Source organism: Paenibacillus endoradicis (assembly GCF_024721975.1).
In genome coordinates, this window is the sequence record NZ_JANQBB010000006.1 from 57672 (window position 1) to 115342 (window position 57671).

The window sequence follows — 57671 nt, forward strand, 5'->3', positions numbered from 1 at the left end:
TTCTACTAGTCGTTCTCCTAATTCTTCTAATTCATACTCGTCTCTCGTAGGCCTTTTAGGTTTCGAGCTACTTTTTTTAGGTTTTGGGATCATTCTATAGTCACTCCCTTAACTTTACTGGATTCCCACAACGTATTACCCTGTAGCTTTTCCATATTCCAAAACCTCCAAATCAAGCACACCATTTTTATGAAAAGTACGGACACTTTGAGCCGTATAGCAATAAGCGATAAAACGAGCTTTTCCAGCTATAATAACTCTAACAATATGAGTAGATACATTTCCCTTACTATCATTGTATATTAATTGCATGTCTTTACCAATATATTCTTGCATCAAGACCACCGCCTTAAGAACATTTGATCTCATTATATACGAACGAACGTTCTTATTGCAAACAAATATAAAAATCCTCACTCGGCACTAATTTACGCTGCCAACGAGGATTTTAATTAGGTCTAATATGTCATAATTATTTATGCATCAATGGCTTCAATGCTGCTTCCAGTCGAACAACTGCCTGCTTACCTTTCTCTAACCATTCATCCGATACAGGTGCATCAGGATCAATTGGCGCTTGGAATTGATTGAAAGAAGCAGAGATAATACCTACATCACCACTTGGATCATTACCTTCATTATAGAGATGATTCAATACAAATGGTTCACTCAGTTCAATATAGGCATTCGAATGACCAACTTCACTCGCGATCTCACCATTAATAACTTTGAACGGTACACGTAACCATACTTTATTCTCTGTATCCAGCGATTGATCAAAAAAACCACCATCATAATCCCAATTGCCTCCAAGCATAAACCCTAGTCCGGCACTCACCTGATTCATCTCATCATAAGCGAGCTGCTTACCAGCAACCTGTGAAGTAATAGTAATCATACAGATCCCCCCATCATCTTATCAACTCATATTGGGAATTAGTATGCATCAATGGAAATAGAACTATACGAGTAGTTAGAAACTAGCGGTTAGCCCAACCCTTTCGGTGAGCAAGTACTGCTAATTGCGTCCGATCATCAAGCTCGCATTTCATAAGCAAATTACTGACATGTGTCTTTACCGTTTTAATACTTATATGAAGTTCTTCGCCAATTTCCTTGTTAGACATGCCATCAGCAACGAGTAGTAGCACTTCTCTTTCTCGTTCTGTAAAACTTTCATCGCCTTGCTGAGTACGTTGTACGCGCAAACCTCTCGTCAAGGACTGTGAGACTTCCGTTGTCATAACAGGCATACCTTTAAGTGCACCTTTCAAAGCAAAGATTAATTCTTCCGCAGACACGGTTTTCAGCACATAGCTTATTGCACCCGCTTCAATCGATTGATATACTTTATCATCTTCAAGAAAGCTTGTCAGCATCACAATTCTCATATTAGGATATTGTTCTATAATACTGCGTGTTGCTTCAATCCCATTCATTACTGGCATCATTAGATCCATTAATATAAGATCAGGATGTTGAGACTCATTCATTGCATTTAGAAATTCCAGCGCTTCTTGTCCATGACTACATTCGGCAATAACAGAAAAACTTGGCTCCAGCATCAGATATGTTTTCAAGCCTAATCGCACCATATCATGGTCATCAACGATCATAATATTCACCGTCTCATCTATACTCATGACTGCAGCTCCTTTTCCTTTAACTTAGGTATCGTTACTTTGACAATCGTACCTCTACCTTCTTTACTAATAATTTCAGTTAAACCACTCAGCTTCTGAGCTCGTTCTTGCATTGTGGACAGACCATATGATTTTCTCGATAGCGCTTCATGCTTAAAGCCGATCCCATCATCTTGCAATGTCATTATCACTTGGCTATCCGTCTCATATAGTGTTAATTGACAGCTTTGAGATTGCGAATGTTTCACAATATTGGCCATAGCTTCTTGGATAATTAGAAAGAGTTGGTGCTCTTTCGCTTCTGATAAAGGTGCCTCGATACGATACTCTAATTTACCTTGAATATTGTTTTGACGACAGTAATCTGGATACCAGTGCGTTAATGCACCTTGTAAACTGCGGTTTTCTAATTCCATTGGTCTTAAATGTGCGATGAATTTCCGCATCTGTTGCTGGGCTGTGCTCGACATCGTTACAAGTTGTAGCGTTACTTGATCTGCTTGTTCGGGATTCACCTCACGCAATTTGGTAATAGATGATGCACACATATGGATTGCAAACAATTGCTGACTTACACTATCGTGCAAATCTCGAGCAAGTCGCTTGCGTTCTTCTAATACAGCAGACTCTATTGAGGCAGATTCCTGAACAACACGAGCTTCACCTAACACTTGCAAATACGAGAGTTTTTGCTCTGTCTGTTCAAGAAATTCATTGAATTGTTCAAACAGTTCGCTAAGTGGATCATCATTGTTATAGCGTACTCTTGTTCCATAATCACCGTTTACTGCATTTTTGATTGCATATTCCAATCGTTCTAAACTATTGCGCTCTTTTCTAGTAACAAAATGTGCAAGTACGGCACTGAAAAGCACCGTAATTACAACTGTTATCAGCCATAGTGAAATTGTATGATAGTAAGGTTCTAACAATATATAAAGTACAAGTCCGAGCAAGGTAGAACTAATCGAAAGTAGCAATACTCGATTAGCAAGCGAAAATGCTTTTACTTTATTGAGTTTAATAGAAGCCATTACCTACCCTACTTTCTTAACTTTTACATCTCCAATAAATGTTGACACGACAATTAGTATTTTACGCTCACATTCATTGAAATGATTACTTTGTTGATTGACCTGCGACATAATTCCACCTTCACGCTGATCTAGAAACTTACTATCACCAATAAAAGCATTCATTTGAACTTTAACTCCAACCGTAACATCATTCGGTACAAATACTTTAATATCACCGATAAATGCGGATATTATAATACGTGTTTCGCCGTATGGTATTTGAGCTTTTGTAAGATCTATCGTTGTATCTCCGATAAATGCTGATAAGTTCATCGGTTTAAGCTCCCAGTGTTGCTTACCGAAATGGAAATCACCGATAAACGTAGACTTATTAATTTTGTGATCACCGTATTCGCCAAATGTGTGATCATATGAATGATCATGTCCCCAATTTTTCCACTTGGGACGAGATGACGATGATTGTGATTCCTCATAAGTTGGACCGTAACTCTGTTGCTGAGATGAGTATTTGTCATCTTCATAATCTGGGCTTTTCATTGTTGGATCTTCATGCAAAGGTGGCGGCGGTTGCATATTCGGATTGTATTTATTCCATGTTGAATCATTGCTTTCCTCATGCTTACGATTATTCGTAATCAGTTTCACGCCATAATATATAATCATGACACCTACTAAGATCATAATGATTTTGCCAAGTCCAATATCAATAAAACCAAGCTGTTTCCCGAGGAACCAACTACCGACAACTATTACAATTAGTCCAACACCGTACTTATCAAAAAATGATCGATTCATTGTACATTCATCCTCTCGTCTTTCTTATATATCTAGTATAGCTAAATTTAACAATTCCACACAGCGTCGATAGATTGAAAATGTTCTCGGTCTAGAGACTGAGAGAGTTGGTATAAACAATGACAGCTATTTGGACAGTCAATGCTCCAATCTTGACCGCTACGTGGACAGTCGTTGCTCCAATCGACTTTTGTTCAAGAATTTATTGGAAGATAGTTTAAGGTGAAAATCCTTGAACAAGGCCGAACGCTACCGCTTTTCCACAATGACTGTCCTGTCCTCTCCGCTATGTTTGGGTGAATGCGGAGAATAGTGAAATTCACTTGAATTAATTGTATATTACTATAATTAGAATCGACTTAAGAGATAGTTAAAGGATGGAATCCGCTATAAAACGAATTCCATCCTTAATAATTACTCACTAATTAATCCTTATGACTATTTCAGTGACTTTAGAGTTTCTATATTACTCTGTGGATCATTTAAGGTCTAAAGGATGATGTGGATATTTCTGTTTTTTAAGATTTATGGTTGGTAATAGATTGTGAAGGAGGAGCTTCAATGCATCCTATACTAGAGTTAATTTATTGCGCTTAGAGAGGGGACAAGGGGCAGAGATAGAATTAATTCGGAGATACGAGCCGTTGATCAATATCATATAGTGGCTATGGACATCAAGAGGAAACAGAATGCAGCTCTGTACTCTATTAAATCAATAGCCACATTCTACTTCCGTGCATATCATAGGATATTCAAATTTGAATAAAAATCCAACTCATGGTTACTAAAAAGGAATACATAGATATGTGAGGGAGCATGAGATTACTTCGCTACCACTTAATAAGTTTAGAGGTGTCATATATCCTCCCCCTCGTTTGTATGTAATGATTACGTTCAAGAGACTTGAGTCGCGTACAATCGTGCATAAATGCCGCCGCTACGCAGCAATTCCTCATGCGTACCACTCTCAGCTATCTCTGTGCCTTCCAGCACGACGATTTGGTCGGCATGACGGATCGTGGATAGCCGATGGGCGATCACCAGTGTTGTGCGATCCTTGGATATTTCGTCAAGCGCCTGCTGAATCTCTTGCTCTGTCTTGATATCAAGCGCCGATGTTGCTTCATCCAGAATGAGAATCGGTGCATTGCGCAAAATCGCCCGTGCTATCGATAGCCGCTGTTTCTGCCCTCCGGACAGACGCACACCGCGTTCACCAATTACAGTATCGTAGCCTTGCTCCATCTTAGCTATAAAATCATGCGCTTTAGCTGCTTTAGCTGCGGCAATCACATCTTTCTGCGTCGCGTCCTTCCATCCATAAGCAATATTGTCATATACCGAGCCATCAAACAAGAACGTATCCTGCAGCACCATTGAAATATTGTCACGTAGGCTGGAAAGCGTCACATCACGAATATCGATGCCATCCACTCGAATCGAACCGGCCTGCGGGTCGTAAAATCGGTTAACTAGACTGGCCAATGTCGACTTCCCTACGCCGGTTGTGCCTACAAGCGCCACCGTCTTTCCAGAATCAATGGTCAGGTTCAGCCCCTCTAGTACAGGCGCACCATCTTGATAAAGAAATGTGACATTTTGAAAGGAGATCTGTCCCTGTACACGCGGTAAACAGACCGCGTTTCGCTTCTCATTTATGTCTTCCTCTTCTTCCAGCACTTCATATACCCGTTTAAGGCCAGCGGAGGCTCGCCCGGCCATTTCCACCAAGCCGGAAAAGGACTTTATCGGTTGATAAAACATACCCAGGTAGGCGATGAATCCGATGATATCAGCAATGCTTACCTCGCCAGTTGCCATCAATCTGCCGCCCAGTATCACGACAAACACGGTCCCCAGTGTGGTCACAAATGCTAACAACGGCAAAGAGATTTCATAGAAAAGACTGGCGCGTAAATAGGTTTTCGAATATTTCATAGCCAGACCAGAAACGTTACCCCGCTCCTCCTCCTGCCGATTGAAAATCTGGATTTCCTTCATGCCTGACAAATTTTCCTGAACCTTGCCTGAGAGTTCTCCCCGTGCCTGAGAACTTTGTCCCCATAGCGGCGACAAGCGCTTGCTTTGCCATATCGTAATTGCAAGCAGCAACGGAATCGTGATCAGACTGATCAGTGCCAGCTTCACATTAATCGTCAAGAGTATGATCCCTACTCCGATAAAGATTAGTCCGTTGACGATAAAGTCTGGAATGGCATGGGCAATGAAAATTTCTGCTTCCATCGCATCATTCACAACGCGCCCGGTCAAGTCACCCGTCCGGCTTCGATGGAAATAGCGCAAACTCATCTGCTGATATTTGCTATACAATCTTGTTCGTAAATCTGCAACATAATGAAGTGCGGCATAATGGTTCATATAGCCTGCCAGTGATGTTCCGATGGCTTGCAAACTGGTGGCTCCAAGTAGTAATAAACCAATCTTCAATGCTTCTGCGGCAAACTGACTGCTACCTTCGGTCGCCAACTGTGTCAACGAGCGGATCGCCCAGGGCAAATAAAACCCAGCTATCGTGGCCAGCACGACACCAGCAAATCCAATGCCTAACTGCAACCAGTATTTTCGCGCGCCTAGCAGGACACGCCATGCGGTTTTCATGTGGCAATCTTCTCCTTCTGTTCCTTAGCGTTTAAGAATCCTTGATCCGCCCCTTGGTCTCTACGCTTATCACGCAATAACTCGTACGTCACATACACCGGTCGCCCTGTTCGTGGTTCTAGCATAATTTCGGCATCAATGGCAAAAACCTCACGCAGCGTCCGAACCGTCATTACGCGCTCTGGCGATCCATGTTCCACCACCTGGCCCTCACGAATCGCCACCATATAGTCGGAGAAGCGCGCTGCCAGATTCAGGTCATGCAACACCATCACAATCGTCACTTGTTGACTGCGATTCAGTTCATAGAGTAGCTCTAGCACTTCAAGCTGATGGGCTAGATCCAAATAGGTAGTCGGCTCATCCAGCAGGATCAGATCGGTCTGCTGAGCAAGCGCCATCGCTATCCATACGCGCTGCCGTTGACCGCCAGATAGCGTATCTACCTCACGATGTTCAAATGCTGTAAGCTGTGTAACGGTTAGAGCCCAAGCAACTACTTCCTTATCCTCTTTGGATAGTTTGCCGAAGCCCTTTTGATGAGGAAAACGCCCATAGGCGACTAATTGAGCGACCGTCAAACCGCTCGGTGCGGTCGGCGTCTGTGGCAGAATCGCCATCTGCTTGGCTACTTCCTTAGTGGACAGTGTGCGGATATCGGCACCATTCAGATAAACCGTGCCACGCTTCGTCTTGAGTAGCCGACCGACTGCCTTTAGTACGGTTGATTTGCCGCATCCATTGGAACCAATAATCGAGGTAATCTGACCACGAGGAATTTGCAAATCTAGTTCTTTTACAATAAGCGTGTCATTATAGGCAATATCAATTTGTTGCGCTGTAATACTTTCCATGTCATCCTCCTATTTGGCCTTCGCTAGTAAATATAGAAAATACGGAACACTAATGACCGTAATGACGATTCCCGTCGGTACATCTCCCCCTAGGCTAACCGTCCGCGTAATTGTATCTGCCAGCACCACGACTAATCCCCCGGCTAAGCTAGCAGCCGGAATGAGCAATTTGTGATCGGGTCCGACTAATTTTCTTGCCATATGAGGAGCGATTAAGCCAACGAAAAAGAAGCTTCCGCCCACTGCCACACTACCAGAGGATAAAGCAACAGCAGCAATCGACAACCCCAAAAACTGCCGCTTCACGGAAAGACCCAGCCCTTCTGCCGTCTGATTGCCCAGATGGAGGGTGTTCAGCATGCGAGATTTGTAGAAGATATAGCCAAGTAAAATCAAGACCCATGGTGTAAGTACAGAAATATAGCTCCAATTATCGCCCCACAAGCTCCCCGCCAGCCAATGCAGCATGAAGCTCATCTGCGAATCATCCAGCTTGAGTGTCAGGAAGGTGGTCAGCGCCCCATATCCGCTTCCGAGCGCGACTCCAGTTAAGATCAAACCGATTGGCGAGATGTCTCGTCCACGACGATACGATAATAAGAAAATCAATCCAGCCGCCAACAGTCCGCCAACAAAGGCAAGTAGTGGTAGAGCAATAAAAGAGCTCTTTCCTGTCGATGCGATGAATACAACGAAGAGCAGGACAAACAAACCTGATCCCGAGCTAATCCCTAATGTCCCTGGACTAGCCATGTCATTGCGCAGCAAACTTTGCATTACGGCCCCAGCTGCTCCCATTCCCATACCTACCAAGATCGACAGCACGATTCGTGGCATACGAAAATCGAACACGATCAAATTTTGCTTTTCGGTACCATTTCCTAGTAGAACGTTCAGCACTTCTAGCGGTGAAAGATTCATCTTGCCAGAATTCATGCTAATGACAGCAAGCATAAGGATGAGCACCATAAGCACAACATTGACGATAATTCCCCGTTTTACTGTATAACGCTGCTTGATCATTCAAATTCCCTCCTTTGCCTACGAGCCAGGAAGAGAAAGTATGGTACACCAATGATAGAAAATATAATGCCAATTGGTGTTTCGAACGGTTTGTTAATCAAGCGACCAACCAGATCGGCTGATACGGTCAGCAACGCACCATATACCGCAGCTGCCGGAATAATGTATCGATAGTCGACACCGACCATGTATCGCACAATATGTGGAGTAATCAGACCAATAAAACCGATCGGCCCAACTACGACAACAGACAATCCCGTTAGCACGAGCACGATAATCGTCGATAAACCCTTGACCAGTCCACTGCGAATACCGAGTCCACTTGCCACATCATCACCCAAACTGAGCAGTGTTACGGAAGGTGATAGCGCTAAAGCCAGCAGTACACCACCAACAAATAGCGGTGAGATAATTAGCAATTCCTCCCACTTGGCCCCCGCTGTACTGCCTGCCGTCCAGAATGCCAATGCTCGACCTAGGTTGTAATTGATCGCCAAATACTGACTGAGCGCACCAAAAAGCATAGAGATGGACAGTCCTGCCAGCACCAGCCGCTGAGGCGTCATCCCGCGCTTGCCTAGTGATGCGATGAAGTAAGTCATCCCGGTTGCAAGCGCTGCTCCCATACAAGCAAACAGCATCATCTGCCCATATGAATAACCCGGCAGAAAAGCTAGGCAAAGCGCAATGGCGAATGCTGCCCCAGAGCTGATCCCCATCAACCCAGAGTCGGCCAGTGGATTCCGCGTCGTCCCCTGCATGATAGCACCACATACCGCAAGACTGCACCCGACAATAAGATCAGCTACGGTACGCGGAAGACGCAGGGTTTGAATAACTTGATGCTCATTGTGCGTTGGATCAAATCGGAAAATAGCCTCCCATACAGTCGCTAGACTCATATCGGCTGCGCCAAAGATAATCGACGCAGCCGACATGATAACCGTTAATCCAAGCCCTACCACCATGTACATGGTGAAGTTTATCGCTCCACGGCGTTTTTGTTCAGGCTTGTTTTTCATTGCGTTTTCCTTTCCTCACCTATTGACAGTCTAGTTTGAACCAAGGCTTCTAATTGCCCATAGTAAAAATCTATAACCTTATCCATCACATAAAGTGATTTCCTATCTTAGTCATGTGAATAAGTAACAATATGTTGTTTTAACTGCTTCAATACTGATTCAAATATTGCTGTTTGTTAATTCCGAGTTAAAACCCTATTTAGCTAATGCCAGCAATTGATTGACAATATAATCAATCAATGCACTGGAAGTAATAATATCCGTGGACCAAGATAGCGAGTTATCCACCGTTACGATCCGGTTTTGTTGTACAGCAGGTACCGATTGCCAAACCGCATTATCAGTAGGAACTTCCGTATCCCCTAAGGAGATCAGATAATCCCCCATGTAAGCGGCCAAGACCTCCATAGAGATTTCTGCCCAATATTTATCTGCGTCAATAATATCAGTTTGAACTTTTGACGGTGCCTTCATTTGAAGTTCATTATAAACAAGCTCGCCAACCGCATGCTTGGATCCAGCGATGTAATTATTTTTATCACTGAATTCTCCCATAGTAACCGTCACATCTGAAAGACCTGCATTCTGAAAGGCTAATTTCGCTTCTTCGATTTTTTCGACATAAGTATTCAAAACAGCTTTAGCTTCTTCCTGTTTGTTCAGAACATCGCCAATAAAATGTATCCGCTCTTCTGTAGTCATATCACCATAAGGGACATAAATGGTAGGGGCAATTTTGGATAAATCTTCATAATTTTCATCCCCCCATGCTAAAATGATCAGATCAGGATCAAGAGCCATGACATCTTCCGGCTCCATAGCTATTTTAGTGGAGTTTGTAATCTGGTTAGCAAAAACAGCCTCTTTCTCGCCCCTTGCGACTCTCGCCACACCTAGAGGAGTTACACCTAGGGCAACCACATCACCAATCAAATAATCGACTATAACACGTTGAGGGTTGTTAGGCACCTCAACATCACCTTTTACAGTGGATATCGTTCTGGTCTCCAATACTTCCGGTTGTTTCGTCTGTTGTGTCTGCGCAGGTATTGGATTCACCGTTCCTCCGTTATTAGTTGCTGTCCCCGATCCACATGCTGACAACAACAGCATCAAGCTTATCGTCGCCGCCAAGATCATTTCTTTACTTCTTACTTGTCCAAACATGGTTGATTCCCCTTCTCTATAAGTCTTGACTAGACCCGCTAGTTCCCCCTCATTGTAAAGAAAATGATAATCATTATCAATACCATCAACCTGCATGGATAGTGCGTTTATTTTCCGATAATCACTTGGCGTCATCTTATAATACTTCTTAAACATCCGAAACAGGTTTTTCTCATCTGCAAAACCAGATCCTGTCGCGATCTCTCTAATGGTTGCTTCTGTATGCTTCAATTCATGACATGCAGCTTCAATCCTTCTCTGAATGAGGTACTCCTGTAAGCTCATCCCTTCCTTCTTTTTGAAAAGCCGCGTCAATTGCCCACCACTGATTCCAAACATATCGGCAATTTCTTGAAACATAATCGGCTCCCTGTAATGTTTATCGAGATATATTTTGGTAGAACAGGCTGGATCTGGCTGGAGATACCGAATCTCACCACTTTCAAAATCTCTGTACACCCTATGAATCAATTGATATAGAAAACTTTTGGCCTGTAGCTTATCCATCGCCTTGCCGCGGTTCCAGCCATTCATCATCTGTTGAAACCAATCGAGTAGCAAGATGGGATTACTTGGCGTATAACCAAACTGTTGAACAAATGGATTCACTTGCTCCAGTAACAGTTGCAGGTACTTCTTGAAAAAAAGAGGTGATTCTGCTTTATAAAACACCAAAAAGGTCTTCACAATCTCCCCTTTAGGAGAAATACTGAGCAGGCTCCCCTTCCCGCCGTGAACTAAACCGAAGCGCTCCATTCCAAATGTGGTTTCATTCAGTTGAATTTGTGCTTCTCCTCCATATGTATAGATAAACATGCTGCTAGGCATTTTATATTGCTCCAACGGGTATTGGGACGTTACATTCTGAAAGCGTATATCTATTAATGTAATGATCGAACGTGTCCAAATGCGGGCAATCTTATCGATCATCTCCGGTGTAAATACCTGGCTTGCTTCTGCTTCTTCTTGCATCTATCCGCGCTCCCTCATCTCATTTATTAAAATTTATACACTAATCTTAAAATGATTTTGATTATCATTATCACAATTAATAAGATAAGTATATCATCATTAAGTGACATTGGGGAGCAGGCAACTGACTTTATGCTTTTCATCAGCTTTTTAGCATTTTACTGGCTCAATCAAGTCCTTATACAATTAACAACGCTATTCACTTTCTCGCTTCGGTTACATAATTAATCTGAGCAGTAGCCGAATATTGGAAAATATTATTAAAATGCACTTTCATCACTCCCATTGGATCCAAAACTCCTTTAATCTATAAGCCTTTATTAGATTATGCAAAATGATGTCAACAGCTTTGATGACGAAACCCACTTTTCAATTGATTGAAAATGTAAACGCTATAATCTAGGATAAAAGTATAACTTGGCTGAAATAGCGCATTTTATTAGGAACCCCCTTTTTTAGAGTTCAAGAAAATGTATCTCCACTAATCATCTTTACTGAAAAGTGTAGACATCAGACTCAAAAGAAGAACTATAAAATGCGCTGAGGTCATTAATCTATATTGGAGGTTTATCACATGAGTAAAAGTGCAACCACTAAAAGTAAGTCGGGTGGTATTAAAGTTGGTGTACAGCGCTTTGGAAGATTCTTAAGTGGTATGGTTATGCCCAACATGGGAGCGTTTATTGCATGGGGATTAATTACAGCGCTTTTCATTCCTACAGGTTGGTTTCCTAATGAAAAGTTAGCATTACTAGTTGGTCCAATGATCACATACTTACTTCCACTTTTAATTGGATATACTGGTGGTACTATGGTGCATGGTACACGAGGCGGAGTTATTGGTGCAGTTGTTACGGCAGGTGTTATCGTTGGATCAGATATCCCTATGTTCCTTGGGGCAATGATCGTTGCTCCGTTTTCAGCTTGGGTCTTGAAAAAATTTGATAAGTCCATTGAAGGAAAAATCCCTTCTGGATTTGAAATGCTAATTAACAATTTTTCATCTGGTATTATTGGTGCAGGTCTAGCCATTGTTGCTTTTAAGGCAGTTGGGCCAGCGGTAGAGAGTATTAGTAATCTTCTCGCTAAAGGCGTTGACTTCCTAATTAATACAGGTTTATTACCATTAGCTAGTATTCTAATCGAACCTGCTAAGGTACTTTTCCTTAACAATGCCATTAACCATGGTATTCTGGGACCATTAGCCATAGAGCAAGCTTCAAAATTAGGTAGCTCCATTATTTATATGTTGGAATCTAATCCAGGCCCTGGTCTTGGTATTCTACTAGCATATTGGTTAGTTGGTAAAGGAGCTGCTAAGCAATCCGCTCCAGGTGCAGCGATAATCCACTTCTTCGGTGGTATTCATGAAATTTACTTCCCTTACATTCTAATGAGACCAGCACTAATTATAGCTGCTATTGCTGGTGGTATCTCTGGTGTATTCACATTCCAATTATTGGGTGTAGGTCTAGTAGCTGCTCCTTCTCCAGGTAGTATTTTCGCCTACTTTACAATGACTCCTAAAGGTAGTCATCTAGGTATGCTTGCTGGTGTTATCATATCAACCGTTGTATCATTCCTTGTCGCCTCTCTTATCCTTAAGACAAGTAAACAAAAAGAGGATGAAAATTCTCTAGAGGATGCACAAAGTAAGATGAGTGCAATGAAAGCTGAATCTAAAGGTACAGCTACTGCACAAGCAACGAATGCTAATGTCGATTCTGATGAAGTTATAAAAAGCAAAGAAGAAGTTAGTAAAATCGTCTTCGCTTGTGATGCAGGTATGGGTTCTAGTGCGATGGGAGCTTCTGTACTTCGGAAAAAGATCAATAATGCTGGTATTCAAGTAACCGTTATTAATACTGCCATTAGTGATATTCCAAGTGATGCAGATATTGTTGTTACACATCAAACGCTAACTGACCGTGCTAAACTTAAAGCGCCTCAAGCAGAACATGTTTCGATTGAAAACTTCATGAAGAGCCCTGCTTATGACGCGCTTGTAGAACGACTTAAATAAAGATAAATATACTGTATAACGTTGACGTATTTACGTCAGCGTTATATTCATTGAAATGTATGTCCTATTTAGAAAGGAGGTAAATAAATATCACTCTTTCTACTCGACAACACAAAATTATTGATCTACTTATAGAGCAACAGAACGAAATCACTGTTGCTTATATTGCAGATCTATTAGGGACAAGTGGACGTACCATTCACCGAGAACTTATTGGCATCGAACAATATCTTCATTCTTTGCACATTGAGCTTCTTAAGAAATCGGGCATAGGAATTCGCATTCAAGCCTCTTCTGAGCAAATGGCGCACTTAAAGCAACAGTTATCTTATAAGCAACCGCTTGAGCTTAATGCGGAAGAACGAAAAATTGTTATTCTCTGTCACTTGCTTAATGTTCATGAACCTATGAAGCTGTTTACTTTATCGCATGAGCTACATGTTACGATGCCAACAATTAGTTCGGATCTAGATGAAATTGAAAACACACTTATTAAGCATGATCTCAAGCTTATTAGACGTAGAGGGTATGGCGTACAGATTAAGGGATCGGAATTTAATAAGAGACAATATATAGGAATTCTTATTGCTGCGCATGTCGATGAATCACTTCTAATTAATGAAGAACATCGTATTCATGCAAGTGGGGTTATGGAAGCTCATCTGCTTTCTTTTATCGATCGGTCTTTATTTCAAATGCTTGAACGGATACTATGGTCACTGCGAGATAAGTTACCTCAATCATTATCTCAGCAAAAATATACACAACTGATATTGAACATATGTCTTGGTATTTCACGCTTCAAAAATGATTTTCCAATTACTACTATTCCTAATGGAATTGATGCTGAAGCCCATATTCATCAAAATGTATTGAGACAGCAACATGAGTATTCGTATGGTCAATTGACCATTGAGCTACTTCATACCATTCCGATGGAACTGCCTAGAGATGAAATTATATATTTACAAGAAATCGTTGAGCTTGCCTATCAACAACAGGATGATCCACTAGAACAGTTAGAATTAGCTTCAATTATTATCGAGCTTACCCAGTGGGTAAACAGGCATGTAGAGGAGCCTCTTGCAGAAGATCCTACATTAACAGATGGATTGCTCCGTCATATGATACCAGCTATTGATCGAATTAAGAATAAAATCCCTATTCGTAATCCCATGCTATATCAAATAAAGAAAGAATTTGGATATCTGTTTCAGATTGTTCAAAACGGAATTGCAAAGCTACTACCCCAGCTTATCATCCCAGATGAAGAAGTTGGCTACATTACGGTGCATTATGGTGCTGCATTGGAGAGATTAAAGCAGCTACCTAAGAGGGCAAGAGCTGTTCTCGTATGCACAAGCGGCATTGGCTCATCCAAGCTTTTAAATGTGCGGATCACTCAGGAGTTTCCACAAATTGAGCTTCTCGGTCATTACACATGGTATGAGGCAGCACGATTGCCGCATAGTGATTATGATTTCATTATTTCTACTGTGGACTTACCTATCGATAATAAACAATATATTCGATTAAGCCCATTGGTCACAGACGATGAAATAATAAAGCTAAATTCTTTTCTAAAGCACTTAGAAAAGAAGCATATTTCAAGCACTAACATTACTGAAAAGTCGAATAGCATTCAGCGACTTCAACAGCTACAACAGCTGACGAATGCTTCGGTAGCTATTATTGATCAATTTCAAGTCATTGCTTTTGAAGGTAAGTATGATCAACATGTAACCGTACTACAGTTATTACCTCAACTTCTACAAAAGCTGTATGACGAGGGCGTCATTAATGAAATCAATTCCATCGTGGACAAATTGTATATGCGCGAGGAGCAAGGAAGCATTGTTATTCCTGATAGCAAGCTAGCACTGCTTCATACTCGATCTCGATCGATTAATGCTCCAATAGTTGTCCTTTATCGATTTCAGCAGCCAGTATTACTTAATGAAGATGATTCAACTACTGTAGAGCACACTCTACTTATGCTTGCTCCTCTAAAGCTGGATAAGAGTAGCTTAGAAATACTAAGCGAAGTGAGTGCTATGTTGCTTATTGATGAGATGATTACTTGCTTACAAAATGGTAATCCTAATGAAATTCAAAGCTTCATCTCCTCACACCTTGAGAAATTCATTAAACAAAAATTTGAATGGAGAGATTAATATGTCAATACTATCTGTGGAGAAAATTAACGTACATGCCCCTATAAAAACAAAGGAAGAAGCGATTAAGCTTGTAGGTCAAATGCTTGTTGATGCTGGTCATGTACCTGCTAATTATATTGATAAAATGCTTGAGCGTGAACAGCTAGTTTCTACTGATCTTGGTGGAGGTCTTGCTATGCCGCATGGTACGAATGAAGCGAAATCTTTAATTATTTCAACAGGAATATCCATTTTAACCGTTCCTGAAGGTATAGATTTCGGTGGAGATGAGCCTGCTAGATTAATTATTGGTCTAGCTGCTATCGGAGATGACCATATGGACGTGCTTACGAATGTTGCAATGTTAGTTTCTGATGAAGAGGAATTCGAGAAAATTATTACTTCAACTGATCCGAATGAATTGCTTGAGATCTTTAACGGAGGTCTGTAATATGCAGGCTATACATTTTGGAGCCGGAAATATTGGCCGTGGCTTTATCGGCTTACTTCTTCAGGAAGCGCAATATCATATTACCTTTGTCGATGTGAATGAGAATCTCGTTAATCATCTGAATGAAAAACAACATTACACTGTTCAATATGCAAATGAAAATAGTGATCAATTCATTGTCAACAATGTTACAGCGTTATCTGGTAATGATATTTCTAAAGTTGCAGAACAAATTACTTCTGCGACGATTATTACAACAGCTGTGGGAGTTCATATTCTCCCTTACATTGCTCCAGCAATTGCGGAAGGAATTACACAGCGTGCAAAGTTGAAATTGCCTCCACTAGCTGTTGTCGCATGTGAAAATGCTATTCGTGCAAGCTCCATCTTGAAAGAGCATGTTGTATCTTTACTAAGCGAGGAATTAAAACAAACGTATGAGCAATTTGCTACGTTTCCAGATGCTGCAGTAGATCGTATTGTACCGATTCAGCACCACGAGGACCCTCTATTTGTTACGGTAGAGCCTTTCTACGAATGGACGATTGAGAAAACAAATTGGCCAACCAATATACCTCTTATTGGTGGTGTTCATTATGTAGATCAATTGGATGCCTATATTGAACGTAAGCTATTTACAGTAAATACAGGGCATTGTACAGCTGCTTATCATGGTTATAGAAAAGGATATACAACCATTCAAGAAGCAATGCAGGATGAAGAAATGGTTCAAGAGGTTAGAGCTGCTCTTCAAGAATCTGGTGATGCGTTAATTGCTGAATATGGATTAGATCGTACAGCCCATAATCAATATATCGAGCAAATATTAGAACGTTTCAAAAATCCATATCTAACCGATGAAATTCTTCGAATTGGTCGTTCCCCAATCCGAAAAATTTCACCAAATGATCGCTTAATTCGCCCTGCAACATTAGCATATCAACATGGTATTGCTGTCAATCATCTGACTAAGGCTGTTGCTGCTGCATTGATCTATAAAGATAATGACGATAAAGAAGCAGTGGAGTTACAGCAATTTCTATTAGACCATGGCATTGATCAAACATTAACAAAATATACAGGTTTAGCTGAAGATCATCCTCTCCATAAACAAATTCATGCTCAATATAACCAACTAGGGGAGGAATAACATTGAATACAACAACATACAAAGGAATTGGCGCCTCTCCTGGTATTGCTATAGCAAATGCAATCGTTATTCATGACGAGGTATATATTCCAGAGCCTACTCAATCACAGGATAAAGAAGCTTCCTGGGCAAGAGTGCAACAAGCCTTCACTGCTGCTGAGCAAGATATTCAAGCGATCTATGAACATACAAAGGCAAAGCTAGGTGATAAAAAGGCTGAAATTTTCGAAGGACACTTAATGATACTGGAGGATCCAGATTTATTAGAAGGAATTCAAACTAGCATTGAAGAAGATGGATATGAGGCAGAATATGCTCTACATGCTACAGCTCAACAATTTATTTCTATTCTGTCAGAGATGGATGATGAAATTCTTCGTGAGCGTGCAACAGATGTTAAAGATATTACGAACCGTATTATGAGCCATTTACGCGGCGTTAAGCATATTGACTTATCTAGCCTACAAGAAGAGTGCATTATTGTTGCTCGTGATCTTACCCCTTCCGATACAGCATTACTTGATGTTAATTATGTTAAGGGCTTTGTTACGGCAATGGGTAGCCGTACTTCACATTCTGCAATAATGGCGCGATCATTAGAGATCCCTGCCATTGTAGGTGCTGGTGATGCTGTCATGTCAATTGAAACAGGAGTAACGCTTATCATCCATACGGATCAGCAAGAAGTCATTGTTCAACCTGATTCCTCTGTACTGGAAGAGATGACTGCACAACAACAGAGATTTATTCAACATAAAGAACAATTAGCTAAGCTTGTTGATCAGCCTACTATTTCTAAGGATGGTTCACAGGTAGAGCTTGCAGCAAATATCGGCAAGCTTGAAGATATTGATCGTGCAATCTCTCTAGGAGCTGAGGGCATTGGTTTGTTCCGTTCCGAGTTTCTATATATGGGGAAAACGAGCTTGCCAACTGAGGAGGAGCAATATAGCAGCTATAGCTATGCCTTGCAGAAAATGGGAACTAAGCCTGTCGTTATCCGTACATTGGATATCGGTGGAGATAAGGAGCTCCCTTACTTAAATCTTCCGAAAGAGGATAATCCATTCCTTGGTTTACGTGCCTTGCGCTTCTGTCTTGTGAATCAAGATCTATTCCGTACACAACTACGTGCTTTGCTACGTGCAAGTGTTCATGGAAACTTGAAAATTATGTTCCCAATGATTGCTGTACTTGAGGAACTATTACAAGCGAAGCAAATCCTTGCTGAAGAGAAGCAAAAACTTATTGATGAAGGCATTGCTGTAAATGATCATATCGAGGTAGGTATGATGGTTGAAATTCCATCTGTCGCTGTCTCTGCTGATTTATTTGCACCGCATATTGATTTCTTCAGTATTGGAACCAATGATCTTATTCAATATACAATGGCAGCAGATCGTATGAATGAGACGCTAGCTTATCTATATCAACCGCTACATCCTTCCATTCTACGTCTAGTTAAGATGGTTATTGATGCAGCTAATAAAGAGGGTAAGTGGGTAGGAATGTGTGGAGAAATGGCTGGTGATTCTTTAGCTGCTCCTCTATTACTAGGGCTAGGATTACATGAATTCAGTATGAGCGCTAGCTCCATTCTATCGACGAAAGAACAGCTTATGAATTTAAACAAAGCAGAATGGAAAACACACGCTGAGCATGCCATGACACTGGCACAAAGCGAGCAAATCGTACAATACGTACAGCAACAGCTTACATCAAATGAATAAACGGAGTGATTACTTATGGTAAGTCAAACTTTCACAATTATTAACCCTACAGGATTTCATGTTCGTCCAACTAAAACATTCGTGCAACTAGCTAGCTCTTTCCCTTGTAAAATTACATTGCACTGTAATGGTAAGAAAGGAAATGGAAAAAGCTCACTAAGCATGTTGACACTCGGCTTAACAACAAATAGCGAGGTCCTACTTGAAACAGATGGTGATCAAGAGCAAGAAGCATTACAAGCACTAGGGGAAGTACTAACGTCTCTTCACGATTAAGGAACATAAAGAACATAATTTTGATTTTGTTTTTTAGTTACATTAAGTTTCTTACACAGTTACAGATTTAAGTTTTTATAAAAAACAACAATACCCATATGAGCAATGAATGACTAATGTAATGTCATTATCTCATATGGGTATTTTATTATTGAGACTGTTACGCTGTTCAAGATGATTTCTTCAAGGGTGCTTAAATATGTCATCTATTCAGCTTCTAATCGCCAAATCTACGCCTAGTACGCCAACAATCATATCATTCTCACCATAGATAGGAACTGAGATTGTTTGACATAATTGCTTTGTAATTGAAGATACATAATAGCTCGACTGAAAACTTTCCCCATGCATAGCACGCTTCCACCATTCTCTACCTTTGGCGTTAAGTAGTCCTGCATCTGGAATTGACACGATAAATGATCCATCTGCATAGTTCGACCAGATCGCCTCAATCTCAGGTTTGCTCTTCATCAATGCTCGTAAACTTGCGTCATGAATAATTGGATCAACGGATGTTATCGTTGAATCTGTTGCAGCCTGACGAAGCCACTGAACAATTTCTTCAGCATTCGTATTAGCTACTTTATTCATTAGATCGAATTCAACAAGATCAATCGCTGATTTTAAATCTTTTGATGATTTACCCATGTTATGACTTATTCGTTCTAGCTTATGAATCTGCTTACGTTGCTGCGTATTCATCTGTAATGTATCTTCAACTGCAACTAACGTACCATTAACAAGCTCAACCGCCTCTTGAAGTCGTTCAGTCACATGATTGGTCTGCTCTGTCTGGCTAATACTGTATTGTTTCATATCCTGTGCTAGTTGATCAACCTCTATAATGCGAGTAACGATTGAGTCCATTCTATCCTTATTGGTACTCATCTCAGCCACTCCGCGATCTACTGCAGAGCGCTCCTGTTCGACTGCACTAATAACGAGCTGTACTCCCTTTTCAATCTCACTTACTAATTCCGTCGATTGCTTCACCGTCTCACTACTTTGCTCCGCTAATCTGCGAATTTCACTAGCAACAACTGAGAATCCTCTCCCGAATTCACCTGCATGTGCAGCTTCTATTGATGCATTTAGCGCCAGTAATGAAGTTTGAGCAACGATTTCTTGAATATGAATATTCATCTCATAAATTTTAGATGTATGTTTAATAAGTTCTTCAATGTGATTAGTCATATTGAAGTTATTATGTTTCAAATGCTGCATAACCGTTTCAGTTTCACCAAGTGAATGTTGCATATCTAATGCAATCTGTTTGGTGCCCTTACTTTGATCGTTTAGATGATATGATGCATTATTTATCTGATCAGTCGCTGCGGACACTTCTTGCAACGATGAAAAAGCTTCAATGATTCTACTCGTAGCAAGTTTACTACTATGACGTAAAGATTGTTCTTGTATCTGTGTTTTGTCAGCAATTACACTTAATTGTTCCATCGCTTGATCAACCTCATCAACTGCTGCTACAAGCTGGTCCGAGATAACAATGGATTCGTTATACAAGCCTTTCATTTGATCCATATAACGATTACTTTCTATTTTATCTTCACGCTTTTTCGTCGTTCTGGAAAACACTTTGACCATATGTAATCAATCCTCCCATTCTTTTGTAACATTATTACAATTATATCTTGAATAGGGAGTAAAAAAAAGAGGGACAGACTTGTCCCTCCTTCTTTTATGTTATATTTTCTGACCTAATTTTTGTGTTTTTTGTTGGATTGCTTAGATAATGATTGTTGCTCATTATTTGTGTTAGCATTGATCTCTTGTGAAAATTCCGTATCTGGTGTCATGCTTTGTGGAGTGCCTTGTGGAATATTACTTTTTGCAAATTGTTTGTTATTATTTTTAGCCATTTGTAATCACCTCCCTAGACTAGTATGAGTAATTGGCATATTCATATGCATCATTTTACTCGCCTTTATTTGGGAAGTAAGGTAATCTCTATATTTATTGCACAGATTATGAACTACACTGCTGTAATAATTGATCATGAACTTTATTGTATCCAAGATTAGTTAAATGCTTAATCAACCGTTCTGTCTTATCGACATTAGCATGAACCAATAATACTTGTAGCGGTTGTAGTTCTAGCACCATCCTTTGAACGTCAGGTAATCCTTGATGTACTTTATAGCGGTAGGAGACGAATTCACATCCTTCTCCAGTGAACATATGAGCATCCTCACTCAGATGACCTGTAAATACAATTGCATGTTTTGAATTGTCGCTTAACCACTTTCCGTAGCTACGTGCTGGCTCAGCAAGCATCATCCCGTCAGTTGATAAAATAATATACGGCTCACCTTCAAGTATTAACCTACGATCTACTTCTCCTGCAATATGTCGGACCTTACTAAGCGCGTCATCAAGCTTACTTAATGAGTCACTACGTAACCACTGGTTCGAAATCGACCATTGCATTAATCGTTCCCATTCATTAATCAAATTTATTTCCGCTGCAATAGGTAACTTTGGATGTTGTTCATTTATTTCAACAATAAGATCTAATCCTCTACCAATTAACGGTACGGGCAGTAACACATGCCCACCTCGTTTATATACAACATCAAGCTTATTTAATAGCTGTGTTACATGAAAAGACTGCTCTTCTGCTGCATCACCATACGCAGCATCTATAATCGCTACATCAATTTTTCGTCCATTTAATAGCGATTGATCTGGCATCGTTGCCTGTAATAAGGTTGACTCTGAGCTATAATCACCTGAATAAAAAACTAAACTACCTTCAAGCTCAAGTAGCAACCAAATCGAACCTGGTAAGTGTCCACTTGGTCCAAAACTAAGCCGTAGCTCTGGCATAATTGACACCCAGCCATCTTCTTGTGCTTCATCATCGATAAAGCGATAGTGTAGTTTTTCCCAATCAGTTGCTTCGTAAGGCATTTTCATACCTTGCGACATTACGTATGATTGCCAAGCACGGGCATATGCCGGCAATTGTCGGTGAGTTTCTTTTGTTAACCAGATATCTCCCGTATATCCATACTGTAATAGTAAAGGCAGAGCCGCCATATGATCTTCATGTGCATGTGAAAGAAATACCGAATTTAATGAACGAACTTGTTCAGGAACGATTTGCGGATATATTCCACCATATTCCTTTTTACCTCCACAATCTAGTAAGATCGAAAGTTCTTCGCTCTCTACTCGGTAACAAGATCTTCCATGCTCTCCTGCTCCTCCCCATACATCTACTTTTAGATGCTCTTGCATAAATTTCCTCACTTTCTGTCCGCACCTAGATGATTCATTACAACCAATACTAACGTTGTCAATCCTACGGAGACAACTGCCATGGCCATCCCCAATGACACTTCGCCCTGCTCAAACTGGCTAAAAATATACGTAGCAGTTACCTGCATAGAAGGTGGTAGCACCATTAATGAAGCTACTAGCTCACGGGCTGAGATCGTAAAGGTCATCATCCAACCTGCCAAAATACCTGGAACGAGTAAAGGAAGAATAACTCTTCTAAAAATGTAAAATGGTTGTCCTCCAAACACTCTTCCTGCCTGTAATAAACTACTATCAATTTGCCCCGCGGATGCTTTTACATATTGCACGGAGTAAGGTAAAAAGAACACCACGTAGGTAAGAATAACCATTGAATAAGTGTTATAAATTGAAATTGGCATCCAAGGTGCATTCCAAAATAAAATTAATCCAACTACAATAACTATGCCAGGAACTGTATTAGGTAGTAGACTAAACATATCAAGACTACGCTGAGACCAACGCTTTAAGCTCCCCATTTGCAGGACTAAAAAAGTACCGATAAGAACAGCTACCGTTGCGGCTATTGCAGCAAGGCTCATACTATTGATTAATGCTTGCCAGCCCTTTGAGCCTGGACGTAATAGTTCCATATAATGTTCTAGAGATATATTACTCCAGGCTAGACCATTACCTCGCAACTTTTGCAATGAAGTAACGATAATCGAAAAATAAGGAATCCCGATAGAAAAAATCAATAATAAACCAATATAACCCCAACCAAAAAACGATTTCCAACCACGTAAAGGTATCATGCGAGTACGCATACCTTTACCACCTAGCGTTTTATATTGATACTTACGACTTATGACATTTTGTACGTACCAAAACATTAGACAAGCACCAAGCAAAATTGACGCTAATGACGTTGCCTTACCAAAGTCTATTGGCCAACTTGAAGTAAAGCGATGAATCTCACTAGTTAATACATAATAGCCAATTTGTCGCCCAAATGTCGCAGGAGTTCCAAATTCCGCAATTGTCTTAACAAACACAAGTAAAGCTCCCATCGCATAACTTCCTAGCAATAACGGTAATATGACCCGTCTTAACAAATAGAACATATTCCCTCCATGTACACTCCCTGCTTCCTCCAATGAACCTCCTATACGCATAAGTGCATTACGCAAAATGAGATACAGAAAAGGAAACAAATGCAAGCTCATAATTGCGACCATCCCGAGCAAGCTGAAAAATTGAGGAGTTATCCATGAGACAGCAGGAAACAATTGTTCTGCAAAGCCGCGCCGCTGCATGAAGAGAATCCATCCCATTGAGCCGATATAGGGTGGTGTCATAAAAGGAATAATAAGAACTACATCAAGCCAAGCATGACGTCCAATTGACGTTCTAGCGGATAAAAAAGCCATCGGTAGAGCTAGCAATGTAGAGCCTAGAACAACCCATCCTCCGAGCACAATCGAGTTCCAAAAAATAGAGATAAGTCCCGGGTCAGACAGCACTTTTAGCGGAGCGAGCGCATCAAACGTGTCATTAGGAAACAAGCTGTGCAGTAGCACCATAAGCAACGGAGCCACTACTAACAATGCAAGCAGTAACAGCCCCAATAGCATTCTCGATGAGGAAGCGGGGAGCCTTAGCCCCCCGCGAAAAAGGTTATTCATAACTTATTTGAATAACTCCAGAAATTGTGTACTAATTGTTTCGCCTTGTTCGCTCATCCAGTTCCAGTCATAGTTCAATAGCTTAATATCCTCAGTATTCGTTCTATTCTCAGCCTTGATATCAGCTCTTCCTGGCAATAAATATGCACCAGTAACAAGTGCTTGCGCCTCATCAGATAGAAGGTAATCAATGAACAAGCGGGCATTTTCAACATTTGGTGATGTTTTCATAATCATTGCTGCACGTGGATTAATAACTGTTCCACTTGCAGGATAAACGATGTCAACTGGTTCACCTTTAGCTTTCGCACTATAAGCCATGTAATCGACTCCAGCCATTACTACACTTTTAGCTCCCGTAATAACAGGATCTAGAGCTTCCTTATTAGCACCAGCCATCGCTACGCCATTTGCCTTCAATTCCTCGAATAAGCTCCAATCATTGTTGCCCTTATCATTTAGGTAACCAGAAATAAAATCAAGAGCCGAGCCTGACAATGACGGATCAGGGATATTAACTAGTCCCTTCCATTTAGGATCTGTCAAATCAGACCAATCAGTAGGTATATCTGTAACTAATTTAGTATTGTAAGTTATACCAAGTGCTGAAGCGCTGTATCCAAACAAACTATAGTCCGAATCTACCCAGCCTGCCTGCAATTTATCAGCATTTTCTGCATCCGCATAGCCTTGTACCCAATCATCTGCCTTCATAGACATTGCGGTTGGCCAAGAAGCTACGATTACAATATCCGCTATAGGATTACTTTTCTCCGCTTCTAATCTACCTAATACTTTACCAGTTGTACCGTCGAATTGTTCAACTGTAATACCGTATTTAGCTTCAAAGCCTTCTTTAATTTTTGCAGCTAATCCTTCTGGCCCAGCAGTATATACAACAACTTTTCCAGATGGTGCAGTTGTAGATTCTTTATTTTCAGATTGCTCAGTGGATTGAGTAACAATAGGCTTGTCAGTTACACTTGTATTTGTACGATTGTTGTTCTGGCTGTTATTGCTACCACAAGCTGTAAGTACACTACTCAAAATCAATAACATCACTAGCGACCATTGCCAAGATACCAAACGCATTACATTATTTTTCATTGCTTTCATCGGTTAATTACCTCCCTAAGTTTACCTTGCTCTTTTTCCATAGATACTTCACTTATTGATCGATACATTTCTCCCAGCGTATGAATATGCTGCTCGTCCACTACTAACTGAACCGTTTCACCGAGTGACATTCGTTCGGTGTGATAAGCTGTCCAGACAGTTTCATCTGCCAGCCTTACTGCTACCTCATAGCGATCACCGAAATATGAAACTCGAGTAACAACACCTTGGAATATACGATCACTTGATCTTGCTATCCAACGGACATTCTCAGGTCTTACCATTCGAATATTTGGCTCGACCCAATTTGAACGACCTACAAATTGAGCAACGAATGGATGAGTTGGTGCATGATAGATTTCCTCTGGCTTACCACGCTGAAGAACCTCACCTTGCTTCATGACGATAATTGTATCTGACATCGACATAGCTTCAGTTTGATCATGTGTAACATAAATGGCAGTCACACCTAATTTACGAACCATCTGGACAAGCTCTTCACGCATCTCATCACGAAGTAGTGCATCAAGTGCACTAAGAGGCTCATCAAATAGAATCAGCTTAGCACGAGAAGCAATCGAACGAGCAAAGGCAACGCGTTGTTGTTGACCTCCAGATAACTGATGTGGATATCTCTTTTCGAAACCTTGTAAACGCACTGCTTCAATAGCTCCAGCTACTTGCTCTGCTACCTCCTTGCGTCGTCCACGCGCCCTAGGCCCGAATGCAATATTTTCATATACTGTCATATGCGGCCAAAGAGCGAAATCCTGAAATACCATACCCAATTCCCTTTGCTGTGGTGGCATATTAACACCGTTCTTTGGATCACATACAAGCTTACCTCCGATTCGAATTGTCCCGCTGTCAGGACCTTCTAATCCAGCAATCAACCTTAATAACGTTGTTTTACCACAGCCCGATGGACCGAGCAATGTAGTAAAAGTTCCCGAAGCTATTTTCAAATTAAGCGGATGAAGCGCAGCCGTGCCATCAAATGCTTTGGTTACGCCACATAATTCCACCTCCATGTGCTTCACTCCTATCTCTTCTTCTCTTGCTTGTCTATAGATTAATCTTTATTCGTCAGCTGGATATCTTCGTAGTGTTAAGTGTTTATTAAATAAACTATTAGTATCTTTACATTCTCATAGAGATAATCTATACTCCGAGATGAAAATCTTCTAATGGAGGCGGTCCGACATGAATTTTATAAAACTAGATATTCTTGTATTACTTGATCAACACAAAAAAATAACCGCCGTCGCAGACGCACTTGGCGTCAAGCAACCAACGATTACCTTTCATATGAAAAGTCTAGAGGAGCTATATGGTGTCCCACTTTTTGAAACGTATGGTGGTAGATATAAACTCACACGTGCTGGTAATGCTTTACTTCATTATGCTCGGAAAATTAGAGCTCTTGGACTTGAAGCTGGACGTATTATGGCTGAGCAACGATCACCTGAGAAGGGGATATTTCATATTGGAGCAAGTTACGTGGCGGGTACTTATTTGCTGCCTATCTGGATACATCAATTTAGAGAAGCATATCCTGAAGTAGAAGTGCGGCTTACTATACGTACTGCCCCTGTAATTCGTCAAATGTTAACAGAACGACAAATAGACATAGGTTTCATTGCCGCGCAAAATGCTAACACCAAAGATGAACTGTATTATGAAGCAATCTGTGAAGACAAGCTCGTCCTCGCCTTTTCTGCAGATCATCCACTTGCAAAAAAAGCTGGCTTCTATCAACCTACAACATTATCTGAAGAACTTGAAGCTTACCCTTTTCTACTTCACGGTTCACAATCTACAACACGTGAAATGACCAATCATTGGGCTCAAACAAACAATATTACGTTAAAAAACGGGATGGAAATGGATTCTTTAGAATCAATAAAACGAACGCTAATGCATGGTAACAATATAACATTTATCTCCCATACCGCTATTCAAGAAGAAGTTGCTTTAGGTAAGCTTGCTTGCGAGGATATTCATAAGGACTTTCCACAGCGTATGATCTTTGTCTGTTATAATCCTGAGCGATGGATATCACCACAAATGAATGCTTTTCTCGAAATTGTTAGGGAACAAAGGGTTTATGAAGGTAACTATTGACTAACCACCTCAATTCTTACCCCATACAGGAAAAAGCCGATCTGACTAGTCAGATCGGCTTTTCTCTATAATATTATTGAGCTTTATTAGCGATTTCTTGTTGTACAAGAGCAATGAACTCAGCAATTGGCATAGAGCCAATATCGCCTTCGCCACGTTTGCGAATCGCAACAGTACCTGCTTGCATCTCGTTCTCGCCGACTACAAGCATATATGGAGCTTTCTCTAATTGTGCTTCACGAATCTTGTAACCAAGCTTCTCATTACGAAGATCCTTCTCTACACGAACTCCCGCTTCAAGCAATAGATCATTCACTTTCATTGCATACTCATCATATACAGTAGATACAGGGATGATTTTAGCTTGAACTGGTGACAACCATAGAGGAAGTGCACCTGCAAAGTTCTCGATCAAGTATGCAGTCATACGTTCCATTGTACTAATAATTCCACGGTGAATAACAACTGGGCGATGTTTCTTACCATCGTCACCGATATATTCAAGTTCAAAACGTTCAGGTAGTAAGAAGTCTAATTGTGCAGTAGACAATGTTTCTTCTTTACCAAGAGCAGTTTTGATCTGTACATCTAGTTTAGGACCATAGAAAGCAGCTTCGCCTTCAGCTTCAAAGAATGGAAGCTCAAGTTCTTCAACTACTTCACGCAGCATGCGTTGAGACATTTCCCACATCTCATCATTTTGGAAGTATTTCTCTGTATCTTTAGGATCACGATAAGATAGACGGAAACGGTATTCTTTAATTCCAAAATCTTCGTATACTTTACGAATTAAGTTAACTACACGAGCAAATTCTTCTTTAATTTGGTCAGGACGACAGAAGATATGAGCATCATTCAATGTCATCGCACGTACGCGGTGAAGACCAGTTAGAGCACCTGACATTTCATAACGGTGCATTGTACCCATCTCAGCAATACGAACTGGAAGATCACGATAAGAACGCATATCGCTCTTATATACCATCATATGATGCGGACAGTTCATTGGACGAAGGACAAGCTCTTCATTATCCATTTGCATTGGAGGGAACATATCTTCACTGTAATGCTCCCAGTGACCAGATATTTTGTATAGTTCAACGTTAGCTAGTACTGGAGTATAAACATGTTCATAGCCAAGACGTTCTTCAAGATCAACGATGTAACGCTCCATTGTTCTACGAACTTTAGAACCATTCGGCAACCATAGCGGTAGACCTTGTCCAACTTCACGAGAGAATGTGAACATTTTCAACTCTTTACCAAGTTTACGGTGATCACGTTTTTTCGCTTCCTCTAGGAAATGAAGATGCTCATCAAGTTCTGCTTTTTTAGCAAATGCAGTACCGTAAATACGTTGTAGCATTTTGTTTTTAGAATCTCCACGCCAGTAAGCACCCGCAACGCTAAGCAGTTTGAATGCTTTGATACGTCCAGTGCTTGGAAGATGCGGTCCACGACATAGATCGAAGAATTCGCCTTGATCATAGATTGTAATAACAGAGTCTTCTGGAAGATCGTTAATCAATTCTAATTTCAAATTATCATTAAGCTCAGTAAAAATAGCTAGCGCTTCTGCACGAGAAACTTCGCGACGACGAATCGGTAGATTTTCACCAGCAATACGAGTCATTTCTTTCTCGATTTTTACAAGATCCTCAGGAGTAAGTGATTGCTCCATATCAAGATCATAATAGAAACCATCCTCAATAACTGGACCAATACCAAGCTTCACATCTGCATCTTTGTATAGACGTTTAATCGCTTGTGCCATTAAGTGAGCAGTACTATGACGGTATACTTCAAGACCATCAGCGCTATCAACAGTGACAATCTCAACAGTCGCGTCAGCTTCAATCGGTGCATATACATCCACGACTTTACCATTTACTTTACCTGCGATTGCATTTTTTTTCAGTCCAGAGCTAATCGATGCTGCAATATCTTCAGTAGTTGTTCCTACAGGATATTCACGTACAGCGCCATCTGGGAAAGTTACATTAATACTCATTTAATACTACCTCCTAAAATTATCATGTTTGTCTAGAAACTACTTCTTGTCCATAAAACAAAGCACAAAAAAAGCACAAATCCCAAAAAGGGACGAGTGCTTGTTATCTCGTGGTTCCACCCTACTTCAACTGCATAATTGCAGTCCTCGTAAAAATCTGATAACGGAGATATCCGGTATAACTTACTTCGTTCTAAGAACGTTCTGCTATACAGCTAAGAAGTGGTACATCTATGTGCATCATGGAAGGAAATTTCAGCCTAGTTTCCTATCTCTGAGCCTGAGCGGCATAGTTGCTTGTCTTCGTCATTGCTATTTCTTATAAGTAGTAAGAACATTATGAAATGTTCTTCGTATATTCAATATTATAGATATTACAATCCTTTTCGTCAAGGTGCTTACAACGATGATTATTTGTCAGTTTCATTAATCTATATCGCTGCAGCATGATAGAAAAACTTATTGGTTACTCTTCAAAGACTATTGAAACGGGATAATCCCTTCTTGATTACTGCGGCACATTGGACATGTTGTGCATACTTGGGTACGATCTCCAAAAATCGATTTGACGGTACGTATAACTTGGTAGTCAAGATGTTTTGCATGAATCATAATTTTTTGTGGTGATGCCGATATTAATGAGCTGATAACAATATCTTCAATGTTAATTTCCGTTTCTAACATCTCTGCGACAATCCGATCATTCTCATGTTTAATTTCTAATGGCAGCATTGCATCATCACATAATATAAAGCCATTTCCTTCTTGTTGAACTAGATGTACAATATCTATCCGCGTTTCTTGCAATTGCACAAAATATTTCAATAAAGTCATAAATTCTTCGTACTGCTGATCGAGTATATATTCATCCATTGCATATTCAACAACTTCTTTCAATTCTCGTTTGTAGTTATGCATTCGAAAAGCGATATACCCATCAAGATGTAACTCTGAATTGGTCTCTAGATGTAGATTAAGTTCTTCTGAGATCTTATTGGATCTCCGCTGACGATCTTCCTCGGTAAATTTCTTGCCTAGCGGTTCCCATGGATCGTTGTTCAAAATATTATAGCAATACTGAGCAACGCTCGCTGGCTTAATATTATTCTTCTCACAGCGTTGTTGGATTAATGAAAATATAACACTTTCCTCACAGTTTTCTACAATAAATCGCCCTAACAAATTAGACACTAATTGATATAGCATCGGTCCATGTAGTAATAGTTGAAATAGAGGCATCTGAGGCACAAAACTCAGCGTTTTACTTGCCATATCAACCTCCAATTGGATCGGTAAAGTAATGGCATTGTTCCGGTCGCGCTTCTTCCGTTTGTCATTACTATGTATATAGGTCAACAATTGCTCATTAATTAGTTGAATTAGTGGTTGCAAATGTTGCTCTTGGTGACTAGGGAAGTAAATCGTTAGTATACTCAATGTGATCACTCCTTTCTCCCATAAAGTATATGGTCAGTGGACACTGTATATACAGGGAAGAGTTTGGCATACATACAATAAATTATATAAACCTTGTACGAATAAAAATAAAAAAGGCTGTACAGCCAGTAAACTTCACAGTTTACAAGCCATACAGCCCATACATTTCATAATATTACTATTAAATTAATTTATAAATACAAGTTCATTTCATCTTCAATGTCGATTATACGACGTTAGCGTAGTCATCGTGATCACGAGGAGATGGATTGAACTTCCTCTTCCAATAAAGGTTCAAAACATTTGCTTGTCAGCACCAAGAAGATGCCATGAAGCTAGGAAACGAGAAGCGGAGTGTACGTTATTGGTACACGAGCACTCGCAGGCTTCCGATAAATGGCATCTTCGACGCCGACTATGCGACGTTAGCCAATCATCGTGATCACGAGTGGATGTTTTGAACTTCCTCTTCCAATAAAGGTTCAAAACATTTGCTTGTCAGCACCAAGAAGATGCCATGAAGCTAGGAAACGAGAAGCGGAGTGTACGTTATTGGTACACGAGCACTCACAGGCTTCCGATGAATGGCATCTTCGACGTCGACTATGCTACGTTAGCCAATCATCGTGATCACGAGTGGATGTTGTCAACTTCCTCTTCCAATAAAGGTTCAAAACATTTGCTTGTCAGCACCAAGAAGATGCCATGAAGCTAGGAAACGAGAAGCGGAGTGTACGTTATTGGTACACGAGCACTCGCAGGCTTCCGATGAATGGCATCTTCGACGTCGACTATGCTACGTTAGCCAATCATCGTGATCACGAGTGGATGTTTTGAACTTCCTCTATGGCTGCGGCTAGTGCTTGGTCTAGGTCAGCTATTAAATCATCCACATGCTCAATACCAACAGAGAATCGAAGCAATCGATCATCGACGCCAATAGCTTGACGGATTTCTAGTGGAATATCTGCATGTGTCTGCACAGCTGGATAAGTCATTAATGACTCTACCCCGCCAAGACTTTCTGCAAATGCAATAAGCTTCACATGGCGTAATATCGGAGCAACATAACGTGCATCTTTTACTTTGAAAGAGAAGATTCCAGTATTACCAGACGCTTGCTTATTCTGAATATCATGCCCAGGATGCGCCTTAAGTGCAGGATAGAACACTTCAGAAATAGCTGGATGCGTTACCAAATGGTTCGCGATCGCAGTTGCATTCGACTGATGGCGCTCCATCCGAAGTGCTAAAGTTTTCATTCCTCGAGCCAACAAGAATGAATCTTGAGGCCCAAGAACAGCGCCAATAGAATTATGAAGTATCGCCATTTCTTGAGACAATGACTCGCCCTTCGTCACAATAAGACCAGCAAGTACATCATTATGTCCACCAAGATACTTCGTCGCACTATGAATGACGATATCTGCACCGAGTTCAATTGGTCTTTGGTAGTATGGTGTTAATAATGTATTGTCCACAATCGTAAGCAGACCGTTTGCTTTTGCCCATGATGTTACTTTCTCAATATCGGTAACCATCATTAACGGATTGGTAGGCGTTTCAATTAAGACCGCTTTAGTATTAGTAAGTAAGCTGGATTGTAAATCATCTAAACTATTTGTATCCACATAGGTTGCTGTTACACCAAAACGAGACATAACTCGTTCTAACAGACGATATGTTCCTCCATATAAATCAAGAGATACAATAAGATGATCTCCAGAACTGAAGTAAGCAAAGATTGTTTGCAGGGCTGCCATACCCGAGCTACAGGCGAAAGCTGCATCTCCAGATTCCAATTGTGCCACTGCTTCTTCTAAAACAGAACGTGTAGGACTCTTTGTTCTTGCGTAATCAAAGCCAGTACTTTCGCCAAGCGCTGGATGACGAAATGCTGTTGACTGATAGATGGGAAAGCTTACAGCTCCCGTTACTGTATCTTTTTGTGAACCAATCTGTGCCAAGCGACTCTCGATTTTCATGAATTGCTCTCTCCCATTCTACCTATATCCCTCCGCCTAATTCATAAGGCGTAAGTTGATAAACATAATAATTTAACCAGTTTGAGTATAACAAATTAGCATGTGCTCTCCATGTGGAGATTGGAGTACGGTCTGGATTGTCTCCAGGGAAATAATTTTTGGGAACCTCTATCTCGAGTCCTTTTGCTTTATCTCGATCATATTCGAATTTTAGCGAAGCAGCATCATATTCAGAATGACCTGTTACGAAAATCTGCTTGCCTCCTTTGGAAGCAATAATATATAGACCTGCATCCTCGGATTCTGACCATATTTCAAGTTCTTCGATTTGATCAACATCTTCACGACGCACCTCAGTATGACGTGACTGCGGAACAAAGAACATTTCATCAAAACCACGAAGTAGCGGAACATTGCGTGTACTTAAAGAATGTGGATATACTCCGAACATCTTCTCGTCTAGTTGATATTTCGGAACACCGAAATGATAGTAAAGTCCTGCTTGTGCTGCCCAACATATATGGAAAGTAGATGTAACATGTACTTTACTCCAGTCCATAATTTGGGTTAACTCTTCCCAATAGTTCACTTCTTCAAAGGGTAGATTTTCAACAGGTGCACCCGTGATGATCATCCCATCAAAATATTGATGTTCTATCTCATCGAAAGTTTTGTAGAAGCTTGTTAGATGGTCCGATGATGTATTCTTAGATGTATGAGTCTTAGGGTGTAATAACACAGCTTCAACCTGTAGTGGTGTATTACCAATCAAACGTAACAATTGAGTTTCAGTTGTTTCTTTCGTAGGCATTAAATTGAGAATCACAATTCGCAGTGGTCGAATATCCTGTTTGTAGGCAATGCTTTCATCCATCGTAAAGATGTTCTCACTTGTTAGAACTTCCTTCGCTGGTAAAGAATCTGGAATTTTGATCGGCATAACACTCACTCCTTAAACTTTTCATATCTGCTTGGATATACCTCTAATAATGAAAAGTACATCGTAAGCAATACCTAACTTTTCATATCTGCTTGGATATACTTCTAATAATGAAAAGTACATCGTAAGCTTCACCTAACTTTTAACGGTCTTTTGATCCACATTTCGTAAATGAAAGGAACTCCATACATGGAAAAGTATGCAAAAAAAGACCTTTCTGGAATGAGAAAAGGTCTATCTATCGGAACCTCTCTCTCATCTCTCAGAAACTTAAATTTCCGCAAGATTTAGCACCGTGCATAAAATGCCGGTTGCCGGGCTTCATAGGGCTTTTCCCTCCGCCTGCTCTTGATAAGAAAGTAGCATATTCAATTATCAGTAATATCATTACTTTATAGCATTATTTGTGCTACGTCAAGAACCTGATAACTAATCATTTTTTATAAATTACTACAAATTTTTATTGAATGATTCGGATACATCAGAGTATACTAGACAAGGATTCATGAGCTTATCGAGCGTGTTCCTTTTCATTACGAGCATATGTATGCCCTCTTAATGTTGAGGAATGCTATTGTTAAGTAGAAAACAATTACTATTATAAACGCAAAGGAGTGTGTGGCTTAGATGGACGATGATCGACCGAGTACCTGGCAACTTCATATTGGGACGCTACCATTAAAGCTTACTAACGATGGTTGCTCATCTCTATACCCACAGCCATTACGCTACTAATATAGATGACAACAACGTAAACAGCATAGTTTTACAGTAGCTCCTCCAAACGGGAAGGAGAACTATTATGAAAATTAGACATGTTAAAAGCGGTAACTTTAGTTTAATCGAAAATATTGAAGATACTTTAAGAGCACCTAGCGAGGGATTCTTCTGGATAGATGCCGATGTAGAAGATCTTGTCGTTCTACAACCATTGTTTGGCATGCATGATCTTGCTGTAGAAGACTGCTTGACCGAAGAAGAACAACGCCCCAAAATTGAAATTTATGAAGGTCATTATTTTATCGTTGTAAATAGTATACGTTTCGATGATGAAGAATTTTTCTTGCGTGCCCTTAATATTTTCTTAGGCAAACATTATATTATTACGGTAACAAAGCAGAAAATTAACGAATTGCGTACACTGAAACCTATTCTTTGGGAACAAGAGGTAACGCGCCCAGATCAATTTCTCTATCACTTAGTCGATTTAGTTATTGATAATTATGCACTTGTTGGTGATCGTATTGAACTTCGTATCGAAGTACTTGAAGAAGATATATTAATGCATACCAAAAAATCTCATTTGAATGAAATTATTAGTCTACGAAGTGAAATTCTATGGGTTAAAAAAGTTCTTGGCCCTCAACGTGAGCTAATTGCTACTTTAATAAAAAAAGAGCTTAAATTGATTGATGATCAACTCCAAAAGTATTTCAGTGACGTATACGAGAATGCATTGAAAATTGCAGAATCTTTCGATACCTATCGTGATCTAATGGGGAACTTACGAGAGGCCTATCAGTCATCACTATCCAGTCGCGCCAATGAAATTATGAGAGTTTTTACAGCTATTACTACCATTTTCATGCCACTAACTTTTATTACAGGTATTTACGGTATGAACTTCGATACCATTCCTGGTATTCACTTCAAGTATGGTGCTTATGTCGTACTTGGGATTATGATCACGCTCGGAATAAGTATGTACATTATTTTCCGCAAAAAAGAATGGTTGTAAGTGCAATTTCAAAAAGTTGGCTTTCAGAACCGAGAAGAGAGAGCGCTACTTGAGGAAGGAGGAAGCGCAAGTGTACGTAACTGGTACACTCGGCCCGGTCTTCCAAGGTTCGCTCCCTATTCGATTCCGATTAACCTACTTGCATTACTTCGTTATCAATGTTGGCTTTTTGAATTACCTCTATAAGTGTCGTCTAGATTCACATCATATATGGCAATTAATCACTTCCTTAAGAGTGCTGAATGTTTGACTCTCAGCACTCTTAAGGAAGTTTTTCGTTTTAACTGCTCAATAAGTGTCTTACAATCTTTATTCTAGAAGACACTTATGAAGAATATTGAACGAATAATCAATTAATTTTGCCCATTGTGTTTGAATTCGCTATAATAGAGGATAGCTCCATCGAGTTCAACTATTCGAGAAGGGGGATTGGCAGAATTGAATATTAGTCAGCTAGAAACCTTACTTACAATTTCGAAAACGATGAGCTTTCGAAAGGCAGGCGAGCTTTTGAATTTGACACAGCCGGCTGTATCGGCACAAATCAAAAGCTTAGAAGAAGAGTTCAATACTATTTTGATCGATCGTAACCAACCTGTCACTTTAACTGAACATGGACAAGTTTTTCTTGAACATGCTGAACGAATGCTCTCGATCGTTGATGACTTAAAACAAAGACTTTCAGATCTTAACGATAATCCGCAAGGTCATATTATTCTAGGAACAACAGCATCTATCGCAGTTCAAGTATTGCCTCGAGTCCTTTCCTATTTTCAAAATCAATATCCTTTAATTAAAACAACGATTCATACGATGCCATCTTCTCAAGTTATGAGTAGTGTGGATAACGGAAGCGTAGATATTGGTATTACTTACTTAACTGAAAAAAATGCTAATATAAGTTCTTCAATCCTTTACTATGATACATTCGAATTTATTGTTGCTCCTGAAAATCCATTAAGTTCCTATGATTTTATTACAATGGATCAATTGCAACATATACCTCTGATAATGCTTGCTCCAGATACATTAGGTAGAAGATTCGTAGATAAAATATGTAAAGTTCATAACCTTACTCCTAATATTGTAATGGAATTGTCTAGTAGTGAAGAAGTAAAGCGAATGGTAGAGATTAATCTGGGTGCTGCAATTGTATCTAAATTATCTATTGAGCAGGAGCTTAAGTTAGGCACTTTAAAAATAATTAGAGTAGAAGAGCTTGAAGCTACACATCCTGTAGGTGTCGTCTATAAATCAGGTCGATACATTAATTCAGCGATGCAACAATTTATAAGTGATTTGAAGGGTATGCCTGAGTACAAATTTATGAACGCTGAGTAAGTTAGGGTAGTTCAAAAAGCGAACCTTGATAACGAAGATTGGCTTCGTAACTTAGTCGACATCGAATATGAAGCGAACTTGGGAAGTCCGGTACTCGTGTACCAATAACGTACACTGGAGTTTCCTCCTCCCTCAAGTAGCGCCCCTTCTTCTCGGTTCTGAACGTCCGCTTTTTGAACCATCATTGGAAGAGGTAGTTCAAAAAACCAAACATTTTGAATCTACACATATTGTCTATGCTTCCGATGTACTTTTCAATCTCAAGGAAGCTAGTCAACGAAGTATTTGAAAAGTTTAGATCTTGCTTCCGTCGGACTTTTCATTTTCAGAGAAGTTTAACATGAAGTATTTGAAAAGTTTAGGAGGATTGCAAATGAGTACAATTGACAATAACAACCGTGTTAAATTCGACCTTCACACCCATCATAAACGTTGTGGGCATGCTGACGGTGTAATTGAGGATTATATTCAATCTGCAATTGCACAAGGCTTCCAAGCCATTGGTATTTCAGATCATACACCATACTTTGCACATGATGATGATCATCCTTTCCCAGGGATCGCGATGGCCAGAAGTGAATTTTCAAATTACATTGCAGAAGTACAATTTTTGAAACAGAAATATGATGGGAAAATTGATGTGTTGCTAGGGATAGAATCTGATTTTTTCCCACAACATATAAGTTTATATGAAACAGCCTTGAACGAAGTACCTTTCGACTATGTTATTGGTTCTGTTCACCAAGTAGCAGGTGTTAGTATCTTTAACAAGAATCGTTGGAAAGGTCAAACCGATCAAGAAAATATTTTGACCAAAGAACTTTACTATGATCTTATTGCTCAATCTGCACGAAGTGGTCTGTTCCAAATTCTTGGTCACATCGATGCAATGAAAGGTTATTATCCACCATTTTCTGATATCCCTGCCTACAATAAAATCGATGATACATTAAAAGTCATCGCTGAGTGTAATGTAGCTATTGAAATTAATACATCTGGCAGTACTAAAGATGTTGGTGGTTGGTACCCTTCTGATGATATTTTAGCAAGAGCACATCACTATGGTGTGAAAGTAACCTTTGGTTCTGATGCTCATACACCTAAACGTATTGGTGATGATTTCAATGAAGTTGCCAATCGTCTGAAAGATATCGGCTTTACTAGCTGGGTGTATTATAAAAACCGTCAAGAAATCGAAGTAGCATTGTAATTACTATTTACAGTAAACAATTGATTTCTGTTATATTATTATACTTATTGAATACCTTTCTAACTTAAGAAGTTGTTAAGTAAGAGAGGTTTTTTCATGCGCGTTACTTCGAACTGGCATATGATAACATCGAGGAAGTGATTAATTTGTGGCTTTTTCTATCAATTCTAAGTGCAATTGTATTCGGAACTGCAGGTTGGTGGATGAAAGTATCTCAGATGAAGAGGGGTTCCGTGAACACTCTGCTATTAGCATTGTATATTGTAGGTGCATTGGGATTTGGCGTTAATTCATTAATCGAAGGTTCATATATGCAATTACTAGATTTACCTATATGGATTGCTGGATTAATTATCGGTTTGGGATCTGCACTAGGAAATTTGTACTTTATGCGGGCATTAGATACTGGACCAGCTAGCCTTACTTCACCATTAACAAATATGAACATCGTTCTAGTCGTATTACTTGGTACACTAGTATATGGAGAATTGCTTGGTACTCTGCAAATATTCAGTATTATACTTTTAATATTTGCTACAATTCTAATCTCCCAGAAGCAGGAAACAAAAAGTATTACGTCCTCATGGTGGTATGGATTTATCGTGCTAGCAATCATTATGTTTACCATTCGTAATGGTGGGCTGAAGGTAACGGAAGAGCTTGGGTATGAAAGTGCTCCTGTTCTATTTGTCGCTTATTTCATGGCAATCTTCTTCTATTTGAAACCGGTACTTAACGATCGAAGTACTTCATCAGTTTCTAAAAAAATTGGCTGGCGATATGGTGCTGCTACAGGTCTATTATCCTATGGTGGATTACAGCTATATGCAGTTGCCTTGCAATATGGGCAAGCCAATCTGGTGGCACCAATCTTTGCAACGAATGGACTTATTGTTACTATTTTATCCATTATTATTTACAAAGAAAGATTGTCTCGTATACAATGGGTCGCATTTGCTTCACTTTTGCTTGGATTAATCTGTATACGTATTTCATTATAAATTTATTTAATGCTATTCACTCCATATTTGACCATCGACATACTTCGCCATAGGTACTTACTTTTTTTTAGTTTGTATGCTACAATAACTGTTAAGGATGGTGATATGAATGGACTATTCAATGATGTGCCCTAGGTATGAATCAGCTGCTGATTTATTAGGGAAGAAATGGACTGGTAGGATCATTCATGTTTTATTGGGCGGACCTAAACGTTTCAAAGATATAAAGGAACAAATACCAGAAATGAGCGACAAGATGCTTACAGACCGTATGAAGGAATTAGAAGCTGTTGGTGTCGTTGTACGTAATGTATATCCTGAAATGCCCGTGCGTATAGAATATGAATTAACTGAAAAAGGTCGCGATCTTGAACCTGTCATCTGCTCCATACAGGAGTGGGCTGAAAAATGGATAGGCTAAACAAATAGAGCTGGATTAGAGGAATGAACCATTCCCTTAATCCAGCTCTATTTGTTTTTCCCTCAATTTAAACTAACTATTGTTTTCAATCAACAGTTAGTTGCCCCTCAAGAAATTAAGGGCATCTTCGTAGCTACTCCAGTGACTTTCTGTGGTATGTTCAGATTGCCTTGTAGATCGATTCAACTGGATTTTTGCTATCGCACCTTCAACAATAACCGCCGCTCTTTGCATCCCTAATGTTAAAAGTTCCTTTTGGTGCTCAACTAATTTAGCTTGAGACTCAGGTAAAAACGCTTTGACACTACGCATATCAACAACTACGTCAAATTTACCACCCATATCTTTGGAGAACTTCTCAATTTCTCTAGTAACTCTATCAAAATCATCGGGTCTTGCTTTCTGATCCCAAACGATCTCAATAATATTATTATCCATATCCAATATCTTAGTTGATGACATATGTATATCTCCTATTCAGGACTATAGTTTAATTACTATCACATTCTATAACTCTTCCTATTTTTCATCAATACAATCTTAATTAAAACGAGTTCAGCAGTTTATGCTATTGGTACACGAGCACCTACAATGTTTCCTACGGAAACATCCATCGGGAGCTTAAGCTACTTCCGATGGATTGCCTCCTCGTAGTCGAGTAACCTTCGAAGCTAATCATCGTAATCACACGCGAATGTTTTGAATTACAACTTTCAATGAAGGTTCAAAACATTCGCGGGTCAGTACCAAGAAATTGACATGAAGCTAGCAACGCGAGGAGCAGAGTGTACGTTATTGGTACACGAGCACCGGAGCAAGCGATGAATGACAATTTCGCCGTCGAATATACTTCTATGAAGTTACATCGTAATCACACCCGAATGTTTTGAACTATATCTTCCAATGAAGGTTCAAAACATTCGCGGGTCAGTACCAAGAAATTGACATGAAGCTAGCAACGCGAGGAGCAGAGTGTACGTTATTGATACACGAGCACCGGAGCAAGCGATGAATGACAATTTCGCCGTCGAATATACTTCTATGAAGTTACATCGTAATCACACCCGAATGTTTTGAACTACATCTTCCAATGAAGGTTCAAAAGGTTCCCGGGTCAGTACCAAGAAATTGACATAAAGCTAGCAACGCGAGGAGCAGAGTGTACGTTATTGGTACACGAGCACCGGAGCAAGCGATGAATGACAATTTCGCCGTCGAATATACTTCTATGAAGTTACTTCGTAATCATCCGCGAACGTTTTGAACTACATCTCAGAAAGGGTAGACTAGAGGTAAGGCTAGCACCATCACAACCCCCAACAATATCTGTGCCGGCAAGCCTACCTTTACATAATCCATAAACTTGTACTTCCCTACTCCCATCACTAGCGCATTCGGCGGTGTTGAGAACGGTACAGCAAAGCACATACTCGCACCAATTGATACGGCTAACATAAATGGAATTGGATTAACATCAAGAGCTATTGCCGCAGACAAAGCAATAGGAGCAAACAGTACAGCACATGCAGTATTACTTACGAATAACGTCATCAATGAAGTAGCAAAATATACTCCAGCTAGTAAAACTAACGGACCATATCCTCCTAGCCCAATAACAAATTTCTCGGATAATAATGCCGCCGCGCCAGTCTTCTCAATTGCTGTGGACATAGGAATCATCGCTCCAATGAGTACAATACTTTCCCAGTTAACTGTTTTATACGCTGATTCCATATTAGGTAAACATCCTGTAACCACCATCATAATAGCTGCAACCATCACACATACGACGGCAGGCACAACATTAATAATCATTCCTACAATCATTAGCACCATAATTACTGCAGCAATTGGTGCTTTATGTATCAATGGTATACTGGCAGCAGCCTGAGCCGGTTGACCAACAACAACAACATCTTCATGCTCAAGTGATAAACGCGCAATATGCTTCCATTCCCCTTGAATAAGAATCGCATCTCCTGATTTTATTTTCTCTTCTTTCAATTGATTCAACAAATAATTACCTTTGCGTTGAATACCAAGAATATTCACATTATAGTTTTCTCGAAAACCTGAATGCTTCACTAATTGATTAATGTGGCGGGAATTAGATGGAATAAGTATTTCCGCAATGCCAATCTCTGGCGTAGTTAATTCTTCAAAAGCAGTAGAATAATCCTTCTCTATAATATCATCACTAATAATAGTAAGCTTCTGATGCTTCGCAAATTGTTCGATATCTTCATAATCACCTGTAACGTAAATAATGTCACTCTGATTAAGTCTAGTTTCTGGTCCTGCGATTTCTTGATTGATTGTCTTGAAAAATGGATTTTTGTGAGATTGACGACGTCTAACCTCATTGATATGTAATCGATATAGATTAGCCAAAGATAGTTCCTTCAAAGACTTCTCCAACATTGGTGAACCTTCATTCACTTGTATGCGATATAAATTTTGCGCTAAGCTATACTGCTTCGCTAGATCATCTAACGAACGCTCTTTTTTCTTTTTGGAACTGCTCTTATTTTTCCCTTTCAGCACAATTTTACTGAAGAAAATTATTAAAATCGTCCCTGCAACAAGACAGATTAGCCCAGTTGGGGCAAACCCAAAAAAGCTTATTCCTTTAAAACCTGCTTTTTCTAACGTTTCACTTACAACCATATTTGGAGGGCTACCGATTAAAGTCAACATTCCTCCTAGACTACCTGAAAATGCCAATGGCATAAGTAATCTTCTTGTGCTTACTTGAGCTTGATTAGCTAGACTTATTACAATCGGTAGCATTACTGCTATTGTACCTGTATTACTTATAAATGCTCCTACAAATGATGTGGATAACATCACCGTAATTAGGAGTCTCGTTTCATTCGTACCTGCCAAATTTAATAGCTTTCCACTTACGATTTTGGCAAGACCTGTCTGAAAGATCGCTCCTCCTACGATAAATAGACCAATCATCATAATAACGACCGAACTTGCAAACCCAGCTAGCGCTTCTCCTGTATCGAGAATATTGAGAATGACCAGTAAACTTAAAGCACTGACGGCTACAAGATCTGAACGAATTTTACCACTCACGAACATTATTGATGCTAATAGTAATATAATTAACGTTAAGATCATGTCTGTATTCAAGCTCATCCCTCATCCCCCCTCTATAATGCTCCCCATTAATGTTACCACTCAAACTCTCAACTTTCAGTGACTTTCATTACACAGGTATGCTAAGCATTGACAATAACCATAACATTAAGTAATATAAGAATAACATCATATGATAATGATTATCATTGATAATGGAACCTGATTAAAGTAAGTTCTCTAGTCAATGGGCAACTAAAAAACGCCAGGATAAATTGCTATCCCGACGTTTAATATCACAATAAGTCATGTTCAAAAAGTTTATCTTTTTGAATATATCACTATATAAAAATGAATTCGGCAGTATATATACCAATTACATACCAAGCCATTTTTTAAATAGTAACTTAGTTGTATCACGATTCATTGCTGCAATAGAAGTCGTAAGTGGAATCCCTTTCGGGCAAGAACGAACACAGTTCTGAGAGTTACCACAGCCTTCTATTCCGCCATCTTCCATTAGCGTCTCAAGTCTCTCATCTTTATTCATCGCACCAGTAGGATGAACATTGAAGAGTCGAACTTGCGAAATCGCAGATGGTCCGATAAAGCTGTTGCGATCATTCACATTCGGGCAAGCTTCAAGACATACACCACATGTCATACATTTGGATAGCTCATATGCCCATTGACGATCAGATTCCGCCATACGTGGTCCAGGGCCAAGATCATAGGTTCCATCGATTGGAATCCACGCTTTAACCTTTTTCAGAGCAGAGAACATTCTTTCACGATTGATAACAAGATCACGAATAACAGGGAAAGTACGCATTGGTTGAAGCGTAATTGGTTGCTGTAATTGATCTACTAACGCACTACAAGCTTGACGTGGCTTGCCGTTAATAACCATAGAGCATGCACCACAAACCTCTTCCAAACAGTTAGACTCCCAAATAACCGGCGTTGTTTTCTTACCTTCAGCAGTTACTGGGTTACGTTGAATTTCCATTAGAGCGCTAATTACATTCATATTCGGACGATAAGGAATGTTGAACGTTTCAGTATATTCTGCTGAATCTGGATTATCTTGACGAGAAATAATAAATGTAACAGTTTTCGTAGCTACTGTAGTTTCAGCCATTGTTATTCTCCTTTCTTCTTCCCTGCAGAATAGTCACGGGTACGAGGTTTAATCAAACTAACATCAACGTCTTCATAAGAAATTTTCGGACCTTCTGGAGTCCAATCTGCAATCGTAGTTTTCAAGAATTCTTCATCATTACGTTGCGTAAATTCAGGTTTGTAATGTGCACCACGAGATTCGTTACGTTGCAATGCACCTAATGTCATCGCCTCAGAAAGTTCAAGCATATTCCATAATTGACGAGTAAATGCGACACCAGCATTATTCCAATTCGCTGTATCATTAATGTTGATATTGTTATAACGTTGTTTCAGTTCTTTAATCTTTTGGATAGTTTCTACTAGCTTGTCGTTGTATCGAACAACGGTCATATTATTAGTCATCACTTCGCCAAGCTCTTTGTGAAGTACGTAAGCATTTTCAGTACCCTTCATACCAAGAATACGATCATACTTCGCCTTTTGTTCACGCACAGCTTTATCAAACACAGTAGCTGAAATATCTTCTGATGATTTCTTAAGACCTTTAATATATTCAACCGCTTTTGGTCCTGCAACCATGCCACCGTAAATAGCTGATAATAGCGAGTTAGCCCCTAGTCGGTTAGCTCCATGATAATTGTAGTCACATTCGCCTGCTGCGAATAGACCAGGAATATTCGTCATCTGATTATAATCTACCCACATTCCGCCCATAGAATAATGGACTGCTGGGAAAATTTTCATCGGTATTTTACGAGGATCATCACCCATGAATTTCTCATAGATTTCAATGATACCACCAAGTTTAACATCAAGTTCCTTAGGATCTTTATGAGACAGATCAAGGTAAACCATATTTTCGCCGTTAATACCTAATTTATCATCAACACATACGCTGAAGATTTCACGAGTTGCGATATCACGAGGAACTAGATTACCATATGCAGGATATTTCTCCTCAAGGAAGTACCAAGGCTTACCGTCTTTGTAAGTCCAGATACGACCACCTTCACCACGCGCAGATTCACTCATTAGACGAAGCTTATCATCACCCGGAATCGCGGTTGGGTGAATTTGGATGAACTCACCATTTGCATATTTCACACCTTGTTGATATACAGCACTAGCAGCAGTACCTGTGTTAATAACGGAGTTCGTCGTTTTACCAAAGATAATACCTGGACCACCTGATGCAAGAATAACTGCATCACCGCGCATCGTATGAATTTCCATAGAACGTAAATCTTGAACAGCTACACCGCGACATACGCCATCTTCATCAATAACGGAACCAAGGAATTCCCAATGCTCGTATTTTGTAACTAGTCCCGCAGCTTCCCAGCGACGAACTTGCTCGTCCAATGCGTATAACAATTGTTGACCAGTCGTAGCACCTGCAAATGCAGTACGGTGATATTGTGTTCCACCGAAACGACGGAAATCTAGCAAGCCTTCTGATGTACGGCTAAACATTACGCCCATACGGTCCATCAAATGGATAATTCCAGGCGCAGCTTCACACATTGCTTTAACTGGTGGTTGGTTCGCTAAGAAGTCACCGCCATATACGGTATCATCAAAATGCTCCCAAGGAGAATCGCCTTCACCTTTTGTATTAACAGCGCCGTTAATACCACCTTGCGCACATACAGAATGTGAACGCTTAACGGGAACGATTGAGAATAGATCGACATGTGTGCCTGCCTCAGCGGCTTTGATTGTAGCCATTAGACCAGCAAGACCGCCACCAACGACAATAATTTTATTTTTAGCCATTACGATTCGCTCCTTGATCTATATTAAAGAATTGAGCGCACTGCCATATAGGCATCTGCCACTTCTTTGAATTCGTCGCCTCTGAAAGCAACTAGAGATAAGATGAACAACGCAGAGATAATTACAAAAATACCGATACAAATTTTAGAAGAAATACGTTGAGCTCTTTCGCCAACCGTAATTCCCCAGCTAATAAGGAATGCCCATAAGCCATTACTGAAATGGAAACATGCTGCAAGAACACCAATTACATAAACTGTGAACATAAGTGGACTTGTTGCGATGTGATTCATCGTGGAACCAAGTTCCTCATGTGAAATTTTCCCTAGGTATACCTGGAAACGTGTTTCATACACATGCCAGAATACGAATACGAAGGTAATTACTCCTGTAATACGCTGTGCTGTAAATGCCCAATTTCGTCCGTACTTAAAGCGTCCTAAATTAGAGTTAGATTGATAAGCTACGTACAAACCATATATTCCATGGAATAGTAGCGGAATATAGATCAATATAAACTCCAGTACAGGTAATAATGGTAAACTGTTAATTAAATTTACCCCTTTTTGAAATCCTTCTGGACCTCGCTCAAAAGCTTGGTAATTCGTTAAAGCATGCACTACGAAAAATCCACCTAGTGGAATTATCCCTAATAATGAGTGCAGCTTACGAGAGAAATAGCTATTTCCCTTCATCTCTTTGTTTTCTCCTCTCAAACTGTAAGTGCTTACTTATCCAATTAAATCAACCCACATTTTACCTCACCCATATGTGCTAGTCAATCAAACACCTATAGGTATAGCAAATTATGACACATTTTTGCCATAGTTTTATCGTACTCCTTTTTTGCTTATAATGGAATTGCATATTTATTATTAAAGCTTATAACTAATTTGCATAAGAACATTAATTCATCTATACTTTTATTAATTGGAAGCTTATATCTAAGTCTATAATCAGCTATGAAAAGTTGGAGCCTCGCTTCCGATGTACTTTTCATTACAGGCAGATTACTATTCATCACTGAAAAGTCGGAGGATCATTTAATGGATGAAGCTTTATATATTTTCAAACGTATAGTGGAACACTCTAGTATGAACAAAGCTGCTCACTCACTTAATCTATCTCAGCCAGCACTCTCACGTAAAATTTCAAAGCTAGAGCATGAGATTGGTGCACCACTTTTTCGTCGTATTGGAAAAAGACTTGAGCTTACACGTATTGGACAGCTTACTTTTGAATATGCTATTGAGCAAGAACGACTCTATCTCAAATATTTGAAAACAGTAGCGGAATTCAAAGAAACTGGTAGAAGCTCTATTACGATTGGTGCAAGTCTGACGACATTACAAACGACCTTACCCGATCTCATTACATTACTTCGTGAATCTCATCCTGAGATTGATATTAAAGCGATTACTGGAAAAACTCATGAAATCGTAAACTTTGTAAAGGAACATAAAGTTGATATTGCTGTCATTGCTTCTCATTTAGATGATTCCTATGTACAATGTACTCCGTTGTTCGATGATCATCTTATCCTTGTCATGCCTCGTTCATTGATGCTCCAAGAAGCAAAGCAATTAGATGTTCATGATCTCAATAATATTCCGATGATCCTATTCTCCAAAGGTACTTGGTATCGATTGTTAACCGATGAATTATTCGAAGCTTATCAATTAACTCCTGAGATTAGAATGGAAATCGATTCTTTTGAAGCGATATTACGCTTGCTTCATACATTTCGAGCAGGAGCTCTGTTGCCGAAGTCCTATTTACGTCCGCAATTAATAGCTGACAACGATCTTGATATTTATCCCATTCCTCAATTAGAAGGAACTAAGCGTACAACATCATTAATTCATGCAGATCCTAATACATTAGATGTAGCGGTGCGAAATTGTATTCAAGACATTGCAACTTTTTATCATCGTCAAGCGTAATAAGCGTATAGCATAATTGGAATATATTGTATACAAAATATTCCATCAACAAGGTATAATTAATACACAATAATTTGAAGAGGTGAATTATGATCAACCAGATTACACCGAAAACTTGGAAGTTAATGAGTATTTTAGCAACGATTTCTCTCATTGTTTTCATCTTATTACAACTACTTCCTAGCTTGAATGCAACGGCTACTTCAACAACTAGTAGCAAACCGATTTCTAATGATAAAGCGATTGAAATAGCAACAGCATTTGCCGAGCAACATACCGGCTTTAATATTGAGAAGGCAGAAGCATACCATCAAGCTAATAAAGCTTATACAGGCTACATAATGAAAGAACAATTGCAAAAGACTCATGAAGAAAAATTTGAAAATATCGTACCGTTCGATCAATACCAAGTAAATCTTCGATTTGCTTCTGGTAAAGGTAATGGATACGTCATTATGAGCCTATATACTGGTCAGGTTACTGGTTGGAATTTTTCTATTCCTGGAACTGAGGCAGATGCAGCAGCTACTCTAACAGCGCTGAAGCAAGAAATTACAGAGCAAAAATTCCCGTTGAATGCAGATACGAATTTCGATATGTATGAAGCAGTTAGTCAACCTACTTGGGCATCAATTACTACTCCTTCAAAACACTCTATTGGTTGGTATGTTTCCAATGATGAATTGTTTATTGGGGAAGCTATTCTTCAAATTGACACTGTTGTATTGGAAACGAGTGAAGGAACCATTGTAAGTAGATACTTACCTGACTTCATTATTCCAGATGAATACACAGCTTATACTGAGAAGCAGGATTTATTCGCTGGTATCTGGACATATGGTATATATATGGGCTTTACATTTATTTTCGGAGTACTTGCGATCATTTATGCAATTCTCTATCGCCGCCATACATCTTTTAAATATGGTGCGTGGTTAACAGCAATCAGCACATTAATTTCTGTACTTGTTAACTTCGGATTTTTGAAAAGTCAGCTTGGACTTCAAACCAATACTATTTCGGGTGACGGCTTCGCTAACTTATTTATGATTGGAATTGTCATTGTTTCGGTCCTCTTTGGCGCGGTAGGAGTGTACTTCTCATTCATTGCCGGTGATGGTCTTTGGAAAGCTCAAGGTTTCCGTCTATGGCCTCGTTTCCGTGATCAAGATTATGGTCATTACATCTGGAATATGATGAAGATGTCTTACTTGCTTGCGATAATATTACTAGGCATTCAAAATGTAATCTACCTGTTGCTTACTACAGTACTAGGAACTTGGTCTGCAAATGATGCTTCACAATCATTCTTAAACTTTGAATATACTTGGTTATATCCTGCAGTAGCATGGATGGCAGCGATAACGGAAGAGGTAATATATCGTTACTTCGGAGTTGGTATATTCCGTCGTTGGTTCAAAAATACATGGTTAGCTGCATTAATCCCGTCACTTGTATGGGCAGCTGGACATACGTTGTATCCACTTTACCCAGCAAGCACAAGGATTTTAGAGCTTGTTATTATAGGAATGCTATTCACATTTATAATGGTGAAATTCGGCTTTATCGCTGCGATGTTTACACATGCGATATTCAATACCATACTTATGAGCATGCAACTTGTTATCTATGGAGGCACAATTGATCTTATCTCTTCCATCGTGTTCATTGTTTTACCGTTCTTTATTGCTTATGGTATTAAGTTACTGCATAACAATTCCAATAAAGGTTCAAATAGCTCGATTGTTAGTGCCAAGTAGATGCCATGAAGCTAGGGAAGTGAGGAACGCAGTGTACGAGTACCTAAAATGTTTCTGCAAGAAACATACGTAGAAAGCATATTCAACAACCGATGAATGACAGCTACGCCGTCGAATAAGCTACGTCAGTGACACATCGCAATCACAGGCGTGTTATTTAACCTACAATATAATCAAAAGAAAGGATACTGCAGGACCGTCTAGTCCTGAGTATCCTCCTGTAATGCCGTAAGAATAGTAGTTGCAAGCTTTTCACCAATAGATAGGGGCTTAAAGTCTTCGACTTGAGCCTCTTTTATTTTTTTAAGTGAGCCAAAATGTTTCAATAACTGCTTACGCCGCTTCTCTCCTATACCAGGAATCGAATCGAGCTTAGATTCTACCATTGACTTCGCTCGTTGTTGACGGTGGAAACTGATTGCAAAGCGATGCACTTCATCCTGAATACGTTGAAGCAAATAGAACTCTTGACTATCTCTTCCAAGCGGTATTAGTTGCGCTGGATCACCACTCATTAGTTCTGCTGTTCTGTGCTTGTCATCCTTGACTAGTCCACATACTGGTATAAATAGGCTTAATTCATCCTGTAAGACCTCTATAGCCGCTGAAATCTGCCCCTTACCACCATCTACTACAATTAGATCGGGTAGCTCTGTACCTTCCTTCAGAGCGCGCTCATAGCGGCGACGAATCACTTCTCGCATCGTTCCGTAATCATCAGACCCATCAATCGTTTTCACATTATATTTACGATATTCTCGGCGGTCTGGCTTACCATCACGAAATACAACCATTGCCGATACTGGATTTGTTCCTTGAATGTTCGAGTTATCGAATGCTTCAATTCGATGCAAATGTTCCATCCCTAACGCATGTCCGAGATTACGTGAAGCAATGATGCTCCGTTCCTCATCTCTTTCAATGAGCTTGAACTTTTCATCCAGTACGTTTTGCGCATTTTGTACTGCCATCGAGACGATCTCGCTCTTCTGCCCACGCTGAGGAATTAATATTTTCACTTTTAACCATTCATTTAACCATGACGTTATTTCTTCAGCAACCATGCTACTTCCTTCAACAGGCTGCGGCAGTAAAATTTGTCTAGGTAATGCAGGATTTTCACTATAATACTGCGTGACAAAACTCATAAAGTCATCATATTCCTCTCCGTAATAAGGGAAAGAAGTTCCGTGACGTTCGATTAATTTACCTTTACGCATATAAAGAATCTGTACACTCATCCAACCTTTATCTACCGCATAACCAAAAATATCACGGTCGAGTGCATCATTCATCGTAATCTTCTGCTTCTCCATAATTGCATCGATTGCTACCATTTGATCTCGATATTCCTTAGCACGTTCGAATTCAAGTTTCTCTGCGGCTTCGCCCATTTTGCGTTCCAATTCAAGTCTAACTGAATCTTCACCGCCATTAAGGAAGCGGGTAATTTCTGCTGTCATCTCATCGTACTTACTTTGATCAATTTCAAATTCACAAGGTGCAATACATTGACCCATATGATAGTAGAGACATACTTTGTCGGGAAGCTTATGACATTTGCGTAGTGGATATAGACGGTCAAGTAATTTTTTCGTTTGCTGAGCAGCATAAGCATTAGGATATGGTCCAAAATACTTCGCTTTATCTTTATAAACTTTGCGTGTCACTTCAAGCCTTGGATGAGCCTCGTGGGTGATTTTAATATATGGAAAAGTTTTATCATCTTTTAATAGAACATTATATCTTGGATTATGTAGCTTTATGAGATTACACTCTAGAATTAGAGCCTCCATATTGCTACCAGTAATAATAAATTCAAAATCAGTAATTTCACTAACCAATTTTTGAGTTTTCCCATTATGACTACCATTGAAATACGATCGGACACGATTTTTCAAAATCTTCGCTTTACCAACGTAAATAATGACATCCTCATTATTTTTCATAAGGTAGCAGCCAGGCAAATCAGGAAGTAATGCTAACTTGTTACGTAGATGTTCTTTCACGATAGCTTCATCATAAGGATTCGATGATTGTGTCACTATATTACCTCCCAAAACTTTTCATATCTTCTTGAATTACAATTTTGCAATGAAAAGTTACTTCGTAAGCATTAACCTAACTCTTCATATCTTCTTGAATTACATCTGTACATGAAAAGTTACTTCGAAAGCGTAATCTTAACTTTTCATGTACTATTTTTGTTATAATTGAAAGCATAAGTGCCTATATCTATAGGATGCTATTATTGTAGCATATTTGTTCGTATTCATCCTTTTCAATTGAACGTCTCTGTACTTAAATTCTATTGTTACGTTCACATTTGCTTTCCATTCAATCAAAAAACTACATAACTTATAAAAAGTTTGGACAAAAGGATATTCTCTTTACAATTTAGCGAAATATTGGTTATACTATGTACAGCAATAGGTCTGTCAAGGAGGACTGCACGATGGAAAATGTACGCGATCCACGTCAGCATATTAACGAAGAACCACGTGACGATCTTAAAGATGTTATGGTTGGCTTCGGTGGCATGCTTGGCTTCATGGTCGTTGTGTTCGCAGCTGCAGTTATTGTGAAATTCTTAATTTCATAATAAGCAGACAGAATGCAACAAAAGACCGAGTAACTCTTATCTTTGAATAAGAGTCACTCGGTCTTTTCTGTTCTAATACATATATTATTGCGATTTGGAATTTCTAGATTTCTTATCACTATCTTGTTTGTTAGGGAAAGTGACGGTACGATCTTCAAAGTTACTTTCTTTATTAGAAGTAAGTTGATATCGAGTTCTTTCAGTTCGATCAATTTGTACGATTTGACCATCATGCACCGTTACAAGTACTTGACCAAATTGTAATCCATTAATTTGTTCGGCAATACGTGCTTTCCAAACTTCATCAACTTCTAAAGGCTTCGCCATAATAATCCCTCCTAAAACTTTTCATATCTTCTTGAGTTACATCTGTGCAATGAAAAGTTACTTCGTAAGCATAATCTAAAACTTTTCATATCTTCTTGAGTTACATCTATGCAATGAAAAGTTACTTCGTAAGCATAATCTAAAACTTTTCATATCTTCTTGAGTTACATCTATGCAATGAAAAGTTACTTCGTAAGCATGTTCTCAATTTTTCATATCTTCTTGAGTTGCTTGCTAGTCTATGCTTTCACGCCTCGACTGAAGCCCTTCTTTCCACTCTACAATTGCCTTCACGATTAATGTGAATATCGCTAGTAACATTAGCAAAGAAGCAATAGCAAATGCCGCAGAAAATTGATATTCATTGTACAGTATTTCAACATGCAACGGTAAAGTATTGGTTCTGCCACGAATATGTCCTGATACGACTGATACAGCACCAAACTCACCCATTGCTCTCGCATTACAAAGAATAATTCCGTATAACAAACCCCATTTAATATTCGGTAATGTTACGTACCAAAATACTTTGAAGCCCTTCGCACCAAGACTAATCGCGGCTTCTTCTTCTCCAATTCCCTGCTGTTGCATAAGCGGAATTATTTCTCTTGCTACAAAAGGAACGGTAATGAATAGTGTCGCAATGATAATACCAGGAACGGCAAAGATTATTTTAATATCATGTTCTGCTAACCACGGTCCAAAATATCCTTGCGCTCCAAACATAAGAACGAACACAAGCCCTGCAATGACAGGCGATACGGCAAATGGAAGATCGATCAGCGTTAATAATATTTGCTTACCTCGAAATTTAAACTTAGTAATCGCCCAAGCGACGAGTACACCAAACACTGTGTTGAGAGGTACAGCTATTAATGCCGTTATTAGCGTTAACTTCAATGCTGCAAATGCGTCCGAATGGGTTATCGCATCTATATAGACCGAAAATCCCTTTTGCAACGACTCTACGATAACGAGCGCAAGCGGCAGTACGATCATAATAACGATGAACAATACTGCAATGCCTATCAAGCTCCAACGTACCCAGGTCGCTTCATTGATATGCTTCTCTCGCACAATTTTGTGGGGGGAGCTGTGGTAGTTTACTACTCCAGCCATATTATTCCCCTCCTTTATAGGATAGGATGTTCCATCAAAACAATTGTGATCACGATGTTCAGCTTCGATGACTAATCGGCTACGAATATGTCATTCATTAACTTAAGAATTTGACGTCATTCTACGGTTCATTCTCCACTGCAATAGATTAATGGCGAATAGTAATATGAATGAAACTGTTAACATAACAGCTGCGATGGCAGTTGCGCCTGCATAGTCATATTGCTCAAGCTTCGTCATTATTAGTAGAGGTGAAATTTCTGTTTTCAAAGGCATATTGCCACTAATAAATACGACGGAGCCATATTCACCTATTCCTCTAGCAAACGCTAATGTGAAGCCAGTTAATAGCGCCGGGAATAATGTTGGCAATATAATTTGGAAGAAGGTGCGGAGGCGATATGCACCAAGCATAACCGCTGCCTCTTCCATATCTTTCTCCAAATCTTCAATAACAGGTTGCACCGTTCTCACGACAAATGGAATACCGATAAACGTTAACGCAACAATTATGCCTAGTGGAGCATACGCTACTTTAATGCCAAGTGGCTCTAGAAACGAACCAATCCAGCCATTTTTTGCGTAAATCGCAGTTAAGGCAATCCCCGCAACTGCTGTTGGTAATGCAAAGGGGATATCAACAAGTGCATCTATAATCTTCTTGCCTGGAAATTGATACCGCACCAATACCCAAGCTACGATTAATCCGAAAAAAGTATTAATCAATGCTGCGCATAAAGCCGTAACGAAACTAACACGATAAGAGGCAAGCACGCGTGCATTCGTAACAGCAGCCCAAAACTCCTCAAAAGTAAGCTCGAACGACTTTAGGAAAATAATAGCCAGTGGGATAAATACAATAATGCTCAAGTAGAACATTGAAATCCCAAGTGTTAGTCTAAAGCCTGGAATAATCGATCTGGATGTCGAGCGTTTTCGCCTAAGGTTAGCTAATGACATACGTGCTCATACTCCTTTATCAGTCAGATTCACTTTACATATTAGCTACCCGGCGTATAGATTTTATCGAATACTCCATCATCAGCAAAATGTTTTGATTGCGCTTCTTTCCAGCCACCAAAGTCTTTATCAATTTCTAATAGTTCTAGCTCAGGGAATTGATCTTTGAACTGTGCTGCTACTTCTGGATCTGTTGGGCGGTAATAGTTATCTCCTGCAATCTTTTGTCCTTCTGGAGTATACAAGTATTGCAAGTAAGCTTCTGCAACTTCGCGTGTACCACGTTTGTCTACTACTTTATCTACAATTGCAACTGGAGGTTCAGCTAAAATACTTAATGATGGATATACGATATCGAATTTATCAGGACCAAGTTCATTAATAGATAAATATGCTTCATTTTCCCATGCCAAAAGTACATCACCGATTTCACGTTCTACAAAAGTTGTTGTTGAGCCACGAGCCCCTGTATCTAATACCGGCACATGCTTGAACAGCTCTGTTACATATTGAATTGCTGCTTCTTCGCTATTGTTATTTTGTTTAAGTGCATAACCCCAAGCCGCTAAGTAATTCCAACGAGCTCCACCTGAAGTTTTCGGATTCGGTGTAATAACTTCTACATCATCCTTGATTAGATCATTCCAATCCAAAATGTTTTTCGGGTTACCTTTGCGAACTAGAAACACGATCGTTGATGTGTAAGGTGAACTATTACGATCAAATTGTGTTTGCCAATCACTTTCAATTAGTCCTGCGTCTACAATTGCATCGATATCATAGCCAAGTGCCAATGTAACGACATCCGCTTCAAGACCATCAACAACTGCACGACCTTGCTTTCCAGATCCACCGTGTGATTGTTCAATCGTTACTTCTTGATTATTAGTTTCTAACCAATACTTCGCGAATGCTTCATTGAAATCAACGTATAGCTCACGAGTAGGGTCATACGATACGTTCAATAATTGTACAGGGTCTTTCTTCTCAACTGTTTGAGTAGTTTCTGGTTTTGCTGTATTGTTAGCAGGTTTCTCTGTCTGTTTACTTTCCCCATTAGCTGGCTGTGAATTGTTAGCTCCGCACGCTCCAAGCACACTAATTAGCAATGCTAATACGATAATTTTTGATAGATGAGTAATTGACTTAATGTTCATAACAAATCCCTCCATAATTTCGGGATAGGTAATGTTCATTCCGGTTGTTCCGGTCATTAATTATTATTCCTATCAGTTTAGTTGGTTATTAATTGAATATTAACAACGATTCCCATCTTCTGTCAACATATTTTTATTAAAAGTATTAGAACACCTTATAAAGCCTACTTGACCCTAGTAAGTTCCGTATAGAATCAATTCGTTAAATGTGTAATTCTTACCCTAATTCTATCGAAAAAGGAGCAGCTCCATCGTCAATTTCATGACTTTGGAGCTGCTCCTTTTTTGTTGATATGAAAATTAACGTGATAATTTCAACTAGTATTTTCTCTTTGCTTTTTTTGAACTACATCTATACTTCTCCACGCTTATTGCTACCTGTTATAACCAACTCATCTACATAAGGTGCTACTCGATTCATCAATCGACGACCTTTGTGATGTTCTTCGCCATCTTTATTCGTAAAACTGAAATGACTCTCTAGATTATCTAATCGATAATTCGAAGTGTAGAACGTCGGTTTACGATCCATTCTATAATTGAGAATGGCTCCAAGAACATGATCTCGTACCCAAGGATTTAAGTTCTCTGCACCGATATCATCAAAAACGAGTAAATCCGTTTCTTTCATTAAATCTACTGTTTCTTTCAGCTTCGCAGGTTCATGCATTAATACTTTCAGATCTTCGACGAAATCTGGCATGTAGACAATAACACCAGAGTAGCCTGACTTGGCTAACTCTTGCAATGCATAACACATTAGATACGTTTTCCCTACACCAAAGTCACCAGCAAGAAAAAGTCCTTTATGGGAAAGTCCTTCTGCTTTTGTTCGATCAATATATTTCAACAAAGAACCTACAACTTTTGCTCTTTCTAAATCTTTGCCTAAAATCTCATCAGCGGAATACTGACGTTTCAAAGCTTTATCATCGATATAGAAACTGCGAATACGATTACGAACCAATTCCTCATGCTGTGATGCTCTTAGTTTCTTACAACCTACTTTTCTATCAATAAGATGAGTTTCACCATTAATTTCTTCACTTTGCAGCAGTGTATAGTGCCCTTTAAAATCATTTGGACAATTATCAAGTCCAGGACAATGACTACAATTACGATACTCGGTAACATACTGATGTACTCGATTCAAATTGACTTTAATGGCATAATCGGTGAGATTCGGATACTTTTCTCTCAAAGCGATCACAAGTGGATCTTGCATAAGTTCCTCTTGTTTCTGCTGAGCTAATCGAAGCATGTCTTGTCCGCTCGGCCAAGCTTTTAGTAGATCTCCTAGAGATTCCATCTTATTCACCTCTTTCTTATCTCATTAAGTTTGCTGATCGAATTTACGAGCTAATTGACGAAGTTCCTCAAGCTCTTCTGCAGAAATTTGACCATTCGCAACTTGCTCATTACTAATCGTTGGGATGACTGGTTTTTGTCTATTAGTACTTCTACCTCGATTATTTCCGTAACTCGTCGGACGAGTTGCCGTAGCTTGATTGCTACGTCCATTACTACTGCTTGATTGATAGGAATCTTCTTTACGGCGTACAATATCTTTCTCAAGTTGATCTTGGTCCCGAACGTATTGTACAGCTTTCTCGTAACTATCGATTCCTTTCATCAACATATTCGACGCAATCGAATCTAGATATGCTTTCGTCACTCTACCAGAATCATTCATACCAATGCCGTAATGAATCAATACATTAATAACTGGTGGCGCTAATTTATAATGAAGATCGATACGTTCGAATACATTCAATATCCAGTCTGGAACTGAACCTGGGAAATATCTCTTTAAAAATTGAATATGAGGCTCATTGCGCATAAGTGCATTATATTGATTAATATCACAATAATTAGCAAGCAACTTAGGTACTGGCAAGAAGAATTGCTCGTCCACATCGAATTCTGGTTCATCATCTTGTTCATTCAATTGTTGTTCTTGCGCTTGATCTTCTTGGTACATCGCTGTTTGAGCAAGCTTTCTGTCACGTTCTTCTTCATGCTTCTTATCTTGACGGAAAAACTGAACAGCTAGACGTTGCAACTGATCAAAATCCAATTCGCCACTAATATCAAATACTCCATCCTCATCTAAAAGACGCGAAACTTGAGTTATAGCAAGTTCATACTTATAAGCTACATAATTAATTTGCGCAAGTTGCTCTGGATGAGTTCTTAATTGTTCAACAAAATAACGATTATTAGAATTTCGTGGGAATCGAATTGATATTTCAGAGTAGGAATAACCTGCTGATGCATTTTGAATAACTGGTCCAGTGGCTCTTGCAGGTGCAACCTCTAGCAATGCTTGATCGAGCTCATCATCCACAATGTGAGCATTGAGTTTAAATATCTCATAGAAAGGAACTGATATATTAATCTTTGTTTCTTGCCCAACAGTTACTTCTTCTGGAAGTGGAGCATACATTTGCTCACGAATATCAATAACGGCATATTTGCCTAATTTATCACGTAACAACATCGTTAGATGAATATTTTCGAAAAATTCATTAGGAGGTAATGGGCAAGTAAGCTCATACTCATAAATATAATCCTCTTGCTCCTCTTTCATAAATCTTGAGCTCTGCAGTAGACCAATAGCTTCAAGCTTT

The 57671-nt window shown here is 39.5% G+C and carries 48 protein-coding genes, 1 riboswitch and 1 other annotated feature (2 of these 50 cut by a window edge); of the genes, 15 read left to right on the forward strand and 33 right to left on the reverse strand.

All coding sequences use genetic code 11. The features are described from left to right. From NV377_RS18785 to NV377_RS18835, 11 genes are all read right to left on the reverse strand, one after another. Positions 1–93, reverse strand: partial view of a YolD-like family protein gene (locus NV377_RS18785; protein WP_258202343.1) — the 5' portion only. 171 nt of this gene lie to the left of the window's left edge; only the first 93 of its 264 coding nucleotides appear in the window; its start codon is at positions 91–93; the stop codon falls past the left edge of the window. Positions 94–135: 42 nt separating this feature from the next. Further along, positions 136–336: a hypothetical protein gene (locus NV377_RS18790; RefSeq protein WP_258202344.1), complete on the reverse strand. Its 201-nt coding sequence runs from the start codon at positions 334–336 to the stop codon at positions 136–138. Positions 337–472: 136 nt separating this feature from the next. Next, entirely contained in the window at positions 473–898 is a 426-nt protein-coding gene (locus tag NV377_RS18795; protein WP_258202345.1) for a YugN family protein, read from the reverse strand. Between the two features lie 82 nt (positions 899–980). After that, positions 981–1643, reverse strand: a complete 663-nt coding sequence (locus tag NV377_RS18800; protein WP_258202346.1) for a response regulator — start codon at positions 1641–1643, stop codon at positions 981–983. Next, positions 1640–2677, reverse strand: coding sequence for a sensor histidine kinase (locus NV377_RS18805; RefSeq protein ID WP_258202347.1), 1038 nt, complete (start codon positions 2675–2677; stop codon positions 1640–1642). The genes NV377_RS18800 and NV377_RS18805 overlap by 4 nt, the downstream gene beginning before the upstream one ends. A gap of 3 nt (positions 2678–2680) precedes the next feature. Then, positions 2681–3475, reverse strand: a complete 795-nt coding sequence (gene liaF, locus NV377_RS18810) for a cell wall-active antibiotics response protein LiaF (protein WP_258202348.1) — start codon at positions 3473–3475, stop codon at positions 2681–2683. A gap of 894 nt (positions 3476–4369) precedes the next feature. Then, entirely contained in the window at positions 4370–6094 is a 1725-nt protein-coding gene (locus tag NV377_RS18815; RefSeq protein WP_258202349.1) for an ABC transporter ATP-binding protein, read from the reverse strand. After that, complete coding sequence (locus NV377_RS18820) at positions 6091–6948, reverse strand: ABC transporter ATP-binding protein (RefSeq protein WP_258202350.1); 858 nt, start codon at positions 6946–6948, stop codon at positions 6091–6093. Before NV377_RS18820 ends, NV377_RS18815 begins: the two co-directional genes overlap by 4 nt. Positions 6949–6957: 9 nt before the next feature. Continuing rightward, the gene (locus NV377_RS18825) at positions 6958–7971 is read right to left on the reverse strand and encodes a FecCD family ABC transporter permease (protein ID WP_258202351.1); all 1014 of its coding nucleotides are present in this window, start codon (positions 7969–7971) and stop codon (positions 6958–6960) included. Then, positions 7968–8993 (reverse strand): FecCD family ABC transporter permease, encoded by a 1026-nt coding sequence (locus tag NV377_RS18830; protein ID WP_258202352.1) that lies wholly within the window; start codon positions 8991–8993, stop codon positions 7968–7970. The genes NV377_RS18825 and NV377_RS18830 overlap by 4 nt, the downstream gene beginning before the upstream one ends. Before the next feature lie 195 nt (positions 8994–9188). Further along, positions 9189–11132: an AraC family transcriptional regulator gene (locus NV377_RS18835; RefSeq protein ID WP_258202353.1), complete on the reverse strand. Its 1944-nt coding sequence runs from the start codon at positions 11130–11132 to the stop codon at positions 9189–9191. 574 nt (positions 11133–11706) lie between these two features. Between NV377_RS18835 and NV377_RS18840 the strand changes: the two genes are divergently transcribed. The 6 genes from NV377_RS18840 to NV377_RS18865 all read left to right on the forward strand — a co-directional run bounded on the left by NV377_RS18840 (position 11707) and on the right by NV377_RS18865 (position 18918). Further along, complete coding sequence (locus tag NV377_RS18840) at positions 11707–13155, forward strand: PTS mannitol transporter subunit IIBC (RefSeq protein WP_258202354.1); 1449 nt, start codon at positions 11707–11709, stop codon at positions 13153–13155. Between the two features lie 116 nt (positions 13156–13271). Beyond that, positions 13272–15329 (forward strand): BglG family transcription antiterminator, encoded by a 2058-nt coding sequence (locus NV377_RS18845; RefSeq protein WP_258202646.1) that lies wholly within the window; start codon positions 13272–13274, stop codon positions 15327–15329. A gap of 1 nt (position 15330) precedes the next feature. Continuing rightward, positions 15331–15762, forward strand: a complete 432-nt coding sequence (locus NV377_RS18850; protein ID WP_258202355.1) for a PTS mannitol transporter subunit IIA — start codon at positions 15331–15333, stop codon at positions 15760–15762. A gap of 1 nt (position 15763) precedes the next feature. Then, a complete protein-coding gene (locus NV377_RS18855; RefSeq protein WP_258202356.1) occupies positions 15764–16912 on the forward strand; it encodes a mannitol-1-phosphate 5-dehydrogenase in 1149 nt (382 codons plus the stop codon). 2 nt (positions 16913–16914) lie between these two features. Continuing rightward, positions 16915–18642: a phosphoenolpyruvate--protein phosphotransferase gene (ptsP, locus tag NV377_RS18860; protein ID WP_258202357.1), complete on the forward strand. Its 1728-nt coding sequence runs from the start codon at positions 16915–16917 to the stop codon at positions 18640–18642. A 15-nt stretch (positions 18643–18657) separates the two neighbouring features. Continuing rightward, the gene (locus tag NV377_RS18865; RefSeq protein ID WP_258202358.1) at positions 18658–18918 is read left to right on the forward strand and encodes an HPr family phosphocarrier protein; all 261 of its coding nucleotides are present in this window, start codon (positions 18658–18660) and stop codon (positions 18916–18918) included. Between the two features lie 210 nt (positions 18919–19128). Here the strand turns inward: NV377_RS18865 and NV377_RS18870 are convergent, their stop codons facing one another. From NV377_RS18870 to NV377_RS18895, 6 genes are all read right to left on the reverse strand, one after another. Then, the gene (locus NV377_RS18870; protein WP_258202359.1) at positions 19129–20520 is read right to left on the reverse strand and encodes a methyl-accepting chemotaxis protein; all 1392 of its coding nucleotides are present in this window, start codon (positions 20518–20520) and stop codon (positions 19129–19131) included. Between the two features lie 113 nt (positions 20521–20633). Further along, positions 20634–20795, reverse strand: a complete 162-nt coding sequence (locus NV377_RS18875; protein WP_258202360.1) for a hypothetical protein — start codon at positions 20793–20795, stop codon at positions 20634–20636. 106 nt (positions 20796–20901) lie between these two features. Next, positions 20902–22176, reverse strand: coding sequence for an MBL fold metallo-hydrolase (locus tag NV377_RS18880; protein ID WP_258202361.1), 1275 nt, complete (start codon positions 22174–22176; stop codon positions 20902–20904). Between the two features lie 8 nt (positions 22177–22184). Continuing rightward, entirely contained in the window at positions 22185–23810 is a 1626-nt protein-coding gene (locus tag NV377_RS18885; protein ID WP_258202647.1) for an ABC transporter permease, read from the reverse strand. A 54-nt stretch (positions 23811–23864) separates the two neighbouring features. Then, a complete protein-coding gene (locus tag NV377_RS18890; RefSeq protein ID WP_373425839.1) occupies positions 23865–24968 on the reverse strand; it encodes an ABC transporter substrate-binding protein in 1104 nt (367 codons plus the stop codon). A 5-nt stretch (positions 24969–24973) separates the two neighbouring features. Then, entirely contained in the window at positions 24974–26008 is a 1035-nt protein-coding gene (locus NV377_RS18895; RefSeq protein ID WP_258202363.1) for an ABC transporter ATP-binding protein, read from the reverse strand. 172 nt (positions 26009–26180) lie between these two features. Between NV377_RS18895 and NV377_RS18900 the strand changes: the two genes are divergently transcribed. Next, a complete protein-coding gene (locus tag NV377_RS18900; protein WP_258202364.1) occupies positions 26181–27101 on the forward strand; it encodes a LysR family transcriptional regulator in 921 nt (306 codons plus the stop codon). Positions 27102–27174: 73 nt separating this feature from the next. Here the strand turns inward: NV377_RS18900 and thrS are convergent, their stop codons facing one another. From thrS to metA, 4 genes are all read right to left on the reverse strand, one after another. Further along, on the reverse strand, positions 27175–29112 hold the full coding sequence (gene thrS / locus NV377_RS18905; RefSeq protein ID WP_258202365.1) for a threonine--tRNA ligase: 1938 nt from the start codon (positions 29110–29112) through the stop codon (positions 27175–27177). 85 nt (positions 29113–29197) lie between these two features. Then, positions 29198–29431, reverse strand: a binding site (T-box leader). 161 nt (positions 29432–29592) lie between these two features. After that, positions 29593–30549, reverse strand: coding sequence for a putative sporulation protein YtxC (ytxC, locus tag NV377_RS18910; RefSeq protein ID WP_258202366.1), 957 nt, complete (start codon positions 30547–30549; stop codon positions 29593–29595). A gap of 818 nt (positions 30550–31367) precedes the next feature. Next, the gene (locus NV377_RS18915) at positions 31368–32534 is read right to left on the reverse strand and encodes a PLP-dependent transferase (protein WP_258202367.1); all 1167 of its coding nucleotides are present in this window, start codon (positions 32532–32534) and stop codon (positions 31368–31370) included. Positions 32535–32556: 22 nt separating this feature from the next. Then, positions 32557–33474, reverse strand: coding sequence for a homoserine O-acetyltransferase MetA (gene metA / locus NV377_RS18920; protein ID WP_258202368.1), 918 nt, complete (start codon positions 33472–33474; stop codon positions 32557–32559). A gap of 252 nt (positions 33475–33726) precedes the next feature. Then, positions 33727–33832: riboswitch (SAM riboswitch) on the reverse strand. A gap of 444 nt (positions 33833–34276) precedes the next feature. Between metA and corA the strand changes: the two genes are divergently transcribed. The 5 genes from corA (at position 34277) to NV377_RS18945 (ending at position 39185) form a co-directional block, all read left to right on the forward strand. Next, positions 34277–35212 carry a magnesium/cobalt transporter CorA gene (corA, locus tag NV377_RS18925; protein ID WP_258202369.1) on the forward strand — a complete coding sequence of 312 codons (936 nt, stop codon included), beginning with the start codon at positions 34277–34279 and terminating at the stop codon, positions 35210–35212. A 438-nt stretch (positions 35213–35650) separates the two neighbouring features. Further along, complete coding sequence (locus NV377_RS18930; protein ID WP_258202370.1) at positions 35651–36553, forward strand: LysR family transcriptional regulator; 903 nt, start codon at positions 35651–35653, stop codon at positions 36551–36553. A gap of 373 nt (positions 36554–36926) precedes the next feature. Then, entirely contained in the window at positions 36927–37763 is an 837-nt protein-coding gene (locus NV377_RS18935; protein WP_258202371.1) for a histidinol-phosphatase, read from the forward strand. A gap of 146 nt (positions 37764–37909) precedes the next feature. Next, positions 37910–38764 (forward strand): DMT family transporter, encoded by an 855-nt coding sequence (locus NV377_RS18940; protein WP_258202372.1) that lies wholly within the window; start codon positions 37910–37912, stop codon positions 38762–38764. Positions 38765–38873: 109 nt separating this feature from the next. Continuing rightward, positions 38874–39185: a winged helix-turn-helix transcriptional regulator gene (locus NV377_RS18945; RefSeq protein WP_258202373.1), complete on the forward strand. Its 312-nt coding sequence runs from the start codon at positions 38874–38876 to the stop codon at positions 39183–39185. Between the two features lie 96 nt (positions 39186–39281). On the opposite strand, the gene NV377_RS18950 is transcribed toward NV377_RS18945, so the two are convergent. The 5 genes from NV377_RS18950 to NV377_RS18970 form a co-directional block, all read right to left on the reverse strand. Then, complete coding sequence (locus NV377_RS18950) at positions 39282–39647, reverse strand: hypothetical protein (RefSeq protein ID WP_258202374.1); 366 nt, start codon at positions 39645–39647, stop codon at positions 39282–39284. 810 nt (positions 39648–40457) lie between these two features. Continuing rightward, positions 40458–42332: an SLC13 family permease gene (locus NV377_RS18955; protein ID WP_258202375.1), complete on the reverse strand. Its 1875-nt coding sequence runs from the start codon at positions 42330–42332 to the stop codon at positions 40458–40460. A 316-nt stretch (positions 42333–42648) separates the two neighbouring features. Next, positions 42649–43413, reverse strand: a complete 765-nt coding sequence (gene sdhB, locus NV377_RS18960) for a succinate dehydrogenase iron-sulfur subunit (RefSeq protein WP_258202376.1) — start codon at positions 43411–43413, stop codon at positions 42649–42651. A gap of 2 nt (positions 43414–43415) precedes the next feature. Then, positions 43416–45173 (reverse strand): succinate dehydrogenase flavoprotein subunit, encoded by a 1758-nt coding sequence (sdhA, locus tag NV377_RS18965; protein WP_258202377.1) that lies wholly within the window; start codon positions 45171–45173, stop codon positions 43416–43418. Between the two features lie 23 nt (positions 45174–45196). Beyond that, a complete protein-coding gene (locus NV377_RS18970) occupies positions 45197–45868 on the reverse strand; it encodes a succinate dehydrogenase cytochrome b558 subunit (protein WP_258202378.1) in 672 nt (223 codons plus the stop codon). 351 nt (positions 45869–46219) lie between these two features. Here NV377_RS18970 and NV377_RS18975 point away from each other — a divergent pair, with 351 nt between their 5' ends. Next, positions 46220–47116 carry a LysR family transcriptional regulator gene (locus tag NV377_RS18975; RefSeq protein WP_258202379.1) on the forward strand — a complete coding sequence of 299 codons (897 nt, stop codon included), beginning with the start codon at positions 46220–46222 and terminating at the stop codon, positions 47114–47116. 89 nt (positions 47117–47205) lie between these two features. Next, positions 47206–48876, forward strand: coding sequence for a CPBP family intramembrane glutamic endopeptidase (locus tag NV377_RS18980; RefSeq protein WP_258202380.1), 1671 nt, complete (start codon positions 47206–47208; stop codon positions 48874–48876). A 200-nt stretch (positions 48877–49076) separates the two neighbouring features. On the opposite strand, the gene uvrC is transcribed toward NV377_RS18980, so the two are convergent. Beyond that, positions 49077–50921 carry an excinuclease ABC subunit UvrC gene (uvrC, locus tag NV377_RS18985; protein WP_308860177.1) on the reverse strand — a complete coding sequence of 615 codons (1845 nt, stop codon included), beginning with the start codon at positions 50919–50921 and terminating at the stop codon, positions 49077–49079. 410 nt (positions 50922–51331) lie between these two features. Here uvrC and NV377_RS18990 point away from each other — a divergent pair, with 410 nt between their 5' ends. Further along, positions 51332–51478, forward strand: a complete 147-nt coding sequence (locus NV377_RS18990; protein WP_258202381.1) for a YqzM family protein — start codon at positions 51332–51334, stop codon at positions 51476–51478. Between the two features lie 84 nt (positions 51479–51562). Here NV377_RS18990 and NV377_RS18995 read toward each other — a convergent pair whose 3' ends face one another. The 6 genes from NV377_RS18995 to NV377_RS19020 form a co-directional block, all read right to left on the reverse strand. Further along, the gene (locus NV377_RS18995; RefSeq protein WP_258202382.1) at positions 51563–51805 is read right to left on the reverse strand and encodes a YezD family protein; all 243 of its coding nucleotides are present in this window, start codon (positions 51803–51805) and stop codon (positions 51563–51565) included. Positions 51806–52039: 234 nt separating this feature from the next. After that, positions 52040–52924 (reverse strand): sulfate ABC transporter permease subunit CysW, encoded by an 885-nt coding sequence (cysW, locus tag NV377_RS19000; RefSeq protein WP_258202383.1) that lies wholly within the window; start codon positions 52922–52924, stop codon positions 52040–52042. Positions 52925–53026: 102 nt separating this feature from the next. Then, positions 53027–53884 (reverse strand): sulfate ABC transporter permease subunit CysT, encoded by an 858-nt coding sequence (gene cysT / locus NV377_RS19005; RefSeq protein WP_258202384.1) that lies wholly within the window; start codon positions 53882–53884, stop codon positions 53027–53029. Positions 53885–53925: 41 nt separating this feature from the next. After that, positions 53926–55041 carry a sulfate ABC transporter substrate-binding protein gene (locus NV377_RS19010; protein WP_258202385.1) on the reverse strand — a complete coding sequence of 372 codons (1116 nt, stop codon included), beginning with the start codon at positions 55039–55041 and terminating at the stop codon, positions 53926–53928. Positions 55042–55393: 352 nt separating this feature from the next. Next, positions 55394–56350, reverse strand: a complete 957-nt coding sequence (gene zapE / locus NV377_RS19015; RefSeq protein ID WP_258202386.1) for an AFG1/ZapE family ATPase — start codon at positions 56348–56350, stop codon at positions 55394–55396. A 24-nt stretch (positions 56351–56374) separates the two neighbouring features. Beyond that, on the reverse strand, positions 56375–57671 hold the 3' portion of the coding sequence (locus NV377_RS19020) for a DnaD domain protein (protein ID WP_258202387.1). It continues 272 nt past the right edge of the window; the window shows 1297 of its 1569 coding nt (coding positions 273–1569); the start codon falls outside the window, past its right edge; its stop codon occupies positions 56375–56377.

Coding starts and splice junctions, on each gene's coding strand:
- NV377_RS18790 (WP_258202344.1), bottom strand. CDS start 336: ATGCAAGAATATATTGGTAAAGACATGCAATTAATATACAATGATAGT.
- NV377_RS18795 (WP_258202345.1), bottom strand. CDS start 898: ATGATTACTATTACTTCACAGGTTGCTGGTAAGCAGCTCGCTTATGAT.
- NV377_RS18800 (WP_258202346.1), bottom strand. CDS start 1,643: ATGAGTATAGATGAGACGGTGAATATTATGATCGTTGATGACCATGAT.
- NV377_RS18805 (WP_258202347.1), bottom strand. CDS start 2,677: ATGGCTTCTATTAAACTCAATAAAGTAAAAGCATTTTCGCTTGCTAAT.
- liaF (WP_258202348.1), bottom strand. CDS start 3,475: ATGAATCGATCATTTTTTGATAAGTACGGTGTTGGACTAATTGTAATA.
- NV377_RS18815 (WP_258202349.1), bottom strand. CDS start 6,094: ATGAAAACCGCATGGCGTGTCCTGCTAGGCGCGCGAAAATACTGGTTG.
- NV377_RS18820 (WP_258202350.1), bottom strand. CDS start 6,948: ATGGAAAGTATTACAGCGCAACAAATTGATATTGCCTATAATGACACG.
- NV377_RS18825 (WP_258202351.1), bottom strand. CDS start 7,971: ATGATCAAGCAGCGTTATACAGTAAAACGGGGAATTATCGTCAATGTT.
- NV377_RS18830 (WP_258202352.1), bottom strand. CDS start 8,993: ATGAAAAACAAGCCTGAACAAAAACGCCGTGGAGCGATAAACTTCACC.
- NV377_RS18835 (WP_258202353.1), bottom strand. CDS start 11,132: ATGCAAGAAGAAGCAGAAGCAAGCCAGGTATTTACACCGGAGATGATC.
- NV377_RS18840 (WP_258202354.1), top strand. CDS start 11,707: ATGAGTAAAAGTGCAACCACTAAAAGTAAGTCGGGTGGTATTAAAGTT.
- NV377_RS18850 (WP_258202355.1), top strand. CDS start 15,331: ATGTCAATACTATCTGTGGAGAAAATTAACGTACATGCCCCTATAAAA.
- NV377_RS18855 (WP_258202356.1), top strand. CDS start 15,764: ATGCAGGCTATACATTTTGGAGCCGGAAATATTGGCCGTGGCTTTATC.
- NV377_RS18865 (WP_258202358.1), top strand. CDS start 18,658: ATGGTAAGTCAAACTTTCACAATTATTAACCCTACAGGATTTCATGTT.
- NV377_RS18870 (WP_258202359.1), bottom strand. CDS start 20,520: ATGGTCAAAGTGTTTTCCAGAACGACGAAAAAGCGTGAAGATAAAATA.
- NV377_RS18875 (WP_258202360.1), bottom strand. CDS start 20,795: ATGGCTAAAAATAATAACAAACAATTTGCAAAAAGTAATATTCCACAA.
- NV377_RS18880 (WP_258202361.1), bottom strand. CDS start 22,176: ATGCAAGAGCATCTAAAAGTAGATGTATGGGGAGGAGCAGGAGAGCAT.
- NV377_RS18885 (WP_258202647.1), bottom strand. CDS start 23,810: ATGCTATTGGGGCTGTTACTGCTTGCATTGTTAGTAGTGGCTCCGTTG.
- NV377_RS18890 (WP_373425839.1), bottom strand. CDS start 24,968: ATGAAAAATAATGTAATGCGTTTGGTATCTTGGCAATGGTCGCTAGTG.
- NV377_RS18895 (WP_258202363.1), bottom strand. CDS start 26,008: ATGGAGGTGGAATTATGTGGCGTAACCAAAGCATTTGATGGCACGGCT.
- NV377_RS18900 (WP_258202364.1), top strand. CDS start 26,181: ATGAATTTTATAAAACTAGATATTCTTGTATTACTTGATCAACACAAA.
- thrS (WP_258202365.1), bottom strand. CDS start 29,112: ATGAGTATTAATGTAACTTTCCCAGATGGCGCTGTACGTGAATATCCT.
- NV377_RS18915 (WP_258202367.1), bottom strand. CDS start 32,534: ATGAAAATCGAGAGTCGCTTGGCACAGATTGGTTCACAAAAAGATACA.
- metA (WP_258202368.1), bottom strand. CDS start 33,474: ATGCCGATCAAAATTCCAGATTCTTTACCAGCGAAGGAAGTTCTAACA.
- corA (WP_258202369.1), top strand. CDS start 34,277: ATGAAAATTAGACATGTTAAAAGCGGTAACTTTAGTTTAATCGAAAAT.
- NV377_RS18935 (WP_258202371.1), top strand. CDS start 36,927: ATGAGTACAATTGACAATAACAACCGTGTTAAATTCGACCTTCACACC.
- NV377_RS18945 (WP_258202373.1), top strand. CDS start 38,874: ATGGACTATTCAATGATGTGCCCTAGGTATGAATCAGCTGCTGATTTA.
- NV377_RS18950 (WP_258202374.1), bottom strand. CDS start 39,647: ATGTCATCAACTAAGATATTGGATATGGATAATAATATTATTGAGATC.
- NV377_RS18955 (WP_258202375.1), bottom strand. CDS start 42,332: ATGAGCTTGAATACAGACATGATCTTAACGTTAATTATATTACTATTA.
- sdhB (WP_258202376.1), bottom strand. CDS start 43,413: ATGGCTGAAACTACAGTAGCTACGAAAACTGTTACATTTATTATTTCT.
- sdhA (WP_258202377.1), bottom strand. CDS start 45,173: ATGGCTAAAAATAAAATTATTGTCGTTGGTGGCGGTCTTGCTGGTCTA.
- NV377_RS18970 (WP_258202378.1), bottom strand. CDS start 45,868: ATGAAGGGAAATAGCTATTTCTCTCGTAAGCTGCACTCATTATTAGGG.
- NV377_RS18975 (WP_258202379.1), top strand. CDS start 46,220: ATGGATGAAGCTTTATATATTTTCAAACGTATAGTGGAACACTCTAGT.
- NV377_RS18980 (WP_258202380.1), top strand. CDS start 47,206: ATGATCAACCAGATTACACCGAAAACTTGGAAGTTAATGAGTATTTTA.
- NV377_RS18990 (WP_258202381.1), top strand. CDS start 51,332: ATGGAAAATGTACGCGATCCACGTCAGCATATTAACGAAGAACCACGT.
- NV377_RS18995 (WP_258202382.1), bottom strand. CDS start 51,805: ATGGCGAAGCCTTTAGAAGTTGATGAAGTTTGGAAAGCACGTATTGCC.
- cysW (WP_258202383.1), bottom strand. CDS start 52,924: ATGGCTGGAGTAGTAAACTACCACAGCTCCCCCCACAAAATTGTGCGA.
- cysT (WP_258202384.1), bottom strand. CDS start 53,884: ATGTCATTAGCTAACCTTAGGCGAAAACGCTCGACATCCAGATCGATT.
- NV377_RS19010 (WP_258202385.1), bottom strand. CDS start 55,041: ATGAACATTAAGTCAATTACTCATCTATCAAAAATTATCGTATTAGCA.
- zapE (WP_258202386.1), bottom strand. CDS start 56,350: ATGGAATCTCTAGGAGATCTACTAAAAGCTTGGCCGAGCGGACAAGAC.